Consider the following 56,499-nt stretch of genomic DNA (forward strand, 5'->3'; position numbering starts at 1 on the left):
ATCTACTAAATTTGCGTATTTTAAAAATAAATTTTGACTGCTTTTTTTATCATCAGGCTTTGCGTGAAAATTGACTCAATCACAATATATAGTGTTTATTAATTAACATAGCACTATATATGGTTGAATCGAATTTTTGTACAGGGTATATGGTTGTAATATATAAGATTGAGGCAAGGTAAGTTTTTCAGATATAGTTATACTGGAATGTAAGATATAAAAATGGGCTAAAAATTAGCCCATTTAAATTTATACTACGAGCAAACTACCCAGTGTAATAATTTTAAAAACAATCATTATTACACTCTCTGAAATTTCTATAGAAATATTGAGTTTCAACTTTAGTTATCCTAAATCTGAGTTAGTCACTTGCCGACAATATAAGAATCAGTTACGCTCAAACTTCCACACTTGGGCGCTTTCCTAAAATTTTAGCAAGTGTCTTTGCTAACATCATATTCAAACCTTGGGTATGATGTTAGCCCCTCCACCTAGTTGAAATATCAATTCCATCAAAGTGTTAATAAAACTTTAATGTGGTCTGAGTTGTTTTGCAAGGGACATAATTGCCCCTGTTTGTGGATAACTTTAGGATAACGCATTTGTGTTAGTAGAGACTCACCTTCGAACAATCAATTAAGTTGAAATATGCAAAAATCAATTAGTGATCTGCTAAATTTACGCATTTTAAAAATAAATTCTGACTGCTTTTTTTATCAGCAAGCTTTGTGTGAAAGCTAACAAAACCACAGCATATAGTGTTTGATAATTAAAATAGCACTATATATGGTTAAAACCATCAATTGGGCTTTGCCAGTTAAAATCAGCATTCCAGCTGTTGGCTTCATCAATACTTGGGATGTAACCCCAAAGTGCCGTTGCGGTATGCATACCTGCCGCTTTGCCTGCTTGTATGTCACGCTGTGCATCACCAATGTATAAACAACGGCTTGGTTCTACCTGCATAAGCTTTGCACAATGTAGCAGTGGTAAAGGTGATGGCTTAGCTTCAGCTAATGTGTCGCCACTTATTACTACACTGACATTTTTTAATGCGGGAATAGCTGCCACTAAAGGATCGGTTAAAAACCCTGGTTTATTAGTCATGATCCCCCATTTGATCTTTTTCTGATCAAGGGCGATAAGTAACGATTCAACTCCGCTGAAGCAACGTGTGTGATTTGCTATGTTTGTGGCGTACTCGTCAACTAATTGCTTTATAAGCTCGCTTTGGGGTTGTTTAGCCCATAATTCTTTAAAACCAGCCTCTAATAATGCGCCTGCGCCGTTAGATGCCGCAGGACGGTATATATCACTACTAACAGGTTCTATTTTATTGCTAATAAGAACTGCGTTTAAAGCGGCACCTAAATCATCAGCGGTGTCGAGTAGGGTGCCGTCTAAATCAAATAAAAATGCATCGTACTCAATAAGGGGTAGGGGGGCTTGAGAGTTAGCCATTAAGCTAACTTCTCAAAATAAAGTATGTAATTTACGCTAACGTCACTATTGAGCGTATATTGCTTTGATAGTGGGTTATAAGAAAGCCCTGTGCTTGCACGAACTTTTAAACCGGCTTGCTCTGCCCATGCAATAAGTTGTGCAGGCTTTATAAACTTTTTATGGTCGTGTGTACCTTCAGGCACCATTTTTAAGAGTTTTTCAGCGCCAACAATCGCGTATAAATATGCTTTAGGTGTTTTGTTCAGGGTTGAAAAAAACACGTCCGCGCCTGGTTTGGCAAGTGCAGCTACAGCATGAATGATAGATGCTGGGTCGGGAACGTGCTCAAGCATTTCCATACACGTTATTACATCAAAGCGCTCAGGGTACTGTGTTGCAAACTCTTCTGCAGGCACTTTTATATAATCTACATTTACGCCAGTTTCTAAACTGTGCAACTTAGCAACAGTTAAAGGTTCTTGGCCCATATCGATGCCAGTTACTTTTGCACCCATACGCGCCATGCTTTGGCTTAAAATACCGCCGCCACAGCCAACGTCGAGTGTTTCTTTATCGAATAAGCCTTGCGTTTTGTTTGCTATAAAGTCTAAACGTAACGGGTTAATTTCGTGAAGAGGTTTGAATTCTCCGTCTAGGTCCCACCAACGCTCAGCGATGGCTTCAAATTTTGCTATTTCTGCGTGATCTACATTTTGATGTTCGGTCATAAAATACTTCCTCGTCAATCTGAGGCCATTATATAGGGCTAAATTGATAAATCGCAAAGTTTTGCGCCTGTAAATTAAAATTAATTGTGATAGCATGGCTGTTAGAAATAATAACAATACTCTTAATACCCAATACCGGGTTGTTGAGAGCTGATACTGAAGGAATGTGATATCAAATGACTGATCTCGCCAATGAAATTCTGCCAGTCAATATTGAAGACGAGTTAAAAAACTCCTACTTAGATTACGCAATGAGCGTAATAGTAGGACGTGCATTACCAGACGTACGTGACGGCTTAAAACCTGTTCATCGCCGCGTTTTGTTTGCAATGAACGAGCTTAGTAATGACTGGAACAAGCCTTACAAAAAATCGGCCCGTGTGGTCGGTGACGTAATCGGTAAATACCATCCACACGGCGACAGTGCAGTTTATGACACGATAGTTCGTATGGCTCAGCCATTCTCACTACGTTATATGCTTGTAGATGGCCAAGGTAACTTCGGTTCGGTTGATGGTGATTCAGCAGCGGCAATGCGTTATACAGAAGTACGTATGGCAAAAATGTCGCATGAGTTATTAGCCGATCTTGAAAAAGAAACGGTTGATTTCGTTCCTAACTACGATGGCACTGAGTTCATCCCTGACGTGTTACCTACGAAAGTCCCTAATTTATTAGTGAATGGTTCGTCGGGTATTGCAGTAGGTATGGCTACAAATATACCACCACATAACTTAACTGAAGTTGTGAACGGTTGTTTGGCACTTATTCAAAATCCTGATTTAACTATTTTAGAGTTAATGGATTATATCCCTGGTCCTGATTTCCCTACGGCTGCAATTATCAACGGTAAAAAAGGCATTGAACAAGCCTATTTAACTGGCCGTGGTAAAGTGTACATGCGTGCACGCGCCGACGTCGAAACCGATGAAAAAACAGGCCGTGAAACAATCATCGTTCACGAAATTCCTTATCAAGTTAATAAAGCCCGTTTAATTGAAAAAATTGCTGAGCTTGTTAAAGATAAGAAAATTGAAGGTATTAGTGCACTACGTGATGAATCAGATAAAGACGGTATGCGTATCGTTATTGAAATTAAACGTGGTGATGTAGGCGAAGTTATTTTAAATAACTTGTATTCACAAACTCAGTTACAAACTGTGTTTGGTATGAATATGGTTGCATTAATTAACAACCAACCTAAGTGTTTTAATCTAAAAGAAATGCTTGAAGAGTTTATTATTCACCGCCGTGAAGTAGTAACTCGCCGTACCGTGTTTGATTTACGCAAAGCGCGTGACCGTGCTCATACGCTTGAAGGTTTAGCAATTGCGCTTGCAAACATTGACCCAATTATCGAGCTTATTCGTAAATCACCTACACCTGCTGAAGCTAAAATTGCTTTAACTGCACGTCCGTGGGAATTAGGTCATGTACAAGGTATGCTTGAAAAAGCAGGCGAAGATAATGTAGCCCGTCCAGATTGGCTTGCTGATGATTTAGGTATTCGCGACGGTCAATACTATATTTCTGAGCAACAAGCTCAAGCAATTCTAGATTTGCGTTTACACAAGCTTACTGGTCTTGAACACGAAAAAATCTTAACTGAATATCAAGCGTTATTAGAGTTAATTGCTGAGCTACTTTATATTTTGGCAACACCTGAGCGTTTAATGGAAGTTATTCGTGACGAACTAGTTGAAATTAAAGCGCAGTATGGCGACGAACGTCGTACTGAGATCAATGCAGCGGCTCACGATATCAGCCTTGAAGACTTAATTACCGAAGAAAACGTTGTTGTAACGCTTTCTCACGAAGGGTATGTGAAGTATCAGGCATTGTCTGATTACGAAGCACAGCGTCGTGGTGGTAAAGGTAAGTCAGCAACGAAGATGAAAGATGAAGATTTCATTGAACGTCTGTTAGTTGCAAATACACACGATACTATTTTATGTTTCTCTACGGCCGGTCGTTTATATTGGCTTAAAGTGTATCAGTTACCACTAGCAAGTCGTGCAGCGCGCGGTAAGCCAATTGTTAACTTGTTACCACTTGAAGCTGATGAACGTATTACTGCTATATTGCCAGTACGCGAGTACGCAGAAGATAAATATATCTTTATGGCAACTGCATTCGGTACAGTTAAGAAAACACCATTAACGGCTTACAGTCGTCAACGTGCAAGCGGTATTATTGCTGTTAACTTAAATGATGGCGATAGCTTGATTGGTGTTGATATTACCGATGGTAGCAACGAAATTATGTTGTTCACTGATGCAGGTAAAGTTGTACGGTTCAAAGAAGCTGAAGAAACAACAGTTGTTGATGAAAACGGTAACCCAGTATTAGACGAAGAAGGTAACCCTGAGATTCGCTTCAAAGGTGTTCGCCCAATGGGTCGTACTGCTACAGGTGTTCGTGGTATTAAAATGCCAGACGAGCAACGCGTAGTATCGTTAATTGTACCAAAAACTGACGGTGCTATTCTAACGGTAACTGAAAATGGTTACGGTAAGCGTACACAACTTGAAGATTACCCATCTAAGAGTCGTGCAACACAAGGTGTTGTATCAATTAAGGTGAGTGAACGTAACGGCGCTGTTGTTGGTGCTGTGCAAGTTGATGACAACGATGAAATAATGATTATTTCGAATCGTGGTACCTTAGTACGAACTCGCGTTAATGAAGTTTCAACGGTTGGACGTAACACACAAGGTGTTATTTTGATCAGAACTATTGACGGAGAGCAAGTAGTTGGTTTACAACGTATAGAAGAGATTGAAGTTACAGAAAGTGACTTAATTGATATTGAAGACGTTGAAACAGTAGATACGGTTATTGATGAAGTAGCGGATGATAATCCTCCTTCAGAATAATTGATATTGAAAAAGCGGCCTTGGCCGCTTTTTTTAATGTTGTTGAAAAAAATTAATAGGGTGTGAAATTATACTCATACCAATTCGCTTAATTAAGAGATCTATTTTGAGGGTGGAAAAACGTGTTGATAGCTAGGCAAAAAATTCGCTATTTAGTTGTTCTAAATGAGAATTTTTTAACGCAAGTAGCGACACGTTTAGCCCCGCAAAATGATTAAGTATTATTGCGGATTGGTATTATTCATTAAATTTTAAAGGTTTAGCGGATTGGTATTAAATGTTCATGCTTAGTAGTTAAATTACTGGAATGAGGCAAAGGTAATGAGTAAATATAATTTTTGTGCGGGGCCAGCTATGCTTCCGCAAGCGGTTATGAAAAAAGCGCAAAAAGAGTTTCTAGATTGGCAAGACCTAGGTGTGTCTGTGATGGAGATTAGCCATCGTAGTAAAGAGTTTTTAGCGCTTACAGCTAAATGTGAAGCTAGCCTTCGTCGCCTAATGAATATTAGTGATGAATTTGAAGTGCTGTTTATGCATGGTGGTGGTCGTGGCCAGTTTAGTGCTGTGCCATTAAACTTACACCAAGAAGGCAAAACAGCGTTTTATTGCGAGAATGGCGTATGGTCGAAAAGCGCCAGAGATGAAGCGAATAAGTTTACTCAAACGTCTTTTACGGATGTCCGTAATGATGCTGATGGTGAGTTTTCAATTAAAGACGTTGCTGACTGGGAATTACCAGAAGACGCTGCGTACATCCACTATTGCCCTAATGAAACTGTCGATGGCTTAGAGATTTTTGATGTACCAAGCCACCCAACAGCTCCGATTATTGCTGATATGTCTTCAACTATTTTATCGCGTGAGATAGACGTTAATAAATTTGATTTGATTTACGCTGGTGCGCAAAAAAATATCGGTCCATCGGGCATATCAATTGTTATTGTTCGTAAAACATTACTTGAGCGCGAAGGTTTGCCAAAGCCCGGTATTTTAGATTACGCACTTGAAGCAAAGCAGGGCAGTATGTTTAATACCCCACCTACCTTTGCTTGGTATTTAGCGGCTGAAGTATTTGAATGGCTTGAAAGCAATGGTGGGGTAAAAGCCATGGAAGCACAAAATATTGCTAAAGCAAATTTACTGTATGATTTTATCGATAACTCAGATTTTTATTCAAATATAGTCGCTAAACATTGCCGCTCACGCATGAATGTTCCATTTTGGTTAAACGATGAAAGCTTAAATAGCAAATTTGTTGCTCAATCAAACGAGGCCGGTTTACTTGCACTTGAAGGTCACAGAATTGTGGGCGGTATGCGCGCAAGTATTTATAACGCTATGCCTCTTGAAGGTGTTCAAGCACTTGTAGATTTTATGGCTGCATTTGCAAAGGAGCACAGCTAATGGAGCAGCTCCGTTTAGAACCTATTTCTAAAGTAAATGGCACGGTAACCCTACCAGGTTCAAAGAGTCTATCGAACAGAATTTTATTATTAGCAGCACTGGCAAACGGTACCACCGTTGTAGAAAACTTACTTGATAGTGACGATATACGCCATATGCTGGGTGCTTTAAAGTTATTAGGTGTAAATGTAACTTTAAATGATGAACACACTGTAGCGACCGTAGAGGGAGTTGGTGGTGTGTTTAATACACCTACTGAGCCCTTGTTTTTAGGTAATGCAGGTACTGCTTACAGACCTTTAACGGCTGTACTTGCTGCCGTTGCTGGTGAGTATGAGCTAATTGGCGAGCCACGTATGGAAGAGCGTCCGATAGGTCACTTGGTTGATGCTCTACAAGCGCTTGGTGGTGATGTTACCTATACAAAACACAAAGACTATCCACCACTTAAAATTGTAGGTGGTCAAATAAAAGGTGGTGAGGTTGAAATTGACGGTAGTATTTCAAGTCAATTTTTAACGGCTCTATTAATGGCAGCGCCATTATTTAGCGGTGATACAACGATAACTATTAAAGGTACTTTAGTATCTAAACCTTATATTGATATTACGCTTGATGTAATGGCACGTTTTGGTGTTAATGTTGAACACAGTGATTATGCAACTTTTAAAGTTAAAGGTGGTCAACAGTATCAATCACTCGAACGAATTATGGTTGAAGGCGATGCATCTTCTGCTTCTTACTTTGTTGCTGCGGCTGCAATTGCTGGCGGCGAGATTGAAATTAAAGGCGTGGGTGCTAAATCAGTTCAAGGTGATATAGGCTTTGCTAAAGTAATGGAGCAAGTAGGCGCGAAAATCGATTGGTATGATGAGCGTTTAGTTGTTCGCAAAGGCGAATTAAAAGGCGTAGATATTGACGCTAATGCAATTCCTGATGCTGCTATGACCCTTGCAACTGTTGCTCTTTTCGCTAAAGGCCCAACTGCCATTCGTAACATTTATAACTGGCGAGTAAAAGAAACAGACCGTTTATATGCGATGGCAACTGAGCTTAGAAAAGTAGGTGCAGAAGTGGTAGAAGGGCATGACTTTATAGAAATTACACCGCCTAAACACTTCAACGATGTAGCAATAGACACTTACGACGATCACCGTATAGCCATGTGTTTTGCAATGGTTGCCGTTGGTGGAAAGCCAATAACGATTAATGATCCAAAGTGTACCTATAAAACATTTCCTACATTTTTCAATGTTTTAGCGTCAGTCAGTGAATAAGCTAATTAGAAGTAATTACAAAAGTTACACACTAATAGCAGATATATTTTAATAACTGACGTATAATGTCGCGGTTTATTTAGGTGTGCATTGCAGGAGGTTTTAAATGCAGGCGTTATTAATGCCCGTGATCACCGTTGATGGCCCAAGTGGTTCAGGTAAAGGAACTGTTTGTCGCTTGTTAGCCGACAAGTTAGGGTGGGATGTATTAGATAGCGGTGCGATTTATCGCGTTTTATCTTTAGCTGCACTTCATCACCAAATTGCATTAGACAATGAAGAAGGGCTTGTCCCTCTTGCTGCAAATTTAGATGTGCAGTTTTTGGTAGATAGCCAAACTAATGCAGGAAAAGTTATTTTAGAAGGCGAAGATGTAACTACTACTATTCGTAATGAAGAAGTAGGCGCTGCAGCATCAAAAGTTGCAGCATTACCTCGCGTTCGTGAAGCGTTATTACGTCGCCAGCGTGCATTTCGCACTGAAAACGGCTTAATTGCCGATGGCCGTGATATGGGCACTGTGGTTTTTCAAGATGCGCCGTTAAAAATATATTTAACAGCAAGTGCAGAAGAGCGTGCTCGTAGACGCTTTGTTGAGTTGAATACGCGCGGTCTTGATGTTACACTAAGTGGTCTATTACAGGACATTCAAGCTCGTGACGAGCGCGATATGAATCGTGCCGTTGCTCCGCTTGTACCTGCAGAAGATGCTATTGAGCTTGATACTAGCGAACTCAATGCACAGCAAGTGTTTGATAAAGTAATAACTTTATTAGATATTGCAATCTCTGAAGGTAAGCTTCCTAAACGAAGCTAAAACACATTTTATGCGCCAGCAGGATGCCAGTGCTATTTTAACAACCCCATGCAGCATGGTTGCTTATTGGTATAATATATAGAGACGTATATTCGTATGTCAGAAAATTTTGCGCAGTTATTTGAAGAAAGCTTAAAGGGTTTTGAAGCAGAGCAAGGCTCTATCGTTAAAGGTACAGTAATCTCAATCGAGAACAACATTGTACTTGTAGATGCTGGTCTTAAATCAGAAAGTGCTATCCCTGCTGAGCAGTTCAAAAATGCTGCTGGTGAACTTGAAGTTGCTGTTGGCGACGAAGTAGATGTTGCACTAGATGCAATTGAAGACGGTTTCGGTGAAACTATACTTTCTCGTGAGAAAGCTAAGCGTCACGAAGCATGGATCCGTCTTGAGAAAGCATGTGAAGAGCAAGAGACTGTTACTGGTGTTATCAACGGTAAAGTTAAAGGCGGTTTCACAGTTGAAGTTGATTCAATCCGTGCTTTCCTACCTGGTTCACTTGTTGATGTTCGTCCAGTACGTGACACAACTCACCTTGAAGGCAAAGAGCTTGAATTTAAAGTAATCAAGCTTGACCAAAAACGTAACAACGTTGTTGTTTCACGTCGTGCAGTTATCGAATCTGAAAACTCACAAGAACGTGAAGAGCTTCTTGCTAACCTTGTTGAAGGCCAAGAAGTTAAAGGTATCGTTAAGAACCTTACTGACTACGGTGCATTCGTTGACCTTGGTGGTGTTGATGGTCTACTACACATTACTGATATGGCTTGGAAGCGTGTTAAGCACCCTTCAGAAATCGTTAATGTTGGCGACGAAATCGCAGTTAAAGTTCTAAAATTCGACAAAGATAAAACTCGTGTATCTCTAGGCCTTAAACAGCTTGGTGAAGATCCATGGGCAGCTATCGCTGGTCGTTACCCAGAAGGTTCTAAACTTTCTGGTCGTGTTACTAACCTTACAGATTACGGCTGTTTCGTGGAAATCGAAGAAGGCGTTGAAGGTTTAGTACACGTTTCTGAAATGGATTGGACTAACAAAAACATCCATCCTTCAAAAGTTGTTAGCTTAGGCGACACTGTTGAAGTTATGGTTTTAGAAATTGACGAAGAACGTCGTCGTATTTCTCTTGGTCTTAAGCAATGTATTGCTAATCCTTGGCAGGAATTTGCTCGTCTACAAAACAAAGGCGATCAAGTTACTGGTAAGATCAAATCAATCACTGACTTCGGTATCTTTATCGGTCTTGACGGTGGTATTGACGGTCTTGTACACCTTTCAGACATTTCTTGGAATACACCTGGCGAAGAAGCTGTACGTGAATTCAAGAAAGGCGACGAAATCACTGCTATCGTATTGCAAGTTGACCCAGAGCGTGAACGTATCTCTCTAGGTGTTAAGCAAATCGAAGCTGACCCATTCAATAACTACCTTGATGCAAACAAAAAAGGTGCTATTGTTAAAGGTAAAGTGACTGAAGTTGATGCGAAAGGCGCAACTGTTGAACTTATCGAAGGCGTTGAAGGTTACATCCGTGTAGCTGATATCGCTCAAGAACGCGTTGAAGATGCAACTACTGTTGTTTCTGTAGGCGACGAGATTGAAGTTAAATACGTTGGTGTTGATCGTAAGAACCGCACTTTAAGCTTATCTGTAAAAGCTCTTTTCGAAGCAGAAGAGAAAGAAGTACTAGAGAAGCTTAAGAAAGAAGAGCCAGTGTTTGAAAACGCAATGGCAGCTGCTTTCGCAAATGCACAAAAAGACTAATATATAATTAGTTTTTAGTTGGAAGGGCATTTTTTGCCCTTCCTATATCTCTTTTTAAGGAAACGCTATGACTAAGTCAGAACTGATAGAAACACTTGCGGAACAACACGCACACGTTCCAGTGAAAGATGTTGAGAATGCTGTAAAAGAAATTCTTGAACAAATGGCCGGCTCATTATCTACTTCAGATCGTATTGAGATCAGAGGTTTTGGTAGTTTCTCTTTGCATTTCCGCGCTCCTCGCACAGGTCGTAATCCTAAGACTGGCGATACAGTTGAGCTTGAAGGAAAGCATGTACCTCATTTTAAACCAGGCAAAGAATTACGCGACCGCGTAAATGAAAGCATTGCCTAGTTAACTTAGTGGAGTAGTTACTTGTTCAAGGTATTAAAAATTATTCTGGTTGCGCTATGCCTTATCAGTGCATTTGTATTAGGGTCACAAAACCCACAGTTAGTACAAATAAATTATATTATAGCCAGTAATACACTACCTTTAGCTGTAATAATAAGTATCTGCTTTTTATTAGGTGTTTTAGTGGGTTGTTTTATTAGCTTTAAATTGTTTTCACAATTAAAGTGGCAAAACTACCGCTTAAAAAAGCAATTAGCGCCTGAAAAAGATAAAAAAAAGCTTGCCGCGAATAAAGACACCTAACTATGATTGAGCTTTTGTTTTTACTATTACCTGTTGCCGCCGGTTACGGCTGGATTATGGGTAAAAACAGTGCTAAAAACCAAGCTCATCAACTAAATCGTCAGATCACTTCTGAATACAGCAAAGGCTTAAAGTTTCTACTCGACAGAGAAGAAGACCAAGGCTTAGAGCACTTGATTAATTTGCTTGAAGTTTCAGCTGACTCTGTTGAACACTATTCTACACTTGCCACCATGTTTCGCCGTAGAGGTGAATTGGACCGCGCAATTAAAATTCATGAACTTCTATTAAAACACCCAGGCTTAAATGAACAACAAGCTGCAACTAGCCGTTTAGAACTTGCCGAAGATTATATAATGGCTGGTCTACTAGATAGTGCAGAAGAGCACTTAGTTTGGTTAGTTAAGGCTGGCCATGTAGAAGCGCTAGACCCTATTATTACTTTATATTCGCAAACCCGTGAATGGGAAAAAGGCATCAACATGTTTGAAGCCCACAGCGAACTATTTTCAAAAGAACAGCAATTTAAAGCGATTGCTAATTTTTATTGTGAGTCAGCTTTAAGTGACAACACGCCCCAACTAATGAGAAAAGCGATTAGCTTAAATTATAAAGCCGTACGTCCGCTTTACGAGTTAGGATTAGTTGCTTACGCGAAAGAAGATTACGTTAAAGCTATTTATTACTGGCGTGAGCTTGTATCACAATTCACTTTGTTTGCGCCGTTGTTTATTGATGAGCTGGCTCACAGCTATAAACAATTAAATTTAACGCATCAATTTCATGAATTAGTCAGTGACTTGTTAGAAAAGGGCGGTGTATTAATTAAAATAAAACATTGCCAGGCATTGCTTGAGCAAGGACACACTAAACAAGCCTTTGAATTTCTAACTGATAGCTTAAAACGTCAACCGACTATTCGTGGTTTCAGTTTTTTACTGCAATTAATGGGTGACCAAAATAAAAATACTAAAGAAGTACTTAATGAAATTGATAAGCTTGTAACCTCTTATATTGCTACAAAACCTGATTTCCAATGTCAGCATTGCGGTTTTACAAGCTACACAATATATTGGAATTGCCCTTCTTGTAAGCATTGGGAAACCATTGTTCCAAGTCGAGGCTTAGACGGATTTTAATAACCCCTTAAATAATATCGGATTTAACTATGATAATTTTAGCAAATTAAACTGAGAGTTTACTGGGTTGGAATTTTTTGATGTTGTGTCTAGATAAATTTCTCTACACCTTCTCTCAAATTACCAGCTAGCACTATTGCATTAAATCTACTTATACAATTACTTTATATCAATTCGCTTAATTAAGTGGTCTGTTTTGAGGTAAGAAAATCGTGTCGATAACAAGGCAAAAAATTTCGTAATATTATTGTTCTATATAAGAAATTTTTAACGCAGTTAGCGTCAGATTTGGTCCTCAAATTGATTAAGTATTATTGCGGATTGGTATTATAGCCATACATTAGGATAGTCATGTCTTTCGAACACTCAAAAAAAATTCTTATAGCATTAGATTACGATGATCAAGAGGTTGCTTTAAACTTTGTTAAACAACTTTCTCCTGATACATGTCGCCTTAAAGTAGGCAAAGAGATGTTTACTTATTTTGGACCTGCATTTGTTAAAGAGTTAATTGATTTAGGTTTTGATGTTTTTCTAGATTTAAAATTTCATGACATCCCTAATACAGTAGCTAAAGCTGTTACTGCAGCTGCGAAAATGGGTGTGTGGATGGTAAACGTTCATGCTTCTGGTGGTTTTGAAATGATGAGCAAAGCTAAATCGGCTCTAGAACAATTTGGCGATAAAGCGCCATTACTTATCGCGGTTACTGTATTAACAAGCATGGATGAAACAGAACTAAAGCGTTTAGGCGTTGATAAATCTGCTCAAGAGCAAGTTATATATTTAGCTAAGCTTGCAAAGGAAGCAGGGCTTGATGGCGTTGTGTGTTCTGCACAAGAAGCAAAAGCTTTAAAAGCAGAGTTAGGTGAGAACTTTAAACTTGTAACACCAGGTATACGTCCTGAAGGCAGTGATGCTGGCGATCAAAAGCGTATTATGACTCCTAAGCAAGCAATAGATGCAGGAAGTGATTATTTAGTTATAGGCCGACCTATTACTCAGGCGGATGATCCCGTAAAAGTGCTTAGTGATGTTAATAGATCTATAGCATAATTTAACAAAAAGCAGCAATATAGTGCTAAAAGCCCTTACCTCATGTGTATTTTATGTTACATTATTAGGATTGAAATGTAGTAGGGGTTTGTTTTGAAGTTATTATTAGGTTTTATAATTATTATTGTTGCGGGTTTTTCAGTAAATAAAAATCTTTTTTCTAATAAAGCATATGATGATGTTACATCAGTAACAGATATAATCACGAATTACCCTGTCAATATGTTCGATTTTAAACAAACAATGCAAGATTATGCACACCACCTATGTTACAAAAATGAGGATACACTTACATCTCAGCATATAACAGTAACTGATTGCATATCTAAGCTTGATGATAAAAAAATAGAATGCGAAAAGAAGGTTTTTCGTTTGGCACCGCTTAACCTAGAGTCAAAAGGTGAAGTGCTTGATTATTCAAGGCAATATACGCAATGTACATTGCCTTATAAGTATATTTTAGGTTAATTACAAACAGATAATATTAGTAATTACAGCCTATTATTTATAATTAAGATCTTAAGCGAATGGATTTCGCTTCAATATCTATCAACTCTTGTTTGAATAATCCACCAATTGCTTTTTTATAGTTAGCTTTACTAGTAGAAAACATCTTTTTTATAGCTTCAGGTTCAGATTTATCACCTAATGGGATAACACCACCTTCATTTTTTAGTTTTTGCATAATAGTTTCACCAAGGTCACTTACTTTTCCCATACCTGGCTTTTCTAATACAACATCAATTTTTCCGTCTTCACGTACTTTCTGAATGAAGCCTTTAAGCTTTTGACCCACAAATAAGCTTTTAAATACCATATTGTAAAAAACAACACCGAAATGCGATTCTTCAATTAATACCTTGTAGCCAATATCTGTTTTGCCAGCAACAATTAAATCCACTTCTTGTAAGTGAGTATATTGTGGCTCATCTTTAGATAGGAAGCGATTAAAGTTATTTGATGCACAAATACGTTGGCTTGCATTATCAAGGTACAAACGAACTAAATATGAGTGACCTTCTTGCATGCGTGGTTTTTGTTCGTTAAACGGGGTTAGTACATCTTTTTCAAGACCCCAATCTAAAAATGCACCAATACTATTAATTTCTTTAACGCGAAGCAGGGCATATTCACCTACTTGTGCGTGTGGCTTTTTAGTTGTGGCAGTTGCTAAGTTAGCGTTGTCTAAAAAGATAAATACACTAATGCTATCGCCCGCTTCAAGCTCATGTTTAATTTCTTGTTTTGGTAAAAACACTTCACCTAAATCATGACCGTCTAAGTAAGCACCTTCGTTACTCACTTCTTTTACAAATAATGTTTGTGTGGTTCCTAGGTAACTCATAATTATTCCTGCTCAGTCTTTTTTTTACGGCGCATTGGTGTATCGCCATCAATGTTCATTGGTGCTTTAATTGGTGCTGTTGGCTTTTTAGGTTTGGCTTTGCGTTTAAATACAGGCTTTTTAACAGCGGCGGATTTTTCTTTAGATTTATCCCACGTTGCCTCAGGCTTTTTCTCTTTTAAACCTTTAAACTTAGCTTTTAAGCCCTCTACGCTCGCAAATTTTAACTCATCATTTAAAAATGCTTTAATAGCTAAATAACTTGCCCAATCTTTTGGGCCAACTAATGAAATTGCGTTACCTTTAAAGCCTGCTCGTCCTGTACGACCTATGCGGTGTACATATTCTTCAGCGTGTTTTGGCAAATCAAAGTTAATAACATGCGTTACACTTAGTAAATCTAAACCACGAGATGCAACATCGGTTGTGATTAATATTTTAAAGTTTTCGCGACTAAACGAATCCATTATATCTAAACGTTTATTTTGTGTTAAATCACCAGCAAGCGCTACAGACTTGAAGCCTTTAGCATTAAGCGCTTCACTCAAGCGACTCGTGTCAGAACGTGTTGCTGTGAAGATAATGCATTGACCAACATCATCTTGATTCAAAAAGTGCTCTAATAGCGCTTCTTTATGGTCAAGGTGATCGGCTAGATATAAAGTTTGTTTAATATCGCTATGTTGCTCGTTCGCTGCACTTAGCGTAATTTGCTTTGGTTTTTTTAATAGGTTACGTGATAGAGCATCTACTTGTGCATGGTCAAGTGTTGCAGAAAACAATAACGTTTGACGTAAGCGGTGATTAGCTTGCTCGTTAATCATTTTTAACTGCTCGGTAAAGCCTAAATCTAAAATACGATCGGCTTCATCAAAAATAAGCAGTTCTAGTCCACTCAATTGTAATGAGCGTTTTGTAATGTGATCAGCTAAACGCCCAGGTGTAGCAACTACGAATTGTGGGTCGTTTCTAAGTGCTTTTATTTGGTCATTAAAGTTTTCGCCACCAAGTATTTTTACGGCCTTAATGGCTGTGCCTGCAATTAATAAACGCAGCTGGGTAAATACTTGCGTAGCAAGCTCACGAGTAGGAGCAACAATAAGTACACGAGGATCGCGTTTACTGAGTGCTTTTTGTTTCATAACCCTTTGTACAGCAGGTAATAAAAACGCCAAGGTTTTGCCCGACCCAGTTTTAGACTGAGCGAAAATGTCATGCCCTGCAAGTGCGGTAGGCACTGCATGCGCTTGAATATCGGTGGGCTGGGTGATCCCTTGATGTGCTAGTTGTGTTTCAAGGCGTGTATCAATCCCAAGATCAGTAAACTGCAATGTGTGTTTCTCCAAAATGAGCAAATTAAGTCTATAAATTTATCAGCGCATTATAGCTTACACAGATAGGTCGCTAACAGTAAAAACCAATCTATAGCGCTATTTTTTGCAATTAAACTAAAAAAGCGTAAAATACGCGCCCCATATGCGCCGGATTTACGATTCGGTAAACGCCAATACTGGCTAACAAGGCAAAATAGGAAATATAATGACTGTTGTTCATAAAGATAATGTAACGGGCGATCACTTTGTAGTATGTGCGCTGTATAAATTTGTTGGTTTACCTGGATTTGAAGCTATCCGTAAGCCTTTGCTTGAAGTGATGGAAGCAAATGAAGTACGCGGTACTTTACTACTCGCTGCCGAAGGTATAAACGGCACTGTTTCTGCAAAACGTGAAGGGATAGACAACTTATTAGCCTGGCTTGATGAGCAACCAAATTTAAAAAACATCGTAACAAAAGAATCTTACGATGATGAATGCCCGTTTTACCGCACTAAAGTAAAACTAAAAAAAGAAATTGTAACGATGGGCGTTGAAGGCGTAGATCCGCTTAAAGTTGTGGGTAGCTATGTAAAGCCAAATGAGTGGAACGCACTTATATCTGATCCAGAAGTAATTTTAATTGATACACGTAATGATTACGAAATTGAAATTGGTACATTTCAAAATGCAGTCGATCCAAATACTAAAACCTTTCGCGAATTTCCACAGTGGGCTAAAGAAAACTTAGACCCTGAAAAACATAAAAAAGTAGCGATGTTTTGTACAGGTGGTATCCGCTGCGAAAAATCGACGGCCTACATGAAAGAGCAAGGTTTTGACGAAGTTTATCATCTTGAAGGCGGCATTTTAAAATATCTAGAAGAAGTGCCAAAAGAAGAAACCATGTGGGAAGGCGAATGTTTTGTATTTGATAATCGCGTTGCGGTTGATCACGACTTACAAAAAGGCTCTTATGATCAATGCCACGCGTGCCGTATGCCAATTACAGAAGACGAAAAGTTAAAGCCTGAATACATGGAAGGTGTATCTTGTCATCATTGTATTGAAGAAGTGACAGACGAGCAACGGACACGTTTTGCGGAGCGCCAAAAGCAAATAGAATTAGCGCAAGCCCGTGGTGAAGGCCATATTGGTAATGAGGCACAGGCTGTTTTACAGCAACGTAAAGAAGCCAAAAAAGCCCAAAAAGACGCTCAGCGCGGTAAATAAATTTTTACAATAAGTATTACATTTAAAGGGTCTATTTAGACTCTTTTTTTGTGCCCAAAATTGTGCAGTAATTGTTTTCACACTCCGATGATAGTGTTAATCTGCAAAACAGATTTAGTCATTTTAATGCGCATACAGGAAGGGATTTATGCAAGCCGAACAAGTTGAAATCGCACAATTTTTAGCACAACATCCTCCTTTTGATGACTTACCTCAAAAAGCGCTTAATGAGCTAGCTCAACAAGTAGAAGTTGCTTATTTTAGAGCAAAAACAGATATTTTGAGTTTTGGACAAGACATATCTGATTTGTATGTGATTAGAAGTGGTTCTGTAGAAATGTATCGCCGAAATGGTGAGCTATACAATCGTTTGGCCATCGCAGGGATATTTGGTCAAATGGGTTTATTGATGAACCGTAAGGTGCGTTTTCCTGCAACTGCTCTTGAAGATACGTTAGTTTATTGTATAAATGTTGAGCTATTCAATCGTTACTGTGATGAGTTTGATGCGTTTGCTGATTACTTTGAAACAGACGGTAACGTACGTTTGCATCAAGCTATTGTTGAACAAGCCGATGGCAATGACCTTACAACAGCTAAAGTAAAATCATTAATTCACAGAGATGTAGTCACCGTAGATGCAACCTCTACAATACAAGATATCGCTAAATTAATGACCGAAGAGGCGGTATCGTCAGTTTTGGTAACCGATGTAAATAAACCAATAAACGACGATCCTGAGGAAGATGATGGACAAGTCGTTGGCATTATAACCGATAGGGATTTACGATCAAAAGTAGTGGCTAAAGGGCTTAGCTTTAATACACAAGCAAAAGATATTATGTCTACTAACTTAGTGCTTTTAGACGCTAATGACTATATTTTTGAAGCAGTACTTGCCATGCTCAGAGATAATCTCCATCATTTGCCCGTAGTACAAAAAAGACGTCCTATAGGAGTTATCTCCCTCTCTGATATTTTACGTTACGAATCGCAAAGCAGCTTATTACTTGTACGCGGCATACTTGCTCAACAAACAATTGAGGATTTAGCCCATTATGCACGCCAATTGCCCAATGTATTTGTCCGTATGGTTAATGAAGATGCAAATTCACACATGATTGGTACTGCCATGGCCGTTATAGGACGTACATTTAAACAAAGATTACTTGTATTAGCTGAAGAAAATTTTGGTCCACCTCCCGTTCCTTATTGTTTTATTGCACTGGGCTCAATGGCTCGCGACGAGCAACTTATTGTAACTGATCAAGATAACGCACTAATTTTAGATGACAGTTACGATGACGAAAAACATAACGCGTATTTTCAAAGTATTGCCGATTTTGTGTGTGATGGCTTAGCGCAGTGTGGTTACACCTACTGTGATGGAGAAATAATGGCGTCGTTTAAAAAATGGCGTAAAACTCGCTCAGAGTGGTTTGATCAATTTGCTGATTGGATAGCCCAGCCAAAACCACAAGCACTGCTTAATAGCTCTATATTTTTTGATTTAGACGGTGTATGGGGCAAAACCAAGTGGGCCGACGAGCTTAAAATATTTATAGCGAAACAAAGTAAAGTGAATCGTATATTTCTAGCAAATATGGCGGCAAATGCTCGAAATAGGACACCACCTCTTGGCTTTTTTAAAGGCTTTGTTATGGAGCATAACGGCCAACATAAGCGTTCAATGAACTTAAAACGAAGAGGTACTGCACCACTTTCTGATGTTATACGTGTACACGCATTAGCTATTGGTTCGCGTAAACAAAACTCGTTTGAGCGATTAGAAGACATTATTGAAGCTAAGCTATTACCGCAGGGTAAAGCGCAAGATTTACGTGATTCACTTGAGTATATTGCCATGATGCGAATTCGCCATCAAGCGTGGCAAATAGAGAAGGGCGAAGAGCCTGATAACGACTTAGACCCACATTTACTGTCTCCTTTTGAACAGCGAAACTTGAAAGAGGCATTCGCTATTTTAGAAAAAGCACAAAGCTATTTGAAATTTAGCTACACAGCAAACTCAGGTGTGAAGTAGCCTATGAACCCGCGTAATTACAAAGCAGTTGATTGGCAAGCTAGATATAACGAGCTTGCCAACAGCACCGAAAATAAACTTCTAAAACACTTTTATGCAGGTGCTTATAATCAAGATAAAGCCGCTGTAGAAGATGTGCCTTTCGTAGCAATGGACTTTGAAACAACAGGTTTAAATAGCCAAAACGACGATATTGTGAGTGTTGGCTTAGTGCCGTTTAATTTAAAGCGTATTTATTGCAAACACAGCCGGCATTGGGTTGTTCAACCAAGACGTAACCTGCATGAAGAGTCTATTTTAATCCATAGAATAACGCACTCTGAGGTCGATGACGCCCCAGACTTTAATCGAATTATTGAGCCTTTACTTGAAGCGCTAAGTGGTAAAGTTGTCGTGGTACATTACGCCGCAATAGAACGCCATTTTTTAAATAATGCGTTATTACTAAGGCTTAAAGAAGGTATTGAGTTTGCTCTTGTTGACACAATGGAGCTAGAAAAAAGAGCACTAAAAGAGAGGCAAGGTTTATTAGGCCGATTATTTAATACAAAACTAGGCTCGCTCAGATTAACAGATTGCCGTGCGCGTTATTCCCTACCTGCGTACCAAAATCATAATGCGTTAACGGATGCACTTGCCACAGCTGAGCTTTTACAAGCGCAACTGAGTCATCATTACCGTGTAGATACTCCAATCTCAGAGTTGTGGGTATAATACTAATACGCAATAATACTTTAATCATATTGAGGGTTAAACCTGACGCTAGCTGCGTTAAAAATTTCTCATTTAGAGCAACTAAATAAAGAAATTTTGCCTTACTATCGAGAAGTTTTTCCTGCCACAAAATAGATCACTTTATTAAGCGAATGGGTATAACCTTAAATAGTTAAATAAAAATGCGCCGCAAAAATTGCGGCGCTTTCGTTACTAATTAAAAGTATTGCTTACTAAAAGTATTATTTAACTGGGCGAGGCTCAGTTCGTAAACCTAAAACTAAGCTTAAACACATAAACAACAATACAATAGTAAATGGCAAGCCTGTAGAAACAGCACCTGCTTGTAGTGCTTCGATTGCTTGTGTACCACCAATCCAAAGTAAGGCCGCTGCAATTGCGCCCTCTACCGTTGCCCAAAATATACGTTGTGGCACCGGTGCGTCAATTTTACCGCCAGCTGTAATTGAATCAATGACTAATGAGCCTGAGTCAGATGACGTAATAAAAAATACTAACACTAATATAATCGCAATAAATGATAAGATATTAGATAGAGGTAATGCATCAAACATCTGGAACATAGCTAAAGGGACATCAGTTAAACCATTAGTGCCTAGTGCACCAACACCATTAACTACTTGATCAATAGCAATACCGCCGTATATAGACATCCATAAAATGGTAACAGCAGTAGGGACGAGTAATACCGCAATTAAGAACTCACGAATTGTACGACCACGTGATACACGCGCGATAAACATACCTACGAACGGTGACCAAGAAATCCACCAAGCCCAGTAAAATACAGTCCAGCCATGCATCCATGTTTCGTCTTCACGGCCGTGAGGATTACTCAATGGAATAATGTTTTCTACATAGCCCATCACGGTAGTCGGTACATTACCCATTGCTACAGCAAAGCCCACTAAACAAACAAACAATAATAATGAGAAAGCAATTAACATGTTTACATTACTTAGCAGTTTCACACCACCGTCAATACCGCGAACCACAGAAACAATGGCTAAAAGTGTTACACCCGCAATAACTAGAATTTGAGAGCCAATGCCACCTTCTGTACCAAATACATGGTTAATACCTGCAGAGGCTTGTTGAGCACCTAAACCTAAAGATGTTGCAAGGCCAAATAACGTAGCAAGTACAGCTAAGATATCAATGATATGACCAGGCCAACCCCATGCTCTATCACCTAATATAGGATAAAAAATAGAACGAATAGAAAGCGGTAAACCTTTGTTATACGTAAAAAATGCAAGAGATAAACCAACAACAGCGTAAATAGCCCAAGGATGAAGACCCCAATGGAACATAGTTGCGCCCATTGCTAATTTTGCAGCTTCTGGTGTATTAGCGGCTACATTAAGTGGTGTTTCGTACCAACCAGTAAAGTAAGCAACCGGTTCAGCAACGCCCCAAAACATAAGGCCGATACCCATACCTGCAGCAAATAACATAGCAAGCCATGAAACTCGAGAGTGAGAAGGTTTAGCATCATCACCACCAAGGCGAATATTCCCGTAAGGAGAAACAATAAGTGCTAAACAAAAGAGTACAAAGAAGTTAGCAGCCCACATAAATAGGGCATCAAAATTATTAATAATATCGGTCTTGATACTATCAAGCGCTGTTTTTGCAGTTTGTGGGTCGGTAACAAGTATGGCGATTAAAAAGATGACAATCAGGCCCGCACTAGTTCCAAAAACAGGGTTGTGTATATCAAAACCCCACTTTTGTACGTTGTCCTGACCTACGGTGTAGTCCGTATTGTCAATACTATATTTGTCATGATTTTCCTTCATGCAATACCTCTTTAGTTGTCCTAACAAGCCAAAATAAATTCGGCGTCATATCGAATTACATTAGCCTTTAAATATTAAGTAAAAAGTAATACCGTAATTATTTGAAGACTAACTAATTTGAAGAGTGATCATACAGCTAGTAGTGTATGAGTTAAATATTAAATGTAAATGAATTTGTATTTAAAACGCTGTTTATATAGCCAAATTAATGATTCTTTTATTTAAAAAGCCCTAAAATTATAAATTCAGTGAACGTTAAAATTTAGTTTGCTATTAAAAGTATTAATTTACTTAGTTAAGTAAAAAAAGATCACTTTTAAGCAACTTAATTAATGCTTAAATACTAGGGCTTGTTGATCTTTTAGGATTAAAATTTGTTCAATTTAGGAGCTGTTTAATCGATCCTAGGTTTGTAACCTAACGGTTCGATAACTGCTCCTGCGTTATTCTGCATGCTTACATGCACGTAAGAATAATTAAAAAACGAGCTGCAAAGAGCAAATTTCCCTTTAGGGCTAGTATAAATTTATAAGCTGATAAGCATCTTTAATCAAGTTGTAATATGAATATGATTTAACACAACACTAAGCTATATTTTATAAATAGATAGGCAAAGGATTAATACTATTATGCGTGAATGCGCTTTAAACAATACCAATCAAAACGAACTTGTTAAACGCTTTTGCAGCGTTAGGGGCGAAAGCCTGGCTATTATTGAACCACTCACTGTAGAAGATTGCCAATTACAAGCTATGGCAGATGCCAGCCCAGGCAAATGGCATTTAGCGCACACCACGTGGTTTTTTGAAACGTTTTTACTTAGTGTTTACTGTAAACAGTACACTGTGTTTAACTCTCACTACCGAATGCTTTTTAATTCTTACTACAATGGGATTGGAGAGCAATTTAAACGGGCAAACCGAGGTAGTTTATCTAGACCTAGTTTAGATGAAGTTTTAGCTTATAGAGAGCATGTAGATAGCTGTGTGGTTGAATTACTTAAAACTGAAGTTAGTCCACAAATTAAAGATATTATTGAACTTGGGTTACACCACGAGCAACAGCATCAAGAACTAATGCTTATGGACATCAAATATAACTTTTCAGTAAATCCATTATTTCCGCAATATAAAACATCGCCTTTAAACAGCCAAAACAAATCAGCAGATATTAAGCCTCTCAATTTTATAAATTTTGAGCAAGGCATTATTAATATAGGTACAAATGCCGACGATGAATTTGCATATGATAACGAGCGCCCCAAACACCAAGTATTAATTCATTCATTTAACTTTGCTAATAGGTTGGTCACCAATGGTGAATATTTAGACTTTATAAATGCAGGTGGATACAGCAATCCACAGTATTGGTTAAGTGACGGTTGGGCAAATATACAAAGCAACAGTCTAACGCAACCATTATATTGGCATTGTATAGATAACGAGTGGTTTGAGTTTACACACTATGGATTAGAGCTTCTCAATTTAAATGCCCCGATCTGTCATGTTAGTTATTTTGAGGCCAGCGCCTATGCTAATTTTGTAAAGGCTCGCTTGCCTACAGAGTTCGAATGGGAATATGCAGCTAAAAATACACCTTCAACAGAGATTAATAATCACTACCTAACACCTCAGCAAGCAAAGAGTGATACTGAAATAAATCAGTTAACTGATTCGTGTTGGCAATGGACGAACAGTGCATATTTACCATACCCCGGTTTTAAGCCTATTGAAGGAGTAGCAGGGGAATACAATGGTAAGTTTATGAATAACCAAATGGTGTTACGTGGTGGGTGTGTGTTTACCCCTCAAAACCATTTACGACAAACATACCGAAATTTTTATTACCCGCATCAAGCGTGGATGTGCAGCGGGATAAGACTAGCTAAGGATATAGTATGAGCCAAGTAACAGCGATTAAGCAAAGCAACATAACCGACACTGAATTTCTAAACGACGTGATAAGCGGATTAACTCAACAACAAAAAACGCTTCCGTGTAAATATTTTTATGATGATAAAGGTGCTGCATTATTTGAGCAAATAACAACCTTACAAGAGTATTATGTTACACGTACTGAGCTTTCTATATTAGAGCAACACTCAAAGTCGATTGCTCAAATGCTACCTGAAAACCTCTCTATTATAGAGCCCGGCTGTGGCTCGGGTAAAAAGGTAGCCTATTTATTAGCGCATATGGCAAACGTTAAAACCTTTGTACCGTTTGAAATATCTGAGGAGATGCTCAGTTATTCACTTGCACATTTGTCACCATTATTTCCAGATTTGGCAATTTCTCCATTATTAGGAGACTTTACACATAGCCAAATGGTCAAACAGCTAACCAAAGACACCGCTTTAGACAGTCAAACTAATTTGGTGTACTTTCCGGGGTCTACTCTTGGTAATTTTGCACCTGTAAAAGCAATTGAAATTATGAATAATTTCCATCGCTTATGTGGTTTAAATGGCTATGTGCTAATTGGCATTGATTTAGTAAAAGAGCGCCAAGTGTTACTTGATGCATATAACGATAAGTTAGGTATAACCGCCGCGTTTAATAAAAACTTACTACAACGTATTAATAACGAGTTAAATGGCACATTTAACTTAGACAATTTCAGCCACGAGTCACGCTTTAACGAGCAACATAGCCGTATCGAAATGCATTTAGTAAGTAATTGTACTCAAAGCGTGATTATAAATGATCAGCAAATAGACTTTATAGAAGGTGAAAGCATTCATACGGAAAACTCTCACAAGTACACGCTTGAGTCGTTTAAGCAGCTTGCAGCGCAAGCTAATTTAAAGTTAGAGCAAACATGGCAAGACGATAGTAACTATTTTGCCCTGTGCTTATTAAGACCGCTTTAAACGTTACTTAAGTCATGTTTAGTAAATGACAACTTTAGCATTGTTAAACTCATAGTTTAGCAATGCACCATTATTTGATTGTTGTATAAGCTTGGCTTTATTTAAACTGTACAGTCTAAATAGAAGGGGGGCAATAACAGATATCGCAGAGCCTGTAGCACTGTCTTCATTAACACCAAACTGGGGTGCAAAGTATCTAAAATGCGCTATGGCATTTTTCTTGTCTTTATTTTTTATACTAAGGGCAATTACTGCATTTTTGTGGAGTGCACACAAAGCTTTAAAATCAACGTGTACGCTTTTTAAATCGTCTTTTTCAACTGCTTTATCGAATTCTTTACTAAATTCCTTATTAAATTCTTTATTAAATTCTTTATTAAATAACACAACCGTATAACCGTTTTTATCAGCGGTAGTGTAGGCTGCTTTTATTGCTACTGAAAACACACTTTGTAACTCACCTTCAGCTAACTCGCTTTTTTTAGGCTCTATGCTTTTTAGTAACAGCTGAGCGCGTTGTTTTTTTACTCTTATAGTAAAGCGCTCATTACTCATTGAAGTAAATACTTCAGGGCAATAACCCAAATAACCTATTAAAAAATTAGCGGCCGCTAAAGTGCCATGTCCGCAGCGTTTAATTTCACTTGTTTGGTTAAACCAGCGAATATTGCAATGGCGTTTAGTTATCTCATTTTGATTTAAAAATACGGTAGCTGGGTGAATTGATTGTGATGCAATATATTGCATTGTTTTTGATGTTAACCCATTTTTATAAATAACAATTAAAGCGCTTGAGCCTTTTAAGTTATTTGCAGAGCTATAAAAAACAGATTCGGTGGAAGTGAACTCTATAAAGCAAAGCGTAAGCCATTTAGGCTTACGCTTTGCTAAACAAAGAGTATTAACCTTTGCTTGCATATGCGTCGTTATGAACGCCCGCAGCACGACCTGATGGATCAGCATTGTTTTGGAACGATGCGTCCCATGCAAGTGCTTCAGGAGTCGAACACGCTACCGATTTACCATGCGGTACACATTTAGCTGATGCATCACCAGGGAAATGCGATTCAAAAATAGTACGGTAGTAGTAAGCTTCTTTTGAATCTGGTGTATTAATAGGGTATTTAAATTTTGCATTTGCAAGCTCTTGATCGCTTACTTGCTCGTTTACAAACTCTTTTAACGTATCAATCCAGCTGTAACCAACACCATCTGAAAATTGCTCTTTTTGACGCCATAGCACTTCATCAGGTAAGTAACCTTCAAAGCCTTCACGTAAAATGTGTTTTTCAATTTTTCCATCTTTACACATTTTAGCTTCAGGGTTGATACGCATAGCAACATCAACAAATTCTTTATCAAGAAACGGTACACGTGCTTCTACGCCCCATGCCGCCATTGATTTATTAGCACGTAAACAGTCAAACATATGCAGTTTTGATACTTTACGGTTTAGCTCTTCATGAAACTCTTGTGCGTTAGGGGCTTTATGGAAGTATAAATAACCACCAAATAGCTCATCAGCACCTTCGCCAGATAACACCATTTTAATGCCCATAGCTTTAATTTGGCGAGCCATTAAGTACATAGGTGTAGAGGCACGAATTGTTGTTACGTCGTAGGTTTCTATGTGGTAAATCACTTCACGTAATGCATCAATACCTTCTTGAATGGTAAAAATGATAGGGTGGTGAATAGTACCAATCATGTCAGCTACTTTTTGTGCAGCCGCTAAATCAGGTGAGCCCTCAAGGCCTACTGAAAAAGAATGCAGCTTAGGCCACCATGCGTCGCTTTCGTCGTTATCTTCAATACGTTTTGCAGCAAAGCGCTGGGTAATAGCAGAGATAACCGATGAGTCTAAACCACCAGAAAGTAATACACCGTAAGGCACGTCACACATTAATTGGCGTTTAACGGCCGCTTCTAATGCATCTTTAACGTCTTGCGCTTCTGCGCTGTTATCTTTAACTGCATCAAATGTTTCCCAATCACGTTTGTAATAAGGCGTCATTTTGCCATCTTTGCTGTACAGGTAATGCCCTGGTGGAAATTCTTCAATATGCTTACAAATTGGAGAAAGTGCTTTTAGCTCAGAAGCAACGTAAAAGTTACCGTGCTCGTCGTGACCGGTGTAAAGCGGGATAATACCAATATGGTCACGGCCAATTAAGTAAGCGTCATTTTCTTCATCGTATAAACAAAATGCAAAAATGCCATTTAGATCATCTAAAAAGTCAGGCCCTTTTTGTTTATACAGCGCTAAAATAACTTCACAGTCTGATTGAGTTTGAAAAGTAAAATCAACGTCTAACTCTGCTGCAAGTTCTTTATGATTATAAATCTCGCCATTAACCGCTAAAATATTTGTTTTTTCAGGATTGTATAAAGGCTGTGCACCGCTTGATACACCAACAATAGCTAAACGCTCATGCACTAAAATAGCTTTTTCAGATGCATATACACCAGACCAATCTGGGCCACGGTGTCTAAGCAGCTTTGACATTTCAATTGCTTGGGTACGCAATTGAGTGGGATCAGATTTAATATCTAATACCCCAAAAATTGAACACATAGTAACTCCTCATTCCTATTATGTGTGCAGCAGAGCCAATTTGCTGTGCTGCGAAACCTTGTTTTATCAGAAAAAATTACTCAAGTCACATAGCTTTTACAATTAATTAAGAATAATTTATGCACCAAGCTAGATGTAATCGCACCAAAGTGGTTAATGCGTGGTTCCTGCTGCTATTTTTACGTCGCTATTATTGTTCAAAGCTTGTGCAATCATAACTCTCAGGGCATTAATAACGGTTTCTTCGCTCATGCTTGGTGCGCCATTGTGGTGCACAGCTTGGCTTGGTAAATAAGGAATATGCACAAAGCCACCTTTCATTACAGCGCAGTGATCATTTATGTAATGCATAAGACCATACATAACGTGATTACACACATAAGTACCTGCTGTATTGGAAATGGAAGCAGGTATATTGCTGTTGTGCAATGCTTGTAACATGCGCTTTATTGGCAAGTTTGTAAAATAGGCATCAGGGCCATTTTTTTCTATTGGTGTATCGATAGGCTGCTTACCTGCATTGTCTTTAATGCGTGCATCGTCAACGTTTATTGCAATACGCTCAATTGATATTTCGCTGCGCCCACCAGCTTGGCCTATACATAAAACAACCGCCGGATTGTGCGACTCAATGGCGTTTATAAGCTGACTGATAGACGTATTAAATTCACAGGCAAGTTCTAGTGTGCATATTTTGTGTTTCATGATGATAGTTTCATCAAGTTTTTGCACTGCTTGCCAAGAAGGGTTTATAGCTTCGCCACCAAAAGGAGCAAAGCCAGTTATTAATACACACGGCATAGTAGAAGTTGATTTAGTCATTAAACACCAAGCTATACATTAAAATAATATTAACGGCGAGTAAGGTAACGGCCGTCGGAATTTGAACCTTTATTACATGGTACCTATTTTTTAAATCTAGGGCGTGTTGATTCTAGAATATTTTATAGGTTATTTTTAAGTGCAAGGCTCAATTGATGTAGGTGCCCGTCAAGTTTCTGCTTCGCCTTTGCTGCTTCTTCAAACGTTACATATTTAAACTCAACAGTATCTAAAGGTCTAAATTGTGCAAATTGATGTAAGTCGGCTTCAATTACAGTCCCTAAAAGCGGATAGCCCCCGGTTGTTTGACCATCGTTAAGTAGCACGATAGGTTCACCATTCGGTGGCAGTTGAATACTCCCAGGACTCACCCCTAGTGATGGCAAAGAGTGCGAATGTGCCAAATTATTTTTATGCTCAAGCCTTACGCCCATTCGGTTGCTGTTACTACTAACTTTAAATGGGGTAGATACAAAGTTGTTAAGTAAAGGCTCGCCTAACAAATTAGCATGAGGACTTGGGTGCAGTCGTATAAGCTTGCGCTGGGCGGGAGCAATTGCGCCTACTTTTATAAACTCTCCATAATAAGGAGTAATAGGTATTTCATCACCAGTGGCGAGAGCTCTACCTTCAATACCACCAAAACATGCGTTTAAATCTGTAGATTTAGAGCCCATAACTTCAGTATTTTGTATACCGCCTTTCACTGCTAAATAAGCTCTTAATCCAGCTCTACCAGTAGCAAAGCTCAGTACTTGTTTGTTTTTTACTGTGTATGTCCAACCAGGGTAAATTGCTTGTCCATCAAGGGTTGCTTGCAAATCTGCACCATGAAGCGCAATTACTGTGTCGCAGGTGAATTCCAGCTCGCACAAACCAACAGTTATTTCTAAAACGGCATCATTGTCGCTATTGTTAAGTAATCTATTAGCAATTATTTGTGCATAAGGGTCTAAGCTACCCGCTTTGCTTACACCTAAATGACGGTAGCCATCACGGCCAAAATCTTGAATTGTAAGTAATACACCACTTTTGAGTACTTTAATCATGAGTTGCTCCTTTATTAACTAGCGGAACAAATTCAAGCGTATCGCCTGGTTGAATTAAACAAGGCTGCTCAGAGGTCGAATCAAACAAAGCAGTATCTGTATGACCTATTATGTGCCAACCGCCAGGGGTATCTGCGGGGTAAATTCCGGTTTGTGCAGCACCTATCGCAACAGAGCCTTTAGGAACTTTAATGCGTGGCTCATCACGCCTTGGTGTATGTAATTGCCCATCTAAGCCGTGTAGGTAAGCAAAACCGGGCTGAAAGCCTAAAAATAAAACGTGGTATTTGGTTTTACTATGAATATTAATAACCTCATCAGCGCTTAAATTGTGATAACGAGCCACGTAATTAATATCCTCACCCTTGTAGGTGGTTTCGATTAAGTGATGTTGCCCTTTAAAAGTACTCGTTTTAATATCATTCCACAGCGAAGGTAGTACTTGTAACCACTTATTTAAGTGTTTATCTGATTTTAGATAGAGAGTGAGCGAGTTCATGGCTGGCACCAAATCGGTAAATTCAGCAGTGCATTTACAGTGGCTGGTTAAAGCCCAAATTTTATTTTGAATAGAGAGTCTATCTGTAGCATCTAAATGCGATGCATCAAGTAGTAAACTACTGTTTGTTAATGCATAAATATGGGGAGCTGGCTTCATTAAATAAACCTATTTGTACAACATAATTTAAACGTAACACAGTTTTATTAATTTATTTACACCATTGCGACTAAGTCGTTATGTTTAGTGTTTATTTACCCAGCTTACTTTAAGAGTGTTTTTATATTCAATTAATCGTATTTAACTTATTGAGGACTAAAACTTAATACATTTCGTACTAAATAAGTAATTAGGTTGAAATGAAAATTAAGATAAGGAGGTCTTAATTAGCACGCACTTGTTTATGAGGTACTTTATGAAACACCAGCATTTATTATATTTATCAGGCGCTGCTATTATATTTAGCGCAGGCAGCTTTGCTTTATCTATGGAAAAGGTAGAACACAGTAATGTAGAAGCCACCATGCATGTAGAAACCATTGTACTGGGGTCTGGTTGTTTTTGGGGAGCAGAAAAACGCTACGAAGCGCTTAATGGCGTTATTGATGCTGAGTCGGGTTATGCTGACGGTAATGGGTTTAAAGCAACGTACAGAAATATTACTGATCAGTCTCGTCGTTTTGATGAGAACAATTATGCTGAAGTTGTGCAAGTTATGTATAACAGCAATATAATTTCAGCAGAAGATCTCTTAAAAAACTATTTTGAAAGTCACGATCCTACGCAAAAAAATCGCCAAGGTAACGACATCGGTACGCAATATCGTTCAATTGTATTAACGACTACTGATGCACAAGCTAAAGTAGCTGAGCAAGTTAAATCGCAATATCAGCAGCTTTTAACTGATGCGAGCTACGGCAAAATCGAAACGGTTATTAAACCACTTGCAGGTTTTGTATCGGCAGAAGAATATCATCAAAATTATCTAGAAAAGAACCCTAATGGCTATTGTCCCGATCACTCTACCGGTGTTGTTTTTAATAAAACACCCGTGGAAAAAGCAGACAACAGTGCTCTAATCGCAGGTAAGCAAATAGTGGTACTTGATTCTCGTGATTACTGCCCGTACTGTGACAAATTTAAAAAAGCAGTCGCAAATGATTACAAAGGCACAATACCTATGACATTTCGCCATGCTGACCAACTTAATGATTTAACTATTAAGTCAGCCACGTGGGCAACGCCGACTATTTTGTTTTTAGAAAATGGCGTTGAGGTATATGGCCGTCAAGGCTATGCAACACCTGAAGAGTTTTATAAAGCATTAGGCGCTTTTAAATTAGGTAACAGTGATGCTTATAAAGTTGCATTCGATGCACGAACAGATAGACCTTATTGTAAAGAGTACAAAGAGTTTAAAAATACACCTGATGGTACTTTTGTTGATAAATTAAGTGGAGAGCCACTATTTGATACAAGCGATAGGTTTAACTCCGGTACTGGTTGGTTGTCGTTTAAGCACCCAGTAAAAAGTAGTGTAACGCAGCATGATGATAGCAGTTGGGGAATAACACGTATTGAGCTACGTTCTAAAAGTACAGGTATTCATCTTGGTCATTTATTCCCAGGAGAAGGCCCTAGAGGCACAGACCGCTACTGTATAAACGCAACAGTACTCGATTTTGTACCAAGAGATAAAAGCTAAACCTTTTACTTTGTAAAGCCTGATTTTAATCAGGCTTTTTTTTGCATAAAATAAAATAGATTTATCATATTCTTTGCAAATTTTTTAAAATTAAAGCGTTGAGCTACACATCAATAATATTACTTAGGTTGTAAATGAATCAATTTATAAAAATAACAACGCAGTTAATGTATTTGCCTTTAGCTTTATTAATTTTTATTACAGATGCTAAGTCGGCAACCCACTATGTCGTCGGCGTAGAGAATATAGAGTATCTACCTTACTTTGATGGTAGTGGAACAAATGGTGCTGACTATTATGGCTTCAGTGAAGAGTTACTCACTTTATTTGCACAGCAGCACGATTTTGAATTTGAGTTTTACACGCTGCCAATTAATCGTCTTTATAAAGAATTTATTGATCACCATCATGTTGATTTTAAATATCCAGATAACCCTCAATGGAAACCAAGTTATAAAGCTTCCTTTGGTGATTTAAATGAAATTATTTATTCGCAGCCAACCGTTGTGACTAAAACGGGTATTGCGAGTTTAAATAAAAATATCACTATTGATGAATGCGTTAGTTTTGCAACGGTGAGAGGGTTTACGTCTCAAAGCTTTAAACCTTTAATGAATAACGAAAACGTTGAGCTAATTGAAACCGCTAACGTAATGGAATTAATAGAGATGCTTTTAAAAGAGCGAGTGGAGTGTATTTACATATCTAACGATGTATTAAACTATAATATTGTTAAATATTTCAAATTAACCCGACCCGTTTATTTTCAAAACGAATTGCCGACAGATTTACAAGCCTTTTTATTATCGTCGATTGACTATCCTGAGGTAGTTAAGCAATTTGATACATTTTTGCTTTCACATAAAGTGCAAATAAGTAAATTAAAAAAAGAGTATCAAATAAAAAATTAACTAAAAAAGCCCCGTAAGTTATAACTTACGGGGCTTTTTAAAATGTATTAATCTGTATATAGCTATATTATGTATGTGCTTAATAATAAAAACAGTCCAAGCCAAGTCACCACCTAACTTGAACCGCTTTTCACACTGACAACATCTTCACACACAATATAAAGATTCTGTTTACTACGCTTACGTAGCCTTGTAATGCATATCATGTGGTTTGAGCCAAGAATAAAAACAGTTCAAGCCAAGTCACCACCTAACTTGAACCGCTTTTTCACACTGACAACATCTTCACACACAATATAAAGATTCTGTTTGCTACGCTTTAGTAGCCTGGTAATGCATATCATGTGATTGAGCCAAGAATAAAAACAGTCCAAGCCAAGTCACCACCTAACTTGAACCGCTTTTCACACTGACAACATCTTCACACACAATATAAAGATTCGGTTTGCTACGCTTTAGTAGCTTTGTAATGCATATCATGTGGTTGAGCCAAGAATAAAAACAGTTCAAGCCAAGTCACCACCTAACTTGAACCGCTTTTTCACACTGACAACATCTTACACACACAATATAAGATTCTTTTCACTGCTAAGTTTGAGTTACTAAAACTCAAAAGGTTGCATTTATTGCTCTTAAAAAACAAATTAACTAAGTTGTTTTGAGCTGATGAAGTAACTTTAATATTTAACTTTATTTTCGACAAACGATAAAAATGAAACCAATGAGTGAAAAAAATTAAACTATAGACTTTAGTCTAATGCTCGGCGTTAAGTTTATGTATTTAAATAAAAAATATTATTCAAATTTGCAGGGAGTTATACCAATCTGCTTATATATGGGGTCTATTTAACGTTAAGAAAATTACGCTAGAACTAGGCAAAAATTTTTGTATCTAGTTGTTCTAAATAAAAAATTTTTAACGACGTAATAGTGCAATTTAATTCGTTAAATTGATCAAAGATTTATGCAGGTTGGTATTAGACGAGTTCAGTAATAAAACACAGGGTGGGTTGTATTACTGAACTCGTCTAATAGGGGATTATTCTTGGATTTTTCTAAACGTATTTACAACCCACTTCGCAAATAAATCAAGCGGGTGATTAGGCGTGCTTGATTCGTGCTGTACTAAATAGTATTTATCTTTAGTTGTTAAAGGCTGTTCGAATAATTTGTACAGCCATTGCTCATCTAACCAGCTTTGACTAATAGGCAGTGGGATAAGCGCAATGCCCATGCCTTGCTGCGCTGCACGCGCTACACCAAACATGCTATCTATTTGAATAATCTGCGAAGGAGAAAAGTCATCAATCCCCGCTTTTTCGGCCCACTGGTGCCATGCCCAAGGGCGAGCTTTGTGGAGGATCAGCGGAACTTGGTTAAGCGCTTGACGATGATCGTCCCTCCATTGGTCGAGCAATTTTTTATTACATGCAGGAATATATTCAAGGTTAAACAACTCAGTCGCTAATCCTTCAGTAGGTTTACCTGAGGACAATACAATAGATAAATCGCTATGGCGCGTTAATTCTTTGCGTGTTTTAAGCGTATCCATTTGCAGGTTTATATTAGGGTGCTCTGACGTCCACTCACTTAATTTAGGCATGAGTAGCTCGCTGGCAAAAAACTCAGGCAACGTAATTGTCAAATTTGTATTTTGCTGCATCTGACTAAACTCGTTAATGGTGCCCTCTAACATTGTGATGATAGGAGACACAGCATCAAAAAAGTTTTTACCCGCTGTGGTTAAGCTAATTGAACGCGTTTTACGTTGAAAAAGTTCAATACCAAGTTGTTCTTCAAGTTGTTTTATTTGATGGCTTACCGCAGACGGCGTTAAGTACAGCTCATTAGCTGCATGCTTAAAACTTAGGCTTCTTGCGGCAAAGCAAAAAGAGCGAAGGCCACGAATAGGAGTTTGCATGTTTTCCAGAATTATTTAATTTATTGAGACGCCTTACTTAGGCAAAATTTGAACCAACTATTTAATATTTAAATATCAGTAGGTTAAAAATAAATTTAACGCTAGTTCACAAAAAGGGTGCAGACTATCCACAAAATAGTGCAAAGAATCTAAGCGCTTACATTTAATTTATATTTGTATTATAGATAAAATTTACTACAGATGTATGAATGACGGTAAAAATAATGGCAAAAGATAAAAAAAATCCCTCGTGAGAGGGATTTTGGGTAACTCAGCGCCATTGGCACTGGGAATGAGGTCGGTACAGGGTAAAGCGTTATTTTAAGTTAACTTATTAAAAGTTACTAAAAAACCATTTCTGGTACTTCACCGTCAACAAGTAATTTACCTGCTGTTTTACTAATGATTTCATCAACAGTTACGCCCGGAGCGCGTTCTAATAAATGAAATGCGCCGTCTTTAACTTCTAGTACGGCTAAATCTGTCACTATTTTTTTAACGCAATTAACGCCAGTAAGCGGTAAAGAGCAGGCTTCTAATAGTTTAGAGTCACCATGCTTACTTGCATGGGTCATAGTAACAATAATGTTTTTCGCGCCAGCGACTAAATCCATCGCGCCACCCATGCCTTTAATCAGCTTTTTAGGGATCATCCACGATGCGATGTTGCCGTTCTGGTCAACTTCAAATGCACCCAGAACAGTTAAGTCTACATGACCACCCCGTATCATGGCAAAACTATCTGCACTATTAAATATGGCTGCACCTTTAGCTGCTGTCACGGTTTCTTTACCCGCGTTTATCATATCGGCATCTAGCTCTGCTTTAGTAGGGTACGGGCCCATGCCTAAAAGACCATTTTCGGACTGTAACATAACTTCAATATCATCCGGTACATAGTTTGCGACGAGTGTCGGAATTCCTATGCCCAAATTAACGTAGTAACCATCTTGTAGTTCTTGTGCAACGCGCATTGCAACTTGTTCACGTGATAATGCCATAATTATGCTCCTGCTTAATCTCGTGTTGTTACACGTTCAATGCGTTTTTCAAAGCTGCCTTTAATAACGCGATTTACAAAAATACCTGGGGTATGAATTTGGCTTGGCTCAAGCTCACCCGGCTCTACAATCTCTTCTACTTCGGCAACGGTAATTTTGCCAGCCGTTGCCGCCATTGGATTAAAGTTCATTGCCGTGTGTCTAAACACTAAATTACCGTAACGATCGGCTTTCCATGCTTTTACTATAGCAAATTCACCTGTTATAGATTCTTCTAAAATATACGGGCGACCATTAAATTCTTTTACGTCTTTACCCTCAGCCACAGGAGTACCGTAACCGGTTGCGGTGTAAAACGCAGGTATACCCGCGCCACCAGCTCGCATTTTTTCAGCAAGTGTGCCTTGAGGTGTAAGCTCTACGTCAATTTCACCACTTAATAACTGCTGCTCGAATAGGGCGTTTTCGCCAACGTATGAGGCAATTACTTTTTTAATTTGCTTGTCTTGTAATAAAATACCTAAACCAAAGTCATCAACACCACAGTTATTAGATACTACAGTTAAGTTTTTTGTTTGCATGCGCTTAATTTGTTTAATTAAGCCTTCAGGAATACCACATAAACCAAAACCTCCGGCAATAATAGTATCGCCGTCTTTTAATCCTTCCATTGCAGCTTCGTAGCTATAAACTACCTTATCAAAACCGGCCATGAGTCTCTCCTCATTGTGTGCTATTTGTTGTTAACTATCGTGAATCATCATTTCATAAGATAGCTATTTAACCTGAACTCTGGTTAATAGATTTACTAACATATGAATCAGGGTGATATTTAAATTTATTTTCTCTAGCCAGAGATTTTCAGTGAAAACAAGGCGAATTTACGCGTCAATAGCTGGCCTATTGCAAGTAAATTCAACGCAGTTAGTGCTGAAAATAGCTGCTCGAGATAGATTTATTATCCAGAGCTCAGGTTATTTTGTGTGCAGTGCCACAGATACTTTGCTCACAGGTTGCTTACCAAGTGCTTTGGTTATCTCCCAGCCAGCGTCACTTAACCTTTGTAAATCAATTCCGTGTTCAATGCCAAGCCCTTGCAGTAAGTAAACTACATCTTCGGTGGCAACATTTCCTGACGCACCCTTAGCATAAGGACAGCCACCAAGGCCTGCAACTGCCGCGTCAACCGTTGCTATACCTAGGCTTAAGGCTGCGTAAATATTTGTAAGCGCTTGACCGTAAGTATCATGAAAATGCACGGCCAGCTTGGTTTTATCAATGTGCGTTAAAAGTAACTCGATTAATTGCGTTACTTTTTTAGCGGTGCCAACACCAATGGTATCGCCAAGACTTACTTCGTAACATCCTAAATCTAACAGCTTTTGCGATACACTAAGTACTGCTTGTGGGTCAATCTCACCCTCATAGGGGCAACCTAGCACACAGCTTACATAACCACGTACGCGAATATTATTCGCTTTAGCAAACGCCATTACTTCGCTAAAACGTTCAATACTTTCATCTATTGAGCAGTTTATGTTTTTTTGACAAAACGACTCACTCGCAGCGGTAAATATAGCAAACTCTTTAATGCCAACAGCATGCGCTGCTTGTGCACCTTTTAAGTTAGGTGTAAGGGCACTTAAATTTACGTCAGGTAAATCTAGCGCTGATATTACATCAGCTGAGTCTGCCATTTGTGGCACCCATTTAGGGGAGACAAACGCGCCAGCTTCAATATTTTTTAAACCTGCAGCGCTTAGAGCGTTAATAAGCGCTACTTTATCGGCTGTGCTTACTGTTTTTTCGTTTTGTAGGCCGTCTCGCGCGCCAACTTCAACAATACGTACTTTACTTGCAAAGGCACTCATTATGCACCTTCCTCTGTTGTATCTTCTACTATAGCAAGCAGAGCACCATGCGTTACTAATTCGCCTTCACCAAAACAATAGCTTTTTAAAATGCCGTCGTGTGGTGCGTTAAGCGTGTATTCCATTTTCATGGCTTCGATAATAACAACCGCATCGCCTTTGGTGATTGTGCTACCAATTTCGATTAAGTGCTTAACTACCGTGCCATTAAGTGGCGCGGCAAGTGGCAGAGCTTCGCTTTCGTGCGAACTAATATAATGTTTATCAACTAGTTCAAGCTTAGTTTGCAGTGCTTTATTCATAACAGTGACAATATTGCCAACAGTACTATTGCTCACGGTACTATTGCCAACAGTATTTACATGCGCGGTATGTTTTTCGCCGTTAATAAATACACTGCAAAGATTGTTATTTAATGTGCCTTGTAGGTTAAATACGTGCTCGTTATGCGTAATACTATAGCCCGCTGACGTTTTTATAGCGCTTAGCTGTAAATCAGCAAAAGGAACTTTAATTGCTTGCGGAGCATTGAGTGTAAAACCGCTTAGTTGTTGCCACGGGCTTGCACTGTTTGGCGCATTTTGGGTGTTAGTTAACGATTCTAAATATGCAAAAGCACCAATAAGTTGGCTTGCTTGTAATAACGATTTATCAACCGCAACTAACGAGTCGCCTTGCTCTGCAATAAAGTGTGTACTTGGCGCACCTTGTTTAAAGGTAGGGTGGCTTGCTAAGTTATGTAAAAAGCCAATGTTAGTGCTAAAACCTGCTAAATGAAATTGCTCAAGAGCGTGTTGTAAACGGCTCAGTGCTTGTTCGCGATTGTCGTCGTGCACAATAAGTTTTGCAATCATCGGATCGTAAAACGGGCTAATTTCGTCGCCTTGTGCAATGCCTGTATCAATGCGTACAAATTCGCTGTTAAGCGGTGTATGTAACGCTTCAATAGTACCCGAACACGGGATAAAGTCGTTAGCTGGATCTTCTGCGTATATACGCGCTTCAAAGCTATGACCCTGCAATTGAATATCACTTTGTGTCAGTGGCAGTGTTTGCCCACCCGCAATATTAATTTGCCAATTGACTAAATCTACACCGGTTACCATTTCGGTTACTGGGTGTTCTACTTGAAGGCGCGTATTCATTTCCATAAAGAAAAATTCATCGCCACACAGTAAAAACTCAACCGTACCTGCGCCTCTATAATTTATAGCCAGTGCACAACGTACAGCCGCTTCGCCCATTTCTTTACGTAGTTCGTCAGATAAACCGGGAGCAGGGGCTTCTTCAATTACTTTTTGATGACGACGTTGCAAAGAACAATCACGATCGCCTAAATAAACACAGTTACCGTAGTTATCTGCAAATACTTGCACTTCAACATGGCGAGGTTGGTTTACGTAGCGCTCAAGCAATACTAAATCGTTACCAAAACCGGCAATAGCTTCACGTTGCGCACCTTGTAGTGCGCTCATAAAGTCTTTTGCTTTTTCAACCACACGCATGCCCTTACCGCCGCCGCCAAAGGCGGCTTTAATTAGTACAGGGTAGCCAATTTTTTCAGCTTCACTTTGTAAAAAAGCAGGGTCTTGTTTATCGCCGTAATAACCAGGTACTAATGGCACATTAGCAGCTGCCATTATTTCTTTAGCGCGGGTTTTAGACCCCATTGCTTCAATGCTACTTGCTGGTGGCCCTACAAAAGCAATGTTGTTAGCTTCGCAGGCTTTAGCAAATTCGCTGTTTTCAGATAAAAAACCATACCCCGGGTGAATACAATCAGCGCCGCAGTCTTTGGCAACTTGCAAAATTTTGTCTGCTACTAAATACGAATCTTTACTTGGCGCAGCACCAATATGGTAAGCCTCGTCGGCCATTTTTACGTGCCGGGCATGTTTGTCTGCATCAGAATAAACCGCGACCGTGGTTAAGCCCATTTGTTTTGCGCTGCGCATTACTCGGCACGCAATTTCTCCACGATTGGCAATCAGTATTTTTTGTAATCGTTGTGTGTTCATAATCAATCCTACAGTTGCCAAGCGGGTGGGCGTTTATCAAAAAAAGCAGTTAGCCCTTCTTGGCCTTCCTCAGATACGCGAATTTTTGCAATACGCTCTGCGGTAAGCTCAATGAGTTCATCGGTTATTGGTTTATTTGCTACATCGTTAATTAATGCTTTTGCGGCTTTTACTGCAACAGGTCCGTTATCAATCAGTGTTTGCAGCATATTATCGAGCGCACAGTCTAAATTACCGGTTACTTGATGAATTAAACCAAGTTGCTTAGCAGTATGTGCATCAAACACTTCAGCCGTTAAAAAGTACCTGCGAGCAGCGCGTTCACCAATCGCTTTAATGACATACGGGCTAATAACAGCCGGAATAAGGCCAAGCTTTACTTCGCTTAAACAAAATTGCGCATCGTCTTTACTAAGGGCTATGTCGCAACAGGCAATTAAGCCCAGTGCACCACCAAAAGCAGCACCTTGCACAGCGCAAATTGTAGGGTGGGGCGAGTTTGCCAGCACCTGCATTAATTTAGCCAATTGCATCGAATCAGCCAAGTTATCTGCGTAGCTGTTATCAGCCATCGACTTCATCCAGGCTAAATCGGCACCGGCTGAAAAATGCTTACCTTCTGTTTTTAAAACCAAAGCGCGAATATCAAGCGTATTTGCATGTTCAATACACTGAATCAGCTCATGTATTACTTCGCTGTTAAATGCGTTTCTTTTTTCTGGGCGGCTTAATACAAGTACAGCCACATTAGATTTTGTTATTTGTAGTGTTACTGACATTTTGCGCTCCGGTTACATTCTAAATACGCCAAATTTCGAATCACGTTTTGGTGCGTTGTTCGCAGCCGTTAACGCAAGCCCTAATACATTACGCGTATCGGCAGGGTCTATAATACCGTCATCCCACAAGCGTGCGCTGGCGTAATACGGATGACCTTGCTCTTCGTACTGGTCAATAATTGGCTTTTTAAAGTCACTGATTTCTTGCTCGCTCATGCTTTGACCTTTGCGTGCTAAACCATCTTGTTTAACTTGGGCCATTACACCCGCTGCTTGCTCGCCGCCCATTACCGAAATACGGGCATTAGGCCACATCCACATCATGGTTGGTTCAAATGCACGGCCACACATTCCGTAGTTACCTGCGCCGTAAGAGCCGCCAATAAGTACTGTAAATTTAGGCACATCAGCACACGAAACCGCCATCACCATTTTAGCGCCGTGCTTTGCAATGCCTTCGGCTTCGTATTTTTTACCCACCATAAAGCCGGTAATATTTTGTAAAAAAACTAAAGGAATATTACGCTGAGCACACAGCTGAATAAAGTGCGCGCCTTTTTGCGCCGACTCACTAAATAAAATACCGTTATTAGCCACTATGCCAACAGGATTGCCATAAATACTGGCAAAACCGGTGACCAGCGTTTCACCAAAATAGCGTTTAAATTCATCAAATGATGAGTCATCTACAGTGCGCGCTATTACTTCGCGTACATCAAACGGCTTTTTAAGGTCGGTGCCTACAATGCCGTAAAGCTCGTTAATATCATAACGAGGTGGTTTTACATCCTCTAGAAGAGGGGCGGTCGGACGTGTGAAGTTAATACGTTCTATACATTGGCGCGCAATAGAAAGCGCATGAGCATCGTTTTCAGCGTAGTGATCGGCAACACCCGACACTTTACAGTGCACATCGGCACCGCCTAGTTCTTCGGCTGTTACTTCTTCGCCTGTTGCTGCTTTTACAAGCGGCGGACCTGCTAAAAATATAGTGCCTTGATCTTTTACAATAATGCTTTCATCGGCCATAGCAGGTACGTACGCACCACCTGCGGTACATAACCCCATTACCACGGCAATTTGTGGAATTCCTTTACCCGACATACGGGCTTGATTGTAAAAAATACGACCAAAATGCAACTTGTCCGGAAATACATCGTCTTGCTCAGGCAGGTTTGCACCGCCCGAATCTACAAGATAAATACACGGTAAGTGGCAGCGCTCTGCGATGTCTTGTGCGCGTAAATGCTTTTTAACGGTAAGCGGAAAATACGTACCGCCTTTAACCGTGGCATCGTTTGCAATAATCATGCATTCAATGCCTTTAACACGGCCTATACCGGCTACAACACCGGCGCACGGTATTGCTTGTTCGTACACACCAAAGGCAGCAAATTGCGATATTTCTAAAAACGGTGAGCCTTCGTCAATTAACGTACTTATACGGTCGCGTACAAATAATTTACCACGGCCTTCGTGGCGCTCCTTTAATGCAGCGCCTCCGCCTTGGCTAATTGTTGCTACTTTACTGCGTAAATCATCCACCAGCGCCGACATGTTTTTATGGTTTTGAACAAACGTTGGATCGTGAGGATTAACGCTCGATTTTAAAATCGTCATGGTTTAATCCTTAACGGCTTTCAGTGAAAAGTTCGCGGCCAATAAGCATGCGGCGTATTTCTGATGTACCTGCACCAATTTCGTATAATTTAGCATCACGAAGCAGGCGGCCTGTTGCGTATTCGTTTATGTAGCCATTTCCGCCTAAAATTTGAATCGCATCAAGCGCCATCTTAGTCGCAAGCTCTGCGGCATATAAAATGGCACCGGCAGCATCTTTACGGGTTGTTTCACCACGGTCACAAGAGCGAGCTACCGTATACACATATGAGCGCGCAGCATTCATTTGTGTATACATGTCGGCTACTTTGCCCTGAATTAACTGAAATTGACCAATAGGAGTGTCAAACTGTTTACGCTCATGAATGTACGGTACTACTATATCCATACACGCTTGCATTATGCCAAGCGGGCCTGCTGCAAGCACTACGCGTTCGTAATCAAGGCCACTCATAAGTACTTTAACGCCTTCGTTTAAGTTACCTAAAATGTTTTCCTCGGGTACTTCACAGTTTTCAAATACTAGCTCACAGGTGTTTGAGCCACGCATGCCCAGTTTGTCGAGCTTTTGCGCCGTAGAAAAACCAGGAAAGTTGCTCTCAACAATAAACGCGGTAATACCTTTAGCGCCGGCGTTTAAATCTGTTTTAGCGTAAATTACTAGTGTGTGTGCATCGGGGCCATTGGTGATCCACATTTTGTTGCCATTTAAAATGTACTTATCGCCTTTTTTTTCGGCTTTAAGTTTCATCGATACAACGTCAGAGCCTGCATTAGGCTCGCTCATTGCAAGGGCACCAATGTGTTCGCCACTAATAAGCTTTGGTAAGTATTTTTCTTTTTGAGCTTGTGTACCGTTACGGTTAATTTGATTAACACACAGGTTTGAATGTGCTCCATAGCTTAAACCTATAGAGGCACTGGCACGGCTAATTTCTTCCATAGCAATAACATGTTCTAAGTAACCTAACCCAGCGCCGCCAAGTTCTTCAGATACGGTCATACCCAGTACGCCCATTTCGCCCATTTGAGCCCAAAGTTGATTTGGAAAAGCGTTATCTAAGTCAGTTTTTTCAGCAAGAGGGGCAATTTCCTGACTCGCAAAACTGTTTACGTGGTCGCGGATCATATCGGCGGTTTCGCCAAGGCCAAAGTTCATTTCTTTATATAGTGAAATAGTGCTCATGATTCATTCCTGTGTGTCGTCAGTGTGTTGTTATTCTTAAAATAGGCTACTCGTCTATTTTGTTCAGTGTGTCTCTGCAGCGGCGCTCGGCAGTCACCAACTCCATAAGAACAACTTTAATGTCGTCCATTTGTTGAGATAGGTCAGACTTTTTATCGGCTATTAAATCAAGCATGGTAACCAGCTGCTTAGCACTCGACTTATCAGCGTCGTACAGTTCAAACAAACGGCCTGTTTCAGCAAGCGTAAAGCCCAATCGTTTACCACGTAATATTAGTTTTAAACGCACTTTGTCGCGTTTTGAATAAATACGTGTTTGACCATTACGCTCTGGGGTTATTAACCCTTGATCTTCGTAAAAGCGAATAGAGCGGGTTGTAATGTCAAATTCTTTAGCGAGTTCGCTAATGCTAAATGTTTGTTCATTACTAGCCGGCATTTTGGCTGAGCTTGCAAAGTTTGTTTGATTATCTGGTTTCATAATTGTATTTACCTCATTCGAATAGCTCCAATATAAGTGAAGTTTACGTAAAGGTAAAGCTTGGTGTGTTTTGAAACTATTTATAAAGGAGTGTTGGCGCGAAGAGTTAACTTATTTTATTAATTTTCAGTAGGTTAATTTTATTTCCTCAGTGTGGCCTAACAGCTGGAAAATAATGCTTACACTTATAAAACTAAAAATTAAGCTGTTTTTAGTTGACGTTGGCGTAAACGTTAGTATTGTGTGTAGGTATTAAATAATAAATGAATACTAAATTAATAGAGCAAATATACTAACAATTATTTGCATTAAATTACAACGGAGTTAGTTATGACTTTAGAATCAGTGGTAATTGTAGCAGCAAAACGCACCCCAATGGGTGGTTTTATGGGAGCGTTAAGTGATGCGCAGTCTACCGAGCTTGGCGCTACCGCCATTGCCAGTGCACTTGCACAAACTGGTTTAGCTAATGATGCAATAGATGAAGTAATTATGGGCTGTGTATTACCAGCAGGGCTTGGGCAAGCGCCCGCACGCCAAGCAATGTTAAAAGCAGGCCTTGCACTTAGCACTGGCGCTACAACAATTAACAAAGTATGTGGCTCTGGTTTAAAAGCCGCCATGCTTGCAAACGATTTAATTAAAGCAGGCTCTATCCAATCTGCCATTGCCGGTGGCATGGAAAGCATGACAAACGCACCGTACTTTATTCCAAAAGCACGTGGCGGTATGCGAATGGGTCACGGCGAAATAAAAGATCACATGATGAGCGACGGCCTTGAAGATGCTTACGACAACAAAGCAATGGGTTGTTTTGCACAAGACACCGCCGACGAGTACGGCATTGGTCGTGAGCAAATGGATGCGTTTGCATTAGGCTCATTAAGTAAAGCAAAAGCAGCAATACAAAATGGCAGTTTTGATAACGAAGTTGCCCCGCATACGATGCAAACACGCAAAGGCGATGTAACAGTTTCGATTGACGAGCAACCAGGTAACGCCCGCCCAGAAAAAATTCCAAGCCTACGTGCAGCCTTTAAAAAAGACGGCACCATTACAGCCGCTAATTCATCGTCAATTTCAGACGGTGGCGCAGCGCTTATATTAATGAGCGAATCAAAAGCAAAAGAGCAGGGTTTAACACCGCTTTGTAAAATTGTAGCGCACAGTACTCACTCTCAAAAACCAAGTGAATTTACAGTAGCGCCAGTAGGTGCAATAAGCAGCGTGCTTGAAAAAGCAGGCTGGGCTGTAAACGACGTTGACCTTTGGGAAATTAACGAAGCATTTGCCATGGTAACCATGCTGGCTATTAACGAGTTAAAACTTGATGAAAGCAAAGTAAACGTTAACGGCGGTGCATGTGCACTTGGCCACCCAATTGGTGCAAGCGGCGCGCGTATTTTAGTAACGCTTATTCATGCCCTTAAAAACCGAGGCCTTAAAAAAGGCATTGCGTCTTTATGTATTGGTGGCGGTGAAGCGGTTGCTATGGCCGTAGAAGCGTATTAACTAGGTATTAAGCAGTTATAAGAAAGTTATACGAATAACTATAAAAGCGCTGCACTAATAATACTAACAAAGCGGCGCTACCAATTTTAAAAGAGAACACACAACTCACACACTAGGATTTAATCATGCACCAAGTACCACTACTTATTAATGGCGAATTTATTCAATCAGCATCAAAAGAGCTTATCGATGTTATAAACCCAGCAACTCAAGAAGTACTTGCACAAGTGCCATGCACCACCGAGTCAGAAATGGACGCGGCAATTGCCTCAGCCTCTGAGACGTTTAAAACATGGAAAGACGTACCCATTACTGAACGTGCTCGTATTATGATGAAGTACGCTGCGCTATTAAAAGAACACCATGATGAGCTTGCTACCATTATTTGCCACGAATTGGGTAAAACGTTTGAAGATGCAAAAGGCGATGTTTGGCGCGGTATTGAAGTAGTAGAACAAGCCGCTAACGCACCATCATTAATGATGGGTGAAACAATGGAAAACGTAGCGCGTAAAATCGATACGTATTCTTACATGCAGCCACTTGGCGTGTGTGCAGGTGTTACCCCGTTTAACTTCCCTGCAATGATCCCACTTTGGATGTTCCCGCTGGCTATTGTGTGTGGTAACACCTTTATTTTAAAACCGTCTGAGCAAGATCCACTTACACCAATGCGTTTAGCAGAGCTATTTATTGAAGCCGGCGCACCAAAAGGCGTATTACAAGTTGTTCACGGTACAAAACCACAAGTAGACCGGTTACTAGAAGATAAAGCAGTGCGTGCAATTTCGTTTGTTGGCTCGTGTGGTGTAGGTGCTTATATTTATTCTAAAGGCACACAAAATCTTAAACGCGTGCAAGCGTGTGTTGGCGCTAAAAACCACATGGTTATTATGCCAGATGCAAGTAAATCGCACGTTGTAAACAACCTAGTAGGCGCATCGGTAGGTGCTGCTGGTCAGCGTTGTATGGGTATTTCGGTTGCTGTATTTGTAGGTCAAGCAAGTCAGTGGGTAGATGACATTAAAGCAGGCTTTGAAAATGTACGCCCAGGCGTGTGGGATGATGCTAATGCGGCATACGGTCCACAAACATCAAAAGCAGCAAAAGCACGTATTTTATCACTCATTGCCGATGGTAAAGAGCAAGGCGCTACCTGTTTAATTGATGGCTCTGACTTTACGGTTGAAGGTTATGAGCAAGGTAACTGGGTTGGCCCAACGTTATTTACTGATGTAACCAAAGAGATGGATTTATACAAAGAAGAAATATTTGGTCCTGTGCTTGCCTGTATGTTTGTAGACACGCTTGATGAAGCAATCGCACTTATTAACGACAGCCCTTACGGTAACGGTACCTCGTTATTTACCTCAAGCGGCGCAGTGGCTCGTAAATTCCAACACGAAATTGAAGTAGGCCAAGTAGGTATTAATGTGCCAATTCCGGTGCCACTTCCATTCTTTTCGTTCACTGGTTGGAAAGGCTCGTTTTACGGCGATACACACACGTACGGTAAACAAGGTATTCGTTTTTACACAGAAACTAAAACGATTACCTCACGTTGGTTTGAAGACGACATTGCGTCGGGTCCAAACATGAGCATTAACTTAAAATAATCGTAATTAAAAAATGAGTAAATAAAAGAATAATTAATAATAAAGATGGGCGCGAAGGCTACTTCACACACAACACACACATAAGCCTTCGCCGCTCGTCACGAACTACTCCCGTGACGGGAAACACTAACAACAAAACTAACACAATTAAAGAGGTCTACCATGGACTTTAACTTATCTGAAGATCAACAAGCCTTTGCTCAAACAGCACGCCAATTTGCCGAGTCAGAACTTGCCCCCTATGCAGCAAAGTGGGATCGCGAACATATTTTCCCCAAAGACACGATTAAAGCAGCGGGCGAGCTTGGTTTTTGTGGTTTATACACGCCAGAGGAAGCAGGCGGCCTTGGTTTATCTCGTTTAGATTCGAGCATTATTTTTGAGCAGCTTGCTATGGGCTGTACCGCAACAACGGCCATGTTAACCATTCATAATATGGCTACCTGGATGGTAGCAAGCTTTGGCACCGATGCAGTTAAAGACAAATACGTAGAGCAATTAGTAATGGGTGAGTTACTTGCCTCTTACTGTTTAACAGAGCCAGGCTCGGGCTCAGACGCCGCATCACTTAAAACAAAAGCCGTGCTTGAGGGCGATGAGTACGTTATTAACGGCTCAAAAATGTTTATATCGGGCGCGGGCGAAACCGAAGTATTAGTGGTAATGGCACGTACAGGCTGCGAAGGCGCTGCGGGTATTTCGGCATTTGTAGTCCCTGCCGACGCAAAAGGCGTGGAATATGGCAAAGCTGAGGAAAAAATGGGTTGGAACGCACAACCAACACGCCTAATTAGCTTTGAAGATGTACGCATTCCTGCGCATAACTTATTAGGCGCAGAGGGCGAAGGCTTTAAATTTGCGATGCAAGGCCTTGATGGCGGCCGAATTAACATTGCCACATGTTCAATTGGTACAGCGCAAGCGGCGCTTAATACCGCCCGTGAATATTTAAAAGAACGTACACAATTTGGTAAACCATTGGCTGCGTTTCAAGCATTGCAATTTAAAATTGCCGATATGAACACCGAGCTTGTAGCCGCGCGCCAAATGGTAAGGCTTGCTGCATTTAAACTTGATAATAACGACGTTGAAAAAACCACTTACTGCGCCATGGCTAAACGCTTTGCTACCGATGTTGGCTTTACCGTGTGTAACGACGCACTGCAAATTCATGGTGGTTACGGTTACATAAAAGAATACCCGCTTGAGCGCCATGTACGTGATGTACGCGTTCATCAAATTTTAGAGGGCACTAACGAAATTATGCGTGTAATTATTGCGCGCCGTATTTTGGCTGAGTCTGCAAGCGACGTTTTATAAGGAGCAATGTATGTCAGAATCTAAATCTAATCCGAGTATTGAACTTACAACCGAAGGTCATGTTGCTATTTTAACGATGTCTAACCCGCCAGCAAATACCTGGACAAAAGACACCCTAGTTGATTTAAAAAATACCGTTAATGAGCTTAATAATAATAAAAATATTTATGCATTAGTACTGACTGGTGAAGGCGAGAAGTTTTTTAGCGCGGGTGCCGACCTAAACGTATTTGCTGGTGGCGATAAAGGCGTAGCCGCTGATATGTCGCGTGTATTTGGTGAAGCATTTGAAGCATTGACTAACTTTAGAGGCGTGTCGGTTGCTGCCATAAACGGCTATGCAATGGGCGGCGGGCTAGAGGTGGCGCTTGCGTGCGATATACGTATAGCGGAAGAGCAAGCACAAATGGCATTGCCTGAAGCTAAAGTAGGGTTATTACCCTGTGCTGGTGGTACACAAAATTTAGCATGGCTAGTTGGCGAAGGCTGGGCAAAACGCATGATTTTATGCGGCGAGCGCTTAAAAGCTGATAAAGCTCTGCAAATTGGCTTAGTAGAAGAAGTAGTACCACAGGGTGAAAGCTTTGCGGCCGCATTAAAGCTGGCCAACCAAGTGGCCGATCAAAGCCCTACCTCAGTTGCTGCGTGTAAAACATTGATTCAAAAAGGGCGCCATCAACCAATGGCAAGTGTATTGCCTCTTGAGCGCGAGTTATTTGTTGGTTTATTTGATACCGAAGATCAACAAGAAGGCGTAAATGCCTTTTTAGAAAAACGCCGCGCTAACTGGGTAAACGGCTAATGAGTACTTTAATATTATTAAATAGCGCCGATGAGCCCGTGGTATTTGAAACCGCAACCGCAGAAAATGGCAGTTTAATTGGGCTTATTACACTCAACGCGCCAAAAGCCTTAAATGCACTTAATTTTGAGATGATCAAGTTACTTGAACCGCAATTGCGAGCTTGGCAAGACGATGATGCTATTGCAATGGTGTTGTTAAAAGGCGCAGGCGATAAAGCATTTTGCGCCGGTGGCGATGTTGTAAGCCTTCATCATGCAATGGCGCAAGGTAAACCAACAAGTTTAGTTGAAGAGTTTTTTACGCTTGAGTACAAGCTTGATTACCTTATTCATACCTTTGATAAACCAATCCTTGTTTGGGGTAACGGCATAGTAATGGGCGGCGGTTTAGGGCTAATGGCCGGTGCTAGTCATCGCGTCGTAACCGAAACATCACGCATTGCCATGCCAGAGCAAACCATAGGTTTATACCCTGATGTAGGCGGCAGTTACTTTTTACATAAAATGCCACAAAGTGTGGGGCTATTTTTAGGGCTAACGTCGGCATCAATTAACTGCGACGACGCGCGTTTTGTATCGCTTGCCGATCACTTCATCGACAGCACTAAATATGATGCCATGCTTGAGCAAATTTTAACTGTAAAGTGGGGCAAAACCGCAAGCTTAAATCATGAGCGTTTAACTAAGTTGTTATCCGATTTAGACAACCAATCTGCGCGTATGCCAAAAGGCAATGTAAAAGCTAATCTCAAAACGATTCAAAAGCTGGGTGAATTTACAACCTTGCAGGAGCAAGTTGATTATATTTTAGGGCTAACCACTGATGATAAGTGGCTACAACGGGCTCAAAAATCACTTAAACACGGATGCCCACTAAGTTGTGCACTTGTTAGTGAGCAATTAAAAACAAGCAAAGGCAAAAACTTATTAGCGTGTTTTAAAATGGAGCTGGGTATGTCGGTTCGCGCTGGCGAAGTAGGCGAGTTTCAAGAAGGTGTAAGGGCGCTATTAATAGATAAAGACGGCGCACCTAATTGGCAATACAAAACATTATGTGATGTACCACAAACAATAATAGACAGCTTTTTTGTTAACCGCTTTGGCGAAAACCATCCACTCGATGGCTTAGACACACCAACACACAAATAAAGGAAAGACGATGACTAAACTCAATATCGGTTTTATCGGCTTAGGCAATATGGGCGGCCCAATGGCGGCTAACTTAATCAAAGCTGGACATACTGTGAGTGTGTTCGATTTAAACCAGTCGGTCGTAAATGAACTTGCAAGCAAAGGCGCAAAAGCCGCAGTTGATGCAAAGCAGTGCGCAACCAATGCTGACGTACTTATTAGCATGTTACCTGCGGGCAAACATGTTAAATCCCTGTATTTGGGTAATAACGACGACAGCGGTTTAATTAACGTGCTGAGCAAAAATACATTAGTAATTGATTGCTCAACAATAGATGCAGAATCAGCACGCATTGTAGGCAGCGCACTTGGTAAACAAGGCATAAGCTTTGTAGATGCACCGGTATCGGGCGGCGTTGCAGGCGCAACCGCAGGCACACTTACTTTTATTGTAGGCGGCGAAAAAGCAGCGTTTAATAAAGCACATACAGTGCTGAGTGATATGGGTAAAAACATATTTCATGCAGGCGATATTGGCGCAGGGCAGGTAGCAAAAATATGTAATAACATGCTACTCAGTATTTTAATGGCAGGCACCAGTGAAGCACTGCAAATGGGCATAAATAATGGCCTCGATCCTAAAGTACTTAGCGACATTATGACCGCAAGTTCGGGCCGTAACTGGACGCTTGAACTTTACAACCCTTGCCCAGGTGTAATGGATACAGCCCCTGCAAGTAACAATTACAAACCTGGCTTTATGGTTGATTTAATGGCTAAAGATTTAGGACTTGCCATGGAAGCCGCGCAGCAAAGTAATTCATCAACCCCTATGGGTTCAATGGCTAAAAATTTATACACTATGCTACAACACCAAGGTGCTGGTAGTGATGACTTTAGTGCCATTTTTAAACTGTTTTCTAAGTAGGAGCAACGCGTGGAAATTAAAAATAACACGGTAGTAATAACTGGGGGCGCACAAGGTTTAGGCTTTGCAATGGCGCAAAAGTTTGCACTTATGGGTGCAAACATTGCTTTAATAGATATGGCACAAGACTTATTAAACAACGCATGCGAGCAACTTATGCAATTAATGCAGCTTGAGGGTGTAACTAGCAATATAAAAGGTTATGCCGCAAACGTAACAAATGAGAGCGAAGTAGAAAACGTATTTAATACCATTAACAGCGATTTTGGTTACATTGGGGTGCTTATAAACAACGCCGGTATTTTACGCGACGGCATGTTTATAAAGGCTAAAGACGGTAAAGTGGTAAAAAAAATGTCTCTTGAGCAATTTCAATCCGTGATTGATGTAAACCTGACCGGTGTGTTTTTAGCAGGGCGGGAAGCTGCAAGCCACATGATTGAATCAGGCAAAGGCGGCGTTATTGTTAATATGTCGAGCGTAGCGCGCGCAGGTAACATAGGTCAAACAAATTACGCGGCATCAAAAGCAGGCGTAGTGGCACTTACCACCACATGGGCTAAAGAACTTGGTCGATTTGGTATACGCGTAGGCGCTATTGCACCAGGTGTAATAAGTACCGCCATGACCGACGCCATGAAGCCCGAAGCCAAACAACGTATGCTTGCAGTAACGCCAGTAGGGCGCTTAGGCGAAAGCGACGAAATTGCCCATACTGCACAATACATTATCGAAAACGACTTTTTTACCGGCCGCGTGGTAGAAATAGACGGCGGCATTCGTTTGTAAAACAAGCGGGATTAAGGTTGATTAAAAGCATAGCTCTATGGGTTATGCTTTTTTGTTTTAAATCGGGGAGATTTATAATCTTGAAAAGGACTGATAACGGCGTTGGCATTTTGTTGTGAAATTAGTTGCTCATTTGCTCTTAATAAAACCTAATGAGAGTGGCTTTTTAATCACTTCTTTAAATAAAAAGCTCAACGCATTTAAGGCTTGTGTTTGAGTGTTAGGAGCAACATTTTGTTGGTTGACTAAACGAGTTTAAAAAAGCTAAAAAAAGTTCGACCTCATTATCTCCCATCGTTGTTGGGTGCCTCATAGAATTAAATCAAATAAACGAAGCTATCCAGTATAAATACGCTTTAATAGTACTTTTAGAATAACGCTTTAGATACATTTGTTCGGATATCATAGTTAAAAAAGGTGATTTCATGATATGAATCTCTAGTAAAAGTTTAACTGTATATATAGACAGTACTTGTTGTTTTGTCCAATATTACTGATCTCCACCATTTATTACTGCTCTCCACCATTTCGGTGCATTTGTGCATTGATTAAAAATAATTTCCAGTTAACTAATTGTTTACAGGTGTTTATTTGATGGTTAAGATAAATGCACTGTAATATATGGACATTTGTCGGTTTATAAAACGACAAATGTCGTAGACAAAATTGTTAGCAATACAATCAAATTTCGGAGAAGGATTTTAGAATGAAAATATTTGTAAGTTGGTCAGGTAAAAGAAGTAAAGCTGTTGCAGAATTAATGAGTGACTGGCTTAAGTGTGTGATTCAAGCCTCTCAACCTTGGATTTCGACAAGAGATATAGACCGTGGTGCAATTTGGTTCTCTGAAATCAATGATAAATTAAAAGATGTATCCGTTGGTGTTGTTTGTTTGACTCAAGAGAACAAAAATAAACCATGGATTTTATTCGAGACAGGTGCGTTAGCCAAAGGTCTTACAACTAATAGAGTCTGTACATTTTTAATTGATTTAAATCCTGAGGATTTACAAGATCCATTAGGGCAATTCAATCACACGACACCGGATAGAAGTAGCGTATGGGCTTTAGCTAGAACAATAAATGATTGTTTAGATTCTAATGCCTTAGATGAGCGCATATTAGAACAAGTTTTTGATACATATTGGCCACAATTCAAAGAAAAATTTGATTTGGCAGTAGCTAATAACCAACCTGAAGAAATTGTACCCCCTCGATCAGAGCAAGATATTTTGGGTGAGATTTTAAATCACACTCGAGGCTTATCTAATAGGGTTAGGAGCCTTGAATCAGAGTTAAGTTATAAATCCAAGAATAGCTATGATTTTGATAAAAAAATAGTTGTAAAAATCATTGATATGATTGAATCAGGTAAGTATTCACCTGATCAAATAGCGAATGCTTTAGTTGATTATGATATACCAAAAGATTATGCACATAACTTAGTCAATAAAACGCTTAAGGATTACAAGATGTCCGATAAGTTAAAGTATGGTTTCAAATCCATATCAGCTGCTGCGGGTTAAAGTAGTGCTAATCGGGTAGCCGGAGGTCTCTAACCTCCAGCCCCCACACCACCCATCATGCGGGTCCGCAATGGGCGGTTCATCTCCCGTAATGAATATTGATCCAAATATCTCTCAATGACACTAAACCTTGTGACGCTAAATAGTCATTACCTAATGCAATGTTAATTCCTTTTGTTTTCGAGCTTCGACAAGGGCCTTTGCTGGTGATACCACAGGCTATGGCGAGTCGTTCGCTAACACCCAGCTTTATTAAACTGCGTACTTTCGTGCGTGGTTTACGCCATTGCCGCCAGTAGCACATTCTTATCCTACGGCGTATCCAATGATCTAAATCCACCGTTAACTGATAAGCGTTGGCTATTAGGTAATAGTGTCCCCAGCCACGTAAATACTGCGTGAGTTTATGAATCTGTAGGGTCATTGAGATCCCCCAGTTGCGGTTAGTGAGTTCTCTTACATTTGCTTTAAATTTCTTTAGCGCCTGTTCGTGGATCTGCACTTTAGCGTAGCGGAAGGTAAACCCAAGAAATTTCGAGCCTGATACTGGACCGACTCGACTTTTCGATTCATTCACTTTAAGTTTTAATCGCTGAGTGATAAACGCAGTAATGTCCCGTTGGATTATGAGCCCTTCGCTTTTCGTTTTTACTAAAATGATTATGTCATCAGCATAACGTGCAAACTTAAGCTGTTTGTAGGTTAACTTCTTATCTAATTCATCGAGTAAAATGTTGGAAAGTAAAGGGGATAATGGCCCACCTTGAGGGACTCCTTTGGTTGACTCAAACCACAGACCTGTTTCGCGCTCTGCTACCCCTGCTCGCAGATATTTACCGAGTAGGCGCATGAGTGCTTTGTCTTTGATTTTACGAGCAACACGATTCATCAGCATGTCATGGTTTACTTCATCAAAGAATTTAGACAAGTCAATATCGACCGCTGTTTTGCAACCTTGTTTAACACAGTATTGAACATGGCTCACTGCTTGACTGGCTCTTTTATGAGGGCGATAACCATAACTATGTAGTGAAAATTGAGGCTCAAAGTAAGGGCTAATCACTTGAGCAATGGCTTGTTGGATCACTCTGTCGATAACAGAGGGGATCCCAAGCATTCGCTCACCGCCATCGGGTTTGGGTATCATCACACGTTTCACTGGCAATGGTTGATAAGTGCCGTTAAGTAATTGGTGTTTAATGCCTAACCAATGTAGCTTAGCGAAGTCATTAAATTCCTCAATACTCATATTATCGACACCCGCAGCCCCTTTATTTCGCTTAACATGTTGCCATGCTGTGCCAATATTGTGGTTGCTCAGTACACTTGCCATCAGGTCATGATTTGTTTGGTTGTATTCATTCGAGGTATTATTCACAGCAGAACGCTGTTCATCACTATCACAACACGGTGATCTATGTGAATTCAAGTTCAATTGTAGTATCTCCTCTGGTTAAGATGTTCAGGCCTTCACCGTGTCCCCTCCATTACGATGGGCGTTTGGCTACTATGCCGTCTGCTGACTTCTGATAAATCACTCTAGCGATTACTCGATAAAGCGCGTCTAAACTAACGCTTGTTTACTGCTATTTCGCTCGCTATAGGTCGCAGTAACCAAAGCGCCAAGGGTTGAACAACCAGTCCCTACTGGTAACGCTACAAGCGTTAGCGCGTATGCGTGTTTATCAGATCTCCCCGGATAAGGAGCATCGACTTTCTCTGCACAACTGCATCATTTACGGTGGCCGTTAGATCACATGACTTCGCTATCTTGTGCTAGCTCGTCTCCAGCCTACGCCTCATATGATGTTTTTGTTCATCAGCTCACAGATTTGCTAGCGGCTTCCTCCAGACTATCTCTCGCGATTTAGCCCTTGCCATTCGCTAGTAGTTATCGTTTAATAACAGTATGTTATTTAAACGGTGATCTTCCTACAGAGGACTTTCACCTCATAAGTCAATGCCCATGTCGGGCGTACACAAGAAATTAAACAAGGACAAATAACAGTTGGCTTTTGCTCCTTCGTCGCTTATTTTAGCCAACCATTATTTGCCTGTTAATTAGGCGTTGAGGCTGTAGAATTACTCTTTTTAGGAACGTATCCAACTATTCTTGGTTGGTTGCTTTTTAACCTTGAATCCATCTGTTTGCTGTGATCTAATAGATATTATTCACCCACGGTAAACTGTTATGGCTAACTACAAGCCTGACTTATCCTGTCAAAATAAATTCATTCCTATCAATTTCGCTGAGCAAATTCTGCCTGGCACTTTTGAGTATGCCCTTTGTTATATTGTCGAAAATAAACTCGATTTATCGGGATTTGACGCGTGGTACAACAATGACAAAACGGGCGCGGCGGCGTATCCACCTTCGGTAATGCTAAAGATTATTTTACTGGGCTATGCACATGGTTTGATCAGTAGCCGTCGAATTGCTAAAGCGTGTGAGACGAACATTTTATTTATGAGTGTGTCGGGTGATATCCAGCCACATTACACATCTATAGCGGGTTTTGTGGCTAAAATGCATGAACAGATTGAGCCACTTTTCACGCAAGTGCTGATGATATGTGATGAGGAAGACTTGATAGGCCGCAATATGTTTGCCATTGATGGGTGTAAATTAAAGTCCAATGCGAGTAAAGAGTGGAGCGGCACATTCGATGAGTTAAGCCGCAAAAAAGCAAAACTAGAACGCGCAAGCAAACGTATTATTGAACGCCACCAATCACAAGATGGACTGGGCGAAGAGTTGATAACTCAGGACTTAAAACAAAAAGAAAAGCTGGATAGAAGTGCAGGTAAAATCACCGAGTTTTTAGCCACTCACGAAGAGAAAACAGGCAGTAAAGGCAAGCCTGTTAAAAGTAATATCACTGACCCAGATAGTGCGAAGATGACGACCTCAAAAGGGACAATTCAAGGCTACAACGGCATCGCGATAAACGATGATAAACATCAAATCATCCTGCAAGCACAAGCGTGGGGCTCAGTGGGCGAACAACAAACTTTACAGCCAGCCGTTGCACAATTAAAACAGCAGCTTGCTAAACTCAATACAGAAAAAATGGCAGATAAACACACCATCAAATTTACCGCAGACAGTGGGTTTAACAGCGAAGTAAATCTTGAGTTTATGGCGCAAAGTGGGTTCGATACCTACATTGCGGATAACCAATTTAGAAAACGAAATCCGCTATTTAAAGACAGCGAAACATACGAAACAGAGCAAGAAAAACGGCGACTAAAACGCAGCAAAGGCAAGCCTCGGTTATTTACCTCAGACGATTTTCATTATGATGAGACAACGCAAACATGCCGCTGCCCTGCAGGCAATGCCATGTGGCGAAGCGGGGTCAATGTAAACAGCCATAACCAGCAATACACGCGATTCTGTGGTTACTTAAAAGACTGTAAAACATGCCCGCTACAGCAGCAATGCATGCGAAAACCACCGATAGAAAGAGGACGACAAGTGCAGTTTATAAATAATGAATCGCGCAAAAAGCTGAGCTATGTCGATAAGATGAAAGTTAAAATAGACAGCCCAATCGGACGACGACAATACAGCAAACGGCTCGGCTGTATTGAACCGGTGTTCGGGAATATTACAGTGAACAAAGGCATGAATAAATTGACCTTACGGGGTCAAGCGAAAGTAAATGCGCAATGGCAATTGTATTGCCTTGTTCATAATATAGAAAAGCTGAAAAATACGATACATTAAAAAGGGGAAGCCCTTTTAACCTAAATTAAAGCCACTCAAACACCCGTAATCCCTTCCAAAACGCCAATTAAAACAATATCAAACACTTCTATATTCTGCATAAAAATATAGTAATCAATTGAACCAAAATAGGAACTCAGCTATGGTTTGTTTATCAATAAAAACAAATTTAAAAACGAGTTAATCTACAGGCTCGTTA

General features: G+C 40.0%; 46 protein-coding genes and 2 pseudogenes. 26 read left to right on the forward strand and 22 right to left on the reverse strand.

Going from position 1 to position 56,499, the window contains the following annotated elements; genetic code table 11:
* Positions 1-780: 780 nt before the first annotated feature.
* Together L659_RS0107765 and ubiG are read right to left on the reverse strand one after the other, a co-directional pair.
* Positions 781-1,461 carry an HAD family hydrolase gene (locus tag L659_RS0107765; RefSeq protein WP_024590149.1) on the reverse strand — a complete coding sequence of 227 codons (681 nt, stop codon included), beginning with the start codon at positions 1,459-1,461 and terminating at the stop codon, positions 781-783.
* Entirely contained in the window at positions 1,461-2,171 is a 711-nt protein-coding gene (gene ubiG / locus L659_RS0107770) for a bifunctional 2-polyprenyl-6-hydroxyphenol methylase/3-demethylubiquinol 3-O-methyltransferase UbiG (protein ID WP_008171708.1), read from the reverse strand. The genes L659_RS0107765 and ubiG overlap by 1 nt, the downstream gene beginning before the upstream one ends.
* Before the next feature lie 176 nt (positions 2,172-2,347).
* Between ubiG and gyrA the strand changes: the two genes are divergently transcribed.
* The 10 genes from gyrA to L659_RS0107820 all read left to right on the forward strand — a co-directional run bounded on the left by gyrA (position 2,348) and on the right by L659_RS0107820 (position 13,630).
* Positions 2,348-5,047, forward strand: coding sequence for a DNA topoisomerase (ATP-hydrolyzing) subunit A (gyrA, locus tag L659_RS0107775; RefSeq protein ID WP_007583046.1), 2,700 nt, complete (start codon positions 2,348-2,350; stop codon positions 5,045-5,047).
* A gap of 321 nt (positions 5,048-5,368) precedes the next feature.
* Complete coding sequence (gene serC, locus L659_RS0107780; RefSeq protein ID WP_010552860.1) at positions 5,369-6,451, forward strand: 3-phosphoserine/phosphohydroxythreonine transaminase; 1,083 nt, start codon at positions 5,369-5,371, stop codon at positions 6,449-6,451.
* Entirely contained in the window at positions 6,451-7,728 is a 1,278-nt protein-coding gene (gene aroA / locus L659_RS0107785) for a 3-phosphoshikimate 1-carboxyvinyltransferase (RefSeq protein ID WP_024590150.1), read from the forward strand. Before serC ends, aroA begins: the two co-directional genes overlap by 1 nt.
* A gap of 106 nt (positions 7,729-7,834) precedes the next feature.
* Entirely contained in the window at positions 7,835-8,545 is a 711-nt protein-coding gene (cmk, locus tag L659_RS0107790) for a (d)CMP kinase (RefSeq protein WP_024590151.1), read from the forward strand.
* Positions 8,546-8,641: 96 nt separating this feature from the next.
* Positions 8,642-10,309: a 30S ribosomal protein S1 gene (gene rpsA, locus L659_RS0107795; RefSeq protein ID WP_002961176.1), complete on the forward strand. Its 1,668-nt coding sequence runs from the start codon at positions 8,642-8,644 to the stop codon at positions 10,307-10,309.
* Positions 10,310-10,376: 67 nt separating this feature from the next.
* A complete protein-coding gene (ihfB, locus tag L659_RS0107800; RefSeq protein WP_007583054.1) occupies positions 10,377-10,664 on the forward strand; it encodes an integration host factor subunit beta in 288 nt (95 codons plus the stop codon).
* 21 nt (positions 10,665-10,685) lie between these two features.
* Positions 10,686-10,967 carry a lipopolysaccharide assembly protein LapA domain-containing protein gene (locus L659_RS0107805; RefSeq protein WP_007583056.1) on the forward strand — a complete coding sequence of 94 codons (282 nt, stop codon included), beginning with the start codon at positions 10,686-10,688 and terminating at the stop codon, positions 10,965-10,967.
* A gap of 2 nt (positions 10,968-10,969) precedes the next feature.
* Positions 10,970-12,106 (forward strand): lipopolysaccharide assembly protein LapB, encoded by a 1,137-nt coding sequence (gene lapB, locus L659_RS0107810; protein WP_010552858.1) that lies wholly within the window; start codon positions 10,970-10,972, stop codon positions 12,104-12,106.
* A 351-nt stretch (positions 12,107-12,457) separates the two neighbouring features.
* Complete coding sequence (gene pyrF / locus L659_RS0107815; protein WP_010552857.1) at positions 12,458-13,162, forward strand: orotidine-5'-phosphate decarboxylase; 705 nt, start codon at positions 12,458-12,460, stop codon at positions 13,160-13,162.
* 93 nt (positions 13,163-13,255) lie between these two features.
* Positions 13,256-13,630, forward strand: a complete 375-nt coding sequence (locus L659_RS0107820; protein ID WP_007583062.1) for a hypothetical protein — start codon at positions 13,256-13,258, stop codon at positions 13,628-13,630.
* A 43-nt stretch (positions 13,631-13,673) separates the two neighbouring features.
* On the opposite strand, the gene L659_RS0107825 is transcribed toward L659_RS0107820, so the two are convergent.
* Together L659_RS0107825 and L659_RS0107830 are read right to left on the reverse strand one after the other, a co-directional pair.
* Positions 13,674-14,507 (reverse strand): CvfB family protein, encoded by an 834-nt coding sequence (locus L659_RS0107825; RefSeq protein WP_024590152.1) that lies wholly within the window; start codon positions 14,505-14,507, stop codon positions 13,674-13,676.
* Positions 14,508-14,509: 2 nt separating this feature from the next.
* Positions 14,510-15,838, reverse strand: a complete 1,329-nt coding sequence (locus L659_RS0107830) for a DEAD/DEAH box helicase (protein ID WP_007583068.1) — start codon at positions 15,836-15,838, stop codon at positions 14,510-14,512.
* Positions 15,839-16,046: 208 nt separating this feature from the next.
* Between L659_RS0107830 and trhO the strand changes: the two genes are divergently transcribed.
* The 3 genes from trhO to L659_RS0107845 all read left to right on the forward strand — a co-directional run bounded on the left by trhO (position 16,047) and on the right by L659_RS0107845 (position 19,812).
* Positions 16,047-17,054: an oxygen-dependent tRNA uridine(34) hydroxylase TrhO gene (trhO, locus tag L659_RS0107835; RefSeq protein ID WP_024590153.1), complete on the forward strand. Its 1,008-nt coding sequence runs from the start codon at positions 16,047-16,049 to the stop codon at positions 17,052-17,054.
* A gap of 148 nt (positions 17,055-17,202) precedes the next feature.
* Positions 17,203-19,098: a DUF294 nucleotidyltransferase-like domain-containing protein gene (locus tag L659_RS0107840; protein ID WP_024590154.1), complete on the forward strand. Its 1,896-nt coding sequence runs from the start codon at positions 17,203-17,205 to the stop codon at positions 19,096-19,098.
* Positions 19,099-19,101: 3 nt separating this feature from the next.
* A complete protein-coding gene (locus L659_RS0107845) occupies positions 19,102-19,812 on the forward strand; it encodes a 3'-5' exonuclease (protein ID WP_024590155.1) in 711 nt (236 codons plus the stop codon).
* Positions 19,813-20,054: 242 nt separating this feature from the next.
* On the opposite strand, the gene L659_RS0107850 is transcribed toward L659_RS0107845, so the two are convergent.
* Positions 20,055-21,635: a BCCT family transporter gene (locus L659_RS0107850; RefSeq protein WP_024590156.1), complete on the reverse strand. Its 1,581-nt coding sequence runs from the start codon at positions 21,633-21,635 to the stop codon at positions 20,055-20,057.
* A gap of 629 nt (positions 21,636-22,264) precedes the next feature.
* Here L659_RS0107850 and egtB point away from each other — a divergent pair.
* Positions 22,265-23,536: an ergothioneine biosynthesis protein EgtB gene (egtB, locus tag L659_RS0107855; protein WP_024590157.1), complete on the forward strand. Its 1,272-nt coding sequence runs from the start codon at positions 22,265-22,267 to the stop codon at positions 23,534-23,536.
* A complete protein-coding gene (gene egtD / locus L659_RS0107860; protein WP_024590158.1) occupies positions 23,533-24,507 on the forward strand; it encodes an L-histidine N(alpha)-methyltransferase in 975 nt (324 codons plus the stop codon). Before egtB ends, egtD begins: the two co-directional genes overlap by 4 nt.
* 18 nt (positions 24,508-24,525) lie before the next feature.
* Here egtD and L659_RS0107865 read toward each other — a convergent pair whose 3' ends face one another.
* The 6 genes and pseudogenes from L659_RS0107865 to pxpB all read right to left on the reverse strand — a co-directional run bounded on the left by L659_RS0107865 (position 24,526) and on the right by pxpB (position 29,611).
* Positions 24,526-25,425 (reverse strand): PhzF family phenazine biosynthesis protein, encoded by a 900-nt coding sequence (locus L659_RS0107865; RefSeq protein ID WP_024590159.1) that lies wholly within the window; start codon positions 25,423-25,425, stop codon positions 24,526-24,528.
* Positions 25,409-27,082 (reverse strand): asparagine synthase B, encoded by a 1,674-nt coding sequence (asnB, locus tag L659_RS0107870; RefSeq protein WP_010552851.1) that lies wholly within the window; start codon positions 27,080-27,082, stop codon positions 25,409-25,411. The genes L659_RS0107865 and asnB overlap by 17 nt, the downstream gene beginning before the upstream one ends.
* A 153-nt stretch (positions 27,083-27,235) precedes the next feature.
* Positions 27,236-27,904, reverse strand: a complete 669-nt coding sequence (gene pcp, locus L659_RS0107875) for a pyroglutamyl-peptidase I (protein WP_081709146.1) — start codon at positions 27,902-27,904, stop codon at positions 27,236-27,238.
* Positions 27,897-28,004 (reverse strand): annotated as a pseudogene (locus tag L659_RS1000000124090) (5-oxoproline transporter, DUF979 family subunit); the annotation flags it as partial. The gene pcp and the pseudogene L659_RS1000000124090, both read right to left, overlap by 8 nt.
* A 22-nt stretch (positions 28,005-28,026) precedes the next feature.
* A complete protein-coding gene (locus L659_RS0107880) occupies positions 28,027-28,953 on the reverse strand; it encodes a biotin-dependent carboxyltransferase family protein (protein WP_024590161.1) in 927 nt (308 codons plus the stop codon).
* Positions 28,946-29,611: a 5-oxoprolinase subunit PxpB gene (pxpB, locus tag L659_RS0107885; protein ID WP_024590162.1), complete on the reverse strand. Its 666-nt coding sequence runs from the start codon at positions 29,609-29,611 to the stop codon at positions 28,946-28,948. Before pxpB ends, L659_RS0107880 begins: the two co-directional genes overlap by 8 nt.
* A 256-nt stretch (positions 29,612-29,867) precedes the next feature.
* On the opposite strand from pxpB, the gene msrA reads away from it, so the two are divergent.
* On the forward strand, positions 29,868-31,157 hold the full coding sequence (gene msrA, locus L659_RS0107890; protein WP_024590163.1) for a peptide-methionine (S)-S-oxide reductase MsrA: 1,290 nt from the start codon (positions 29,868-29,870) through the stop codon (positions 31,155-31,157).
* 134 nt (positions 31,158-31,291) lie between these two features.
* Positions 31,292-32,068 carry an amino acid ABC transporter substrate-binding protein gene (locus L659_RS0107895; RefSeq protein WP_024590164.1) on the forward strand — a complete coding sequence of 259 codons (777 nt, stop codon included), beginning with the start codon at positions 31,292-31,294 and terminating at the stop codon, positions 32,066-32,068.
* 1,039 nt (positions 32,069-33,107) lie between these two features.
* Here the strand turns inward: L659_RS0107895 and L659_RS0107900 are convergent.
* From L659_RS0107900 to L659_RS0107940, 9 genes are all read right to left on the reverse strand, one after another.
* The gene (locus tag L659_RS0107900; RefSeq protein WP_024590165.1) at positions 33,108-33,989 is read right to left on the reverse strand and encodes a LysR family transcriptional regulator; all 882 of its coding nucleotides are present in this window, start codon (positions 33,987-33,989) and stop codon (positions 33,108-33,110) included.
* Between the two features lie 344 nt (positions 33,990-34,333).
* Entirely contained in the window at positions 34,334-34,990 is a 657-nt protein-coding gene (locus tag L659_RS0107905) for a CoA transferase subunit B (protein WP_007580251.1), read from the reverse strand.
* A 14-nt stretch (positions 34,991-35,004) separates the two neighbouring features.
* The gene (locus tag L659_RS0107910; protein ID WP_024590166.1) at positions 35,005-35,703 is read right to left on the reverse strand and encodes a CoA transferase subunit A; all 699 of its coding nucleotides are present in this window, start codon (positions 35,701-35,703) and stop codon (positions 35,005-35,007) included.
* A gap of 261 nt (positions 35,704-35,964) precedes the next feature.
* Positions 35,965-36,861, reverse strand: a complete 897-nt coding sequence (locus tag L659_RS0107915) for a hydroxymethylglutaryl-CoA lyase (RefSeq protein ID WP_024590167.1) — start codon at positions 36,859-36,861, stop codon at positions 35,965-35,967.
* Entirely contained in the window at positions 36,861-38,879 is a 2,019-nt protein-coding gene (locus L659_RS0107920) for an acetyl/propionyl/methylcrotonyl-CoA carboxylase subunit alpha (RefSeq protein ID WP_024590168.1), read from the reverse strand. The genes L659_RS0107915 and L659_RS0107920 overlap by 1 nt, the downstream gene beginning before the upstream one ends.
* Before the next feature lie 8 nt (positions 38,880-38,887).
* On the reverse strand, positions 38,888-39,658 hold the full coding sequence (locus L659_RS0107925; protein ID WP_024590169.1) for an enoyl-CoA hydratase/isomerase family protein: 771 nt from the start codon (positions 39,656-39,658) through the stop codon (positions 38,888-38,890).
* 12 nt (positions 39,659-39,670) lie between these two features.
* Positions 39,671-41,278 carry a carboxyl transferase domain-containing protein gene (locus L659_RS0107930; protein WP_024590170.1) on the reverse strand — a complete coding sequence of 536 codons (1,608 nt, stop codon included), beginning with the start codon at positions 41,276-41,278 and terminating at the stop codon, positions 39,671-39,673.
* A gap of 10 nt (positions 41,279-41,288) precedes the next feature.
* The gene (locus L659_RS0107935; protein ID WP_024590171.1) at positions 41,289-42,464 is read right to left on the reverse strand and encodes an isovaleryl-CoA dehydrogenase; all 1,176 of its coding nucleotides are present in this window, start codon (positions 42,462-42,464) and stop codon (positions 41,289-41,291) included.
* A 46-nt stretch (positions 42,465-42,510) separates the two neighbouring features.
* Positions 42,511-42,945 (reverse strand): MerR family transcriptional regulator, encoded by a 435-nt coding sequence (locus L659_RS0107940; protein WP_007580242.1) that lies wholly within the window; start codon positions 42,943-42,945, stop codon positions 42,511-42,513.
* Between the two features lie 330 nt (positions 42,946-43,275).
* Between L659_RS0107940 and L659_RS0107945 the strand changes: the two genes are divergently transcribed.
* From L659_RS0107945 to L659_RS0107975, 7 genes are all read left to right on the forward strand, one after another.
* The gene (locus tag L659_RS0107945) at positions 43,276-44,457 is read left to right on the forward strand and encodes a thiolase family protein (protein WP_024590172.1); all 1,182 of its coding nucleotides are present in this window, start codon (positions 43,276-43,278) and stop codon (positions 44,455-44,457) included.
* Positions 44,458-44,582: 125 nt separating this feature from the next.
* Positions 44,583-46,073: a CoA-acylating methylmalonate-semialdehyde dehydrogenase gene (locus L659_RS0107950; protein WP_024590173.1), complete on the forward strand. Its 1,491-nt coding sequence runs from the start codon at positions 44,583-44,585 to the stop codon at positions 46,071-46,073.
* Between the two features lie 162 nt (positions 46,074-46,235).
* Positions 46,236-47,393, forward strand: a complete 1,158-nt coding sequence (locus L659_RS0107955; protein ID WP_024590174.1) for an acyl-CoA dehydrogenase family protein — start codon at positions 46,236-46,238, stop codon at positions 47,391-47,393.
* 10 nt (positions 47,394-47,403) lie between these two features.
* A complete protein-coding gene (locus tag L659_RS0107960) occupies positions 47,404-48,195 on the forward strand; it encodes an enoyl-CoA hydratase (RefSeq protein WP_024590175.1) in 792 nt (263 codons plus the stop codon).
* Positions 48,195-49,346: an enoyl-CoA hydratase/isomerase family protein gene (locus L659_RS0107965; RefSeq protein ID WP_024590176.1), complete on the forward strand. Its 1,152-nt coding sequence runs from the start codon at positions 48,195-48,197 to the stop codon at positions 49,344-49,346. The genes L659_RS0107960 and L659_RS0107965 overlap by 1 nt, the downstream gene beginning before the upstream one ends.
* Positions 49,347-49,356: 10 nt before the next feature.
* Positions 49,357-50,256, forward strand: coding sequence for a 3-hydroxyisobutyrate dehydrogenase (gene mmsB / locus L659_RS0107970; RefSeq protein ID WP_024590177.1), 900 nt, complete (start codon positions 49,357-49,359; stop codon positions 50,254-50,256).
* A gap of 9 nt (positions 50,257-50,265) precedes the next feature.
* The gene (locus L659_RS0107975; protein WP_024590178.1) at positions 50,266-51,045 is read left to right on the forward strand and encodes an SDR family oxidoreductase; all 780 of its coding nucleotides are present in this window, start codon (positions 50,266-50,268) and stop codon (positions 51,043-51,045) included.
* Between the two features lie 129 nt (positions 51,046-51,174).
* Here L659_RS0107975 and L659_RS1000000124095 read toward each other — a convergent pair.
* Positions 51,175-51,252, reverse strand: a pseudogene (locus tag L659_RS1000000124095) (hypothetical protein); the annotation flags it as partial.
* 499 nt (positions 51,253-51,751) lie between these two features.
* On the opposite strand from L659_RS1000000124095, the gene L659_RS0107980 reads away from it, so the two are divergent.
* Positions 51,752-52,570, forward strand: a complete 819-nt coding sequence (locus tag L659_RS0107980; protein ID WP_024590179.1) for a TIR domain-containing protein — start codon at positions 51,752-51,754, stop codon at positions 52,568-52,570.
* A gap of 79 nt (positions 52,571-52,649) precedes the next feature.
* Here L659_RS0107980 and ltrA read toward each other — a convergent pair whose 3' ends face one another.
* The gene (gene ltrA, locus L659_RS0107985; RefSeq protein ID WP_231388435.1) at positions 52,650-53,948 is read right to left on the reverse strand and encodes a group II intron reverse transcriptase/maturase; all 1,299 of its coding nucleotides are present in this window, start codon (positions 53,946-53,948) and stop codon (positions 52,650-52,652) included.
* 813 nt (positions 53,949-54,761) lie between these two features.
* On the opposite strand from ltrA, the gene L659_RS0107990 reads away from it, so the two are divergent.
* Positions 54,762-56,300, forward strand: a complete 1,539-nt coding sequence (locus L659_RS0107990) for a transposase (RefSeq protein WP_024590181.1) — start codon at positions 54,762-54,764, stop codon at positions 56,298-56,300.
* Positions 56,301-56,499 lie beyond the last annotated feature (199 nt).

This window comes from Pseudoalteromonas sp. S8-8 (genome assembly GCF_000497875.1).
Taxonomy (GTDB): Bacteria; Pseudomonadota; Gammaproteobacteria; order Enterobacterales; family Alteromonadaceae; genus Pseudoalteromonas; species Pseudoalteromonas arctica.

Bases quoted from the DNA above. Each gene is read 5' to 3' on its own strand.
- L659_RS0107765 (WP_024590149.1), bottom strand. From the start codon at position 1,461: ATGGCTAACTCTCAAGCCCCCCTACCCCTTATTGAGTACGATGCATTT.
- ubiG (WP_008171708.1), bottom strand. From the start codon at position 2,171: ATGACCGAACATCAAAATGTAGATCACGCAGAAATAGCAAAATTTGAA.
- gyrA (WP_007583046.1), top strand. From the start codon at position 2,348: ATGACTGATCTCGCCAATGAAATTCTGCCAGTCAATATTGAAGACGAG.
- serC (WP_010552860.1), top strand. From the start codon at position 5,369: ATGAGTAAATATAATTTTTGTGCGGGGCCAGCTATGCTTCCGCAAGCG.
- aroA (WP_024590150.1), top strand. From the start codon at position 6,451: ATGGAGCAGCTCCGTTTAGAACCTATTTCTAAAGTAAATGGCACGGTA.
- cmk (WP_024590151.1), top strand. From the start codon at position 7,835: ATGCAGGCGTTATTAATGCCCGTGATCACCGTTGATGGCCCAAGTGGT.
- rpsA (WP_002961176.1), top strand. From the start codon at position 8,642: ATGTCAGAAAATTTTGCGCAGTTATTTGAAGAAAGCTTAAAGGGTTTT.
- ihfB (WP_007583054.1), top strand. From the start codon at position 10,377: ATGACTAAGTCAGAACTGATAGAAACACTTGCGGAACAACACGCACAC.
- lapB (WP_010552858.1), top strand. From the start codon at position 10,970: ATGATTGAGCTTTTGTTTTTACTATTACCTGTTGCCGCCGGTTACGGC.
- pyrF (WP_010552857.1), top strand. From the start codon at position 12,458: ATGTCTTTCGAACACTCAAAAAAAATTCTTATAGCATTAGATTACGAT.
- L659_RS0107825 (WP_024590152.1), bottom strand. From the start codon at position 14,507: ATGAGTTACCTAGGAACCACACAAACATTATTTGTAAAAGAAGTGAGT.
- trhO (WP_024590153.1), top strand. From the start codon at position 16,047: ATGACTGTTGTTCATAAAGATAATGTAACGGGCGATCACTTTGTAGTA.
- L659_RS0107840 (WP_024590154.1), top strand. From the start codon at position 17,203: ATGCAAGCCGAACAAGTTGAAATCGCACAATTTTTAGCACAACATCCT.
- L659_RS0107845 (WP_024590155.1), top strand. From the start codon at position 19,102: ATGAACCCGCGTAATTACAAAGCAGTTGATTGGCAAGCTAGATATAAC.
- L659_RS0107850 (WP_024590156.1), bottom strand. From the start codon at position 21,635: ATGAAGGAAAATCATGACAAATATAGTATTGACAATACGGACTACACC.
- egtB (WP_024590157.1), top strand. From the start codon at position 22,265: ATGCGTGAATGCGCTTTAAACAATACCAATCAAAACGAACTTGTTAAA.
- egtD (WP_024590158.1), top strand. From the start codon at position 23,533: ATGAGCCAAGTAACAGCGATTAAGCAAAGCAACATAACCGACACTGAA.
- L659_RS0107865 (WP_024590159.1), bottom strand. From the start codon at position 25,425: ATGCAAGCAAAGGTTAATACTCTTTGTTTAGCAAAGCGTAAGCCTAAA.
- asnB (WP_010552851.1), bottom strand. From the start codon at position 27,082: ATGTGTTCAATTTTTGGGGTATTAGATATTAAATCTGATCCCACTCAA.
- pcp (WP_081709146.1), bottom strand. From the start codon at position 27,904: ATGACTAAATCAACTTCTACTATGCCGTGTGTATTAATAACTGGCTTT.
- L659_RS0107880 (WP_024590161.1), bottom strand. From the start codon at position 28,953: ATGATTAAAGTACTCAAAAGTGGTGTATTACTTACAATTCAAGATTTT.
- pxpB (WP_024590162.1), bottom strand. From the start codon at position 29,611: ATGAAGCCAGCTCCCCATATTTATGCATTAACAAACAGTAGTTTACTA.
- msrA (WP_024590163.1), top strand. From the start codon at position 29,868: ATGAAACACCAGCATTTATTATATTTATCAGGCGCTGCTATTATATTT.
- L659_RS0107895 (WP_024590164.1), top strand. From the start codon at position 31,292: ATGAATCAATTTATAAAAATAACAACGCAGTTAATGTATTTGCCTTTA.
- L659_RS0107900 (WP_024590165.1), bottom strand. From the start codon at position 33,989: ATGCAAACTCCTATTCGTGGCCTTCGCTCTTTTTGCTTTGCCGCAAGA.
- L659_RS0107905 (WP_007580251.1), bottom strand. From the start codon at position 34,990: ATGGCATTATCACGTGAACAAGTTGCAATGCGCGTTGCACAAGAACTA.
- L659_RS0107910 (WP_024590166.1), bottom strand. From the start codon at position 35,703: ATGGCCGGTTTTGATAAGGTAGTTTATAGCTACGAAGCTGCAATGGAA.
- L659_RS0107915 (WP_024590167.1), bottom strand. From the start codon at position 36,861: ATGAGTGCCTTTGCAAGTAAAGTACGTATTGTTGAAGTTGGCGCGCGA.
- L659_RS0107920 (WP_024590168.1), bottom strand. From the start codon at position 38,879: ATGAACACACAACGATTACAAAAAATACTGATTGCCAATCGTGGAGAA.
- L659_RS0107925 (WP_024590169.1), bottom strand. From the start codon at position 39,658: ATGTCAGTAACACTACAAATAACAAAATCTAATGTGGCTGTACTTGTA.
- L659_RS0107930 (WP_024590170.1), bottom strand. From the start codon at position 41,278: ATGACGATTTTAAAATCGAGCGTTAATCCTCACGATCCAACGTTTGTT.
- L659_RS0107935 (WP_024590171.1), bottom strand. From the start codon at position 42,464: ATGAGCACTATTTCACTATATAAAGAAATGAACTTTGGCCTTGGCGAA.
- L659_RS0107940 (WP_007580242.1), bottom strand. From the start codon at position 42,945: ATGAAACCAGATAATCAAACAAACTTTGCAAGCTCAGCCAAAATGCCG.
- L659_RS0107945 (WP_024590172.1), top strand. From the start codon at position 43,276: ATGACTTTAGAATCAGTGGTAATTGTAGCAGCAAAACGCACCCCAATG.
- L659_RS0107950 (WP_024590173.1), top strand. From the start codon at position 44,583: ATGCACCAAGTACCACTACTTATTAATGGCGAATTTATTCAATCAGCA.
- L659_RS0107955 (WP_024590174.1), top strand. From the start codon at position 46,236: ATGGACTTTAACTTATCTGAAGATCAACAAGCCTTTGCTCAAACAGCA.
- L659_RS0107960 (WP_024590175.1), top strand. From the start codon at position 47,404: ATGTCAGAATCTAAATCTAATCCGAGTATTGAACTTACAACCGAAGGT.
- L659_RS0107965 (WP_024590176.1), top strand. From the start codon at position 48,195: ATGAGTACTTTAATATTATTAAATAGCGCCGATGAGCCCGTGGTATTT.
- mmsB (WP_024590177.1), top strand. From the start codon at position 49,357: ATGACTAAACTCAATATCGGTTTTATCGGCTTAGGCAATATGGGCGGC.
- L659_RS0107980 (WP_024590179.1), top strand. From the start codon at position 51,752: ATGAAAATATTTGTAAGTTGGTCAGGTAAAAGAAGTAAAGCTGTTGCA.
- L659_RS0107990 (WP_024590181.1), top strand. From the start codon at position 54,762: ATGGCTAACTACAAGCCTGACTTATCCTGTCAAAATAAATTCATTCCT.